The 55,157-nt window shown below is 64.7% G+C and carries 56 protein-coding genes (2 of these 56 only partly in view); 26 read left to right on the top strand and 30 right to left on the bottom strand.

All coding sequences use genetic code 11. The annotated features are described in order from the left end of the window. The 3 genes from ABDB87_RS07940 to ABDB87_RS07930 form a co-directional block, all read left to right on the top strand. Window positions 1-127: the end of a TolC family protein gene (locus ABDB87_RS07940; RefSeq protein WP_345925734.1), read on the top strand. The gene continues 1,169 nt to the left of window position 1, outside the view; the window shows 127 of its 1,296 coding nt (coding positions 1,170-1,296); its start codon lies beyond the left edge, outside the window; it ends in the stop codon at window positions 125-127. Continuing rightward, on the top strand, window positions 124-1,629 hold the full coding sequence (locus ABDB87_RS07935; RefSeq protein ID WP_345925732.1) for an efflux RND transporter periplasmic adaptor subunit: 1,506 nt from the start codon (window positions 124-126) through the stop codon (window positions 1,627-1,629). Before ABDB87_RS07940 ends, ABDB87_RS07935 begins: the two co-directional genes overlap by 4 nt. Before the next feature lie 124 nt (window positions 1,630-1,753). Beyond that, window positions 1,754-4,909: an efflux RND transporter permease subunit gene (locus ABDB87_RS07930; protein ID WP_345925730.1), complete on the top strand. Its 3,156-nt coding sequence runs from the start codon at window positions 1,754-1,756 to the stop codon at window positions 4,907-4,909. Window positions 4,910-4,946: 37 nt separating this feature from the next. On the opposite strand, the gene ABDB87_RS07925 is transcribed toward ABDB87_RS07930, so the two are convergent. Beyond that, the gene (locus ABDB87_RS07925) at window positions 4,947-5,714 is read right to left on the bottom strand and encodes a hypothetical protein (RefSeq protein ID WP_345925728.1); all 768 of its coding nucleotides are present in this window, start codon (window positions 5,712-5,714) and stop codon (window positions 4,947-4,949) included. Between the two features lie 33 nt (window positions 5,715-5,747). Then, a complete protein-coding gene (locus tag ABDB87_RS07920; RefSeq protein ID WP_345925726.1) occupies window positions 5,748-6,674 on the bottom strand; it encodes a LysR family transcriptional regulator in 927 nt (308 codons plus the stop codon). Window positions 6,675-6,853: 179 nt separating this feature from the next. Between ABDB87_RS07920 and ABDB87_RS07915 the strand changes: the two genes are divergently transcribed. From ABDB87_RS07915 to ABDB87_RS07895, 5 genes are all read left to right on the top strand, one after another. After that, window positions 6,854-7,285: a DoxX family protein gene (locus ABDB87_RS07915; RefSeq protein WP_345925723.1), complete on the top strand. Its 432-nt coding sequence runs from the start codon at window positions 6,854-6,856 to the stop codon at window positions 7,283-7,285. A gap of 306 nt (window positions 7,286-7,591) precedes the next feature. Beyond that, window positions 7,592-9,064: a pectate lyase family protein gene (locus ABDB87_RS07910; protein WP_345925721.1), complete on the top strand. Its 1,473-nt coding sequence runs from the start codon at window positions 7,592-7,594 to the stop codon at window positions 9,062-9,064. A 323-nt stretch (window positions 9,065-9,387) separates the two neighbouring features. Next, the gene (locus tag ABDB87_RS07905; protein ID WP_345925719.1) at window positions 9,388-10,365 is read left to right on the top strand and encodes a Bug family tripartite tricarboxylate transporter substrate binding protein; all 978 of its coding nucleotides are present in this window, start codon (window positions 9,388-9,390) and stop codon (window positions 10,363-10,365) included. Then, window positions 10,362-10,856: a tripartite tricarboxylate transporter TctB family protein gene (locus ABDB87_RS07900; RefSeq protein WP_345925717.1), complete on the top strand. Its 495-nt coding sequence runs from the start codon at window positions 10,362-10,364 to the stop codon at window positions 10,854-10,856. Before ABDB87_RS07905 ends, ABDB87_RS07900 begins: the two co-directional genes overlap by 4 nt. Before the next feature lie 54 nt (window positions 10,857-10,910). Next, window positions 10,911-12,428: a tripartite tricarboxylate transporter permease gene (locus ABDB87_RS07895; protein WP_345925715.1), complete on the top strand. Its 1,518-nt coding sequence runs from the start codon at window positions 10,911-10,913 to the stop codon at window positions 12,426-12,428. Here ABDB87_RS07895 and ABDB87_RS07890 read toward each other — a convergent pair. The 5 genes from ABDB87_RS07890 to ABDB87_RS07870 form a co-directional block, all read right to left on the bottom strand. Beyond that, window positions 12,423-12,752 (bottom strand): hypothetical protein, encoded by a 330-nt coding sequence (locus ABDB87_RS07890; RefSeq protein ID WP_345925713.1) that lies wholly within the window; start codon window positions 12,750-12,752, stop codon window positions 12,423-12,425. The two genes, ABDB87_RS07895 and ABDB87_RS07890, sit on opposite strands and share 6 nt — an antisense overlap. Continuing rightward, window positions 12,749-13,123 (bottom strand): YkvA family protein, encoded by a 375-nt coding sequence (locus tag ABDB87_RS07885; protein ID WP_345925711.1) that lies wholly within the window; start codon window positions 13,121-13,123, stop codon window positions 12,749-12,751. Before ABDB87_RS07885 ends, ABDB87_RS07890 begins: the two co-directional genes overlap by 4 nt. 68 nt (window positions 13,124-13,191) lie before the next feature. Further along, window positions 13,192-13,662, bottom strand: coding sequence for a RidA family protein (locus ABDB87_RS07880; protein WP_345925709.1), 471 nt, complete (start codon window positions 13,660-13,662; stop codon window positions 13,192-13,194). Window positions 13,663-13,872: 210 nt separating this feature from the next. Beyond that, window positions 13,873-14,565, bottom strand: a complete 693-nt coding sequence (locus tag ABDB87_RS07875) for a DsbA family protein (protein ID WP_345925707.1) — start codon at window positions 14,563-14,565, stop codon at window positions 13,873-13,875. Window positions 14,566-14,987: 422 nt separating this feature from the next. Further along, window positions 14,988-15,869, bottom strand: coding sequence for an MBL fold metallo-hydrolase (locus ABDB87_RS07870; protein ID WP_345925705.1), 882 nt, complete (start codon window positions 15,867-15,869; stop codon window positions 14,988-14,990). 109 nt (window positions 15,870-15,978) lie between these two features. Here ABDB87_RS07870 and ABDB87_RS07865 point away from each other — a divergent pair, with 109 nt between their 5' ends. Further along, on the top strand, window positions 15,979-16,878 hold the full coding sequence (locus ABDB87_RS07865) for a LysR family transcriptional regulator (protein ID WP_345925704.1): 900 nt from the start codon (window positions 15,979-15,981) through the stop codon (window positions 16,876-16,878). Window positions 16,879-18,235: 1,357 nt separating this feature from the next. Here the strand turns inward: ABDB87_RS07865 and ABDB87_RS07860 are convergent. The 15 genes from ABDB87_RS07860 to ABDB87_RS07790 form a co-directional block, all read right to left on the bottom strand. Beyond that, entirely contained in the window at window positions 18,236-19,705 is a 1,470-nt protein-coding gene (locus tag ABDB87_RS07860; RefSeq protein WP_345925703.1) for an inorganic phosphate transporter, read from the bottom strand. Window positions 19,706-19,921: 216 nt separating this feature from the next. Next, a complete protein-coding gene (locus ABDB87_RS07855) occupies window positions 19,922-22,198 on the bottom strand; it encodes a hypothetical protein (protein WP_345925702.1) in 2,277 nt (758 codons plus the stop codon). Window positions 22,199-22,414: 216 nt separating this feature from the next. Further along, window positions 22,415-22,615 (bottom strand): hypothetical protein, encoded by a 201-nt coding sequence (locus ABDB87_RS07850; RefSeq protein ID WP_345925700.1) that lies wholly within the window; start codon window positions 22,613-22,615, stop codon window positions 22,415-22,417. Window positions 22,616-22,833: 218 nt separating this feature from the next. Further along, a complete protein-coding gene (locus tag ABDB87_RS07845) occupies window positions 22,834-23,325 on the bottom strand; it encodes a type II toxin-antitoxin system VapC family toxin (protein WP_345925698.1) in 492 nt (163 codons plus the stop codon). 97 nt (window positions 23,326-23,422) lie between these two features. Continuing rightward, window positions 23,423-24,103: a hypothetical protein gene (locus ABDB87_RS07840; protein ID WP_345925696.1), complete on the bottom strand. Its 681-nt coding sequence runs from the start codon at window positions 24,101-24,103 to the stop codon at window positions 23,423-23,425. 36 nt (window positions 24,104-24,139) lie between these two features. Further along, window positions 24,140-24,676: a DUF4410 domain-containing protein gene (locus tag ABDB87_RS07835; protein ID WP_345925694.1), complete on the bottom strand. Its 537-nt coding sequence runs from the start codon at window positions 24,674-24,676 to the stop codon at window positions 24,140-24,142. A gap of 315 nt (window positions 24,677-24,991) precedes the next feature. After that, window positions 24,992-25,897 carry a S41 family peptidase gene (locus ABDB87_RS07830; protein WP_345925692.1) on the bottom strand — a complete coding sequence of 302 codons (906 nt, stop codon included), beginning with the start codon at window positions 25,895-25,897 and terminating at the stop codon, window positions 24,992-24,994. Between the two features lie 359 nt (window positions 25,898-26,256). Then, window positions 26,257-26,805 carry a hypothetical protein gene (locus tag ABDB87_RS07825; protein ID WP_345925690.1) on the bottom strand — a complete coding sequence of 183 codons (549 nt, stop codon included), beginning with the start codon at window positions 26,803-26,805 and terminating at the stop codon, window positions 26,257-26,259. 458 nt (window positions 26,806-27,263) lie between these two features. Continuing rightward, the gene (locus ABDB87_RS07820) at window positions 27,264-27,536 is read right to left on the bottom strand and encodes a hypothetical protein (RefSeq protein WP_345925689.1); all 273 of its coding nucleotides are present in this window, start codon (window positions 27,534-27,536) and stop codon (window positions 27,264-27,266) included. Between the two features lie 141 nt (window positions 27,537-27,677). Further along, entirely contained in the window at window positions 27,678-28,124 is a 447-nt protein-coding gene (locus ABDB87_RS07815; protein ID WP_345925688.1) for an ASCH domain-containing protein, read from the bottom strand. A gap of 123 nt (window positions 28,125-28,247) precedes the next feature. Next, window positions 28,248-28,688, bottom strand: a complete 441-nt coding sequence (locus ABDB87_RS07810) for a hypothetical protein (RefSeq protein ID WP_345925686.1) — start codon at window positions 28,686-28,688, stop codon at window positions 28,248-28,250. A 108-nt stretch (window positions 28,689-28,796) separates the two neighbouring features. Beyond that, window positions 28,797-29,393 (bottom strand): PIN domain-containing protein, encoded by a 597-nt coding sequence (locus ABDB87_RS07805; RefSeq protein ID WP_345925684.1) that lies wholly within the window; start codon window positions 29,391-29,393, stop codon window positions 28,797-28,799. A 125-nt stretch (window positions 29,394-29,518) separates the two neighbouring features. Beyond that, entirely contained in the window at window positions 29,519-29,791 is a 273-nt protein-coding gene (locus tag ABDB87_RS07800) for a hypothetical protein (protein ID WP_345925683.1), read from the bottom strand. Between the two features lie 102 nt (window positions 29,792-29,893). Continuing rightward, window positions 29,894-30,190 carry a hypothetical protein gene (locus ABDB87_RS07795; protein ID WP_345925680.1) on the bottom strand — a complete coding sequence of 99 codons (297 nt, stop codon included), beginning with the start codon at window positions 30,188-30,190 and terminating at the stop codon, window positions 29,894-29,896. Window positions 30,191-30,935: 745 nt separating this feature from the next. Next, window positions 30,936-31,829, bottom strand: a complete 894-nt coding sequence (locus tag ABDB87_RS07790) for a LysR family transcriptional regulator (protein WP_345925679.1) — start codon at window positions 31,827-31,829, stop codon at window positions 30,936-30,938. Window positions 31,830-31,931: 102 nt separating this feature from the next. On the opposite strand from ABDB87_RS07790, the gene ABDB87_RS07785 reads away from it, so the two are divergent. The 3 genes from ABDB87_RS07785 (at window position 31,932) to ABDB87_RS07775 (ending at window position 34,697) form a co-directional block, all read left to right on the top strand. Then, entirely contained in the window at window positions 31,932-32,888 is a 957-nt protein-coding gene (locus ABDB87_RS07785; protein WP_345925677.1) for a DMT family transporter, read from the top strand. Window positions 32,889-33,043: 155 nt separating this feature from the next. Further along, window positions 33,044-33,931, top strand: coding sequence for a hypothetical protein (locus ABDB87_RS07780; RefSeq protein ID WP_345925675.1), 888 nt, complete (start codon window positions 33,044-33,046; stop codon window positions 33,929-33,931). 310 nt (window positions 33,932-34,241) lie between these two features. Next, entirely contained in the window at window positions 34,242-34,697 is a 456-nt protein-coding gene (locus tag ABDB87_RS07775) for an Hsp20 family protein (protein ID WP_345925673.1), read from the top strand. A 109-nt stretch (window positions 34,698-34,806) separates the two neighbouring features. On the opposite strand, the gene ABDB87_RS07770 is transcribed toward ABDB87_RS07775, so the two are convergent. Then, window positions 34,807-35,457 (bottom strand): hypothetical protein, encoded by a 651-nt coding sequence (locus ABDB87_RS07770; protein WP_345925671.1) that lies wholly within the window; start codon window positions 35,455-35,457, stop codon window positions 34,807-34,809. A 517-nt stretch (window positions 35,458-35,974) separates the two neighbouring features. Between ABDB87_RS07770 and ABDB87_RS07765 the strand changes: the two genes are divergently transcribed. From ABDB87_RS07765 to ABDB87_RS07750, 4 genes are read left to right on the top strand one after another with little or no spacing between them, the layout of a single operon-like run. Then, the gene (locus tag ABDB87_RS07765) at window positions 35,975-36,763 is read left to right on the top strand and encodes a response regulator (RefSeq protein WP_345925669.1); all 789 of its coding nucleotides are present in this window, start codon (window positions 35,975-35,977) and stop codon (window positions 36,761-36,763) included. Beyond that, window positions 36,760-38,562 carry an ATP-binding protein gene (locus tag ABDB87_RS07760; RefSeq protein ID WP_345925667.1) on the top strand — a complete coding sequence of 601 codons (1,803 nt, stop codon included), beginning with the start codon at window positions 36,760-36,762 and terminating at the stop codon, window positions 38,560-38,562. The genes ABDB87_RS07765 and ABDB87_RS07760 overlap by 4 nt, the downstream gene beginning before the upstream one ends. 3 nt (window positions 38,563-38,565) lie before the next feature. Beyond that, window positions 38,566-39,924 (top strand): response regulator c-di-GMP phosphodiesterase, NosR family, encoded by a 1,359-nt coding sequence (gene nosR, locus ABDB87_RS07755; RefSeq protein WP_345925665.1) that lies wholly within the window; start codon window positions 38,566-38,568, stop codon window positions 39,922-39,924. Beyond that, a complete protein-coding gene (locus tag ABDB87_RS07750; protein WP_345925663.1) occupies window positions 39,921-40,472 on the top strand; it encodes a response regulator in 552 nt (183 codons plus the stop codon). Before nosR ends, ABDB87_RS07750 begins: the two co-directional genes overlap by 4 nt. Before the next feature lie 56 nt (window positions 40,473-40,528). On the opposite strand, the gene ABDB87_RS07745 is transcribed toward ABDB87_RS07750, so the two are convergent. Beyond that, complete coding sequence (locus tag ABDB87_RS07745) at window positions 40,529-41,236, bottom strand: pectate lyase (RefSeq protein ID WP_345925662.1); 708 nt, start codon at window positions 41,234-41,236, stop codon at window positions 40,529-40,531. A gap of 369 nt (window positions 41,237-41,605) precedes the next feature. Between ABDB87_RS07745 and ABDB87_RS07740 the strand changes: the two genes are divergently transcribed. Continuing rightward, window positions 41,606-43,459: an ABC transporter ATP-binding protein gene (locus ABDB87_RS07740; RefSeq protein ID WP_345925661.1), complete on the top strand. Its 1,854-nt coding sequence runs from the start codon at window positions 41,606-41,608 to the stop codon at window positions 43,457-43,459. A 107-nt stretch (window positions 43,460-43,566) separates the two neighbouring features. Continuing rightward, window positions 43,567-44,331 carry a GDSL-type esterase/lipase family protein gene (locus tag ABDB87_RS07735; protein ID WP_345925659.1) on the top strand — a complete coding sequence of 255 codons (765 nt, stop codon included), beginning with the start codon at window positions 43,567-43,569 and terminating at the stop codon, window positions 44,329-44,331. On the opposite strand, the gene chrA is transcribed toward ABDB87_RS07735, so the two are convergent. After that, the gene (chrA, locus tag ABDB87_RS07730) at window positions 44,328-45,683 is read right to left on the bottom strand and encodes a chromate efflux transporter (protein WP_345925657.1); all 1,356 of its coding nucleotides are present in this window, start codon (window positions 45,681-45,683) and stop codon (window positions 44,328-44,330) included. The two genes, ABDB87_RS07735 and chrA, sit on opposite strands and share 4 nt — an antisense overlap. A 105-nt stretch (window positions 45,684-45,788) precedes the next feature. Further along, the gene (locus ABDB87_RS07725) at window positions 45,789-47,180 is read right to left on the bottom strand and encodes a glycoside hydrolase family 28 protein (RefSeq protein ID WP_345925655.1); all 1,392 of its coding nucleotides are present in this window, start codon (window positions 47,178-47,180) and stop codon (window positions 45,789-45,791) included. Between the two features lie 707 nt (window positions 47,181-47,887). Between ABDB87_RS07725 and ABDB87_RS07720 the strand changes: the two genes are divergently transcribed. From ABDB87_RS07720 to ABDB87_RS07705, 4 genes are all read left to right on the top strand, one after another. After that, window positions 47,888-48,478 carry a TetR/AcrR family transcriptional regulator gene (locus ABDB87_RS07720; protein WP_345925653.1) on the top strand — a complete coding sequence of 197 codons (591 nt, stop codon included), beginning with the start codon at window positions 47,888-47,890 and terminating at the stop codon, window positions 48,476-48,478. Between the two features lie 127 nt (window positions 48,479-48,605). After that, a complete protein-coding gene (locus ABDB87_RS07715; protein WP_345925651.1) occupies window positions 48,606-49,016 on the top strand; it encodes an organic hydroperoxide resistance protein in 411 nt (136 codons plus the stop codon). A 17-nt stretch (window positions 49,017-49,033) separates the two neighbouring features. Next, complete coding sequence (locus ABDB87_RS07710) at window positions 49,034-49,714, top strand: type 1 glutamine amidotransferase domain-containing protein (protein ID WP_345925649.1); 681 nt, start codon at window positions 49,034-49,036, stop codon at window positions 49,712-49,714. 90 nt (window positions 49,715-49,804) lie between these two features. Continuing rightward, a complete protein-coding gene (locus ABDB87_RS07705) occupies window positions 49,805-50,443 on the top strand; it encodes an NAD(P)H-dependent oxidoreductase (RefSeq protein ID WP_345925647.1) in 639 nt (212 codons plus the stop codon). A 72-nt stretch (window positions 50,444-50,515) separates the two neighbouring features. Here the strand turns inward: ABDB87_RS07705 and ABDB87_RS07700 are convergent, their stop codons facing one another. Next, window positions 50,516-51,019: a hypothetical protein gene (locus ABDB87_RS07700; protein WP_345925645.1), complete on the bottom strand. Its 504-nt coding sequence runs from the start codon at window positions 51,017-51,019 to the stop codon at window positions 50,516-50,518. Window positions 51,020-51,176: 157 nt separating this feature from the next. Here ABDB87_RS07700 and ABDB87_RS07695 point away from each other — a divergent pair, with 157 nt between their 5' ends. Beyond that, complete coding sequence (locus ABDB87_RS07695) at window positions 51,177-52,175, top strand: glycosyltransferase family 2 protein (RefSeq protein ID WP_345925643.1); 999 nt, start codon at window positions 51,177-51,179, stop codon at window positions 52,173-52,175. Between the two features lie 23 nt (window positions 52,176-52,198). Here the strand turns inward: ABDB87_RS07695 and ABDB87_RS07690 are convergent, their stop codons facing one another. Next, a complete protein-coding gene (locus ABDB87_RS07690; RefSeq protein WP_345925641.1) occupies window positions 52,199-52,816 on the bottom strand; it encodes a glycosyltransferase family 2 protein in 618 nt (205 codons plus the stop codon). 179 nt (window positions 52,817-52,995) lie between these two features. Between ABDB87_RS07690 and ABDB87_RS07685 the strand changes: the two genes are divergently transcribed. Together ABDB87_RS07685 and ABDB87_RS07680 are read left to right on the top strand one after the other, a co-directional pair. Beyond that, the gene (locus ABDB87_RS07685) at window positions 52,996-53,412 is read left to right on the top strand and encodes a NirD/YgiW/YdeI family stress tolerance protein (RefSeq protein WP_345925639.1); all 417 of its coding nucleotides are present in this window, start codon (window positions 52,996-52,998) and stop codon (window positions 53,410-53,412) included. Further along, complete coding sequence (locus ABDB87_RS07680; protein ID WP_345925637.1) at window positions 53,409-53,759, top strand: NirD/YgiW/YdeI family stress tolerance protein; 351 nt, start codon at window positions 53,409-53,411, stop codon at window positions 53,757-53,759. Before ABDB87_RS07685 ends, ABDB87_RS07680 begins: the two co-directional genes overlap by 4 nt. 21 nt (window positions 53,760-53,780) lie before the next feature. On the opposite strand, the gene ABDB87_RS07675 is transcribed toward ABDB87_RS07680, so the two are convergent. Then, window positions 53,781-54,254, bottom strand: coding sequence for a CreA family protein (locus ABDB87_RS07675; RefSeq protein ID WP_345925635.1), 474 nt, complete (start codon window positions 54,252-54,254; stop codon window positions 53,781-53,783). Window positions 54,255-54,427: 173 nt separating this feature from the next. Here ABDB87_RS07675 and ABDB87_RS07670 point away from each other — a divergent pair, with 173 nt between their 5' ends. Further along, window positions 54,428-54,880, top strand: a complete 453-nt coding sequence (locus ABDB87_RS07670) for a DUF441 domain-containing protein (protein WP_345925633.1) — start codon at window positions 54,428-54,430, stop codon at window positions 54,878-54,880. A 72-nt stretch (window positions 54,881-54,952) separates the two neighbouring features. On the opposite strand, the gene ABDB87_RS07665 is transcribed toward ABDB87_RS07670, so the two are convergent. Further along, a protein-coding gene (locus ABDB87_RS07665) for a pectate lyase family protein (RefSeq protein WP_345925631.1) crosses the window boundary here: on the bottom strand, window positions 54,953-55,157 show its 3' portion. The gene runs 1,190 nt beyond the window's last position; only the last 205 of its 1,395 coding nucleotides appear in the window; the start codon falls outside the window, past its right edge — the gene reads right to left on this strand; it ends in the stop codon at window positions 54,953-54,955.

The raw sequence follows: 55,157 nt of genomic DNA, 5'->3' as shown, positions 1-55,157 counted from the left end.
CGCCCTGATCGACACCCGCATGGAACGCCTGCGCACCGCGCTGGATGCCGCGCGCAGCCGCGTCCGCCTCGATTACCTCGCCCCGCAGGCCGGCCAGCCGACGCCTGCGCAAGGAGACGCACGATGAATCACCCCCTCAAGACCAGCGCGCTCGCCGCCGCGCTGCTGATCGCGCTGGGCGCGGTCGGCTATGGCGGCTACCGCCTCGGCACGCAGCATTCCGCCCCCGCCGCCATGACAGCCAGCGGCGACGCGAAGATCGACCCGGCCAGCGGCCGCCGCGTGCTCTACTGGCACGACCCGATGGTGCCCGGCCAGCGCTTCGACAAGCCGGGCAAGTCGCCCTTCATGGACATGCAGCTGGTGCCGGTCTATGCCGACGCCGGAGGCGATGACGGCGGCATCAGCGTGAGTGCGCGCCAGACGCAGAGCCTGGGCCTGCGCACCGCCACCGTGAGCCGCGCCACGCTGGCGCCGCAGCTCGATGCGAGCGGCAGCGTGGACTGGAACGAGCGCGGCCTCACCGTGATCCAGGCGCGCAACACCGGCTTCGTCGAAAAGCTCTTCGTGCGCGCCACGCTGGATCGCGTTGCCAAGGGCCAGCCGCTGGCCGAGCTGTATGTGCCGGACTGGATTGCGGCGCAGGAGGAATTCCTCGCCGTCACGCGCATGCAGGGCGACACCGCCGCGCTGGTGGACGCTGCCCGCGCCCGCATGCGTCAGGCTGGCATGAGCGACGCACTGATCGCGCAGGTGGAAAAGAGCGGCCGCGTGCAGACGCGCATCACGCTCACGGCGCCGGCGGCCGGCAGCGTGGTGGAGATCGCCGCGCGCGAGGGCATGACGGTGAGTGCCGGCAGCACGCTGTTCCGCCTCAACGCGCTCGACAGCGTGTGGGTGAATGCCGCCGTGCCCGAAAGCCAGGCCGCGCTGCTGCGCCCCGGCATGGCGGTGGAAGCCAGCGCTGCGGGCTTCCCTGAGCAGCGCTTCCAGGGCCGGGTGCAGGCCATCCTGCCGGAAGTGGAAGCCGCCACGCGCACGCTCAAGGTGCGCATCGAGCTGGCCAACCCCGGCGCACGGCTCTCGCCCGGCATGTTCGTGCGCATCACGTTTGGCGCAGCAGCACGCGAGGTGCTGCAGCTGCCGGCTGAGGCGCTGATCCGCACCGGCCGCCGCACGGTGGTGATGCTTGCCGAAGGCGAGGGCCGCTACCGCCCGGTGGAGGTGGAAACCGGGCAGGAGGCTGCCGGCATGGTCGAGATCCGCAAGGGTCTGGACGCCGGCCAGCAGGTGGTGGTCTCCGGCCAGTTCCTGCTCGATTCCGAAGCCAGCCTGCGCGCGACCGGCACCCGCCTTGCCGAGCCGGCAGCTTCCGCCCCGGTGCTCGCCAGCGCGAGGACGCATGAGGTGATGGCGGTGTTCGAGTCGCTGGTCGATGACATGGCCATGATCTCGCACCCGCCCATCCCCGAGCTGAAATGGGGCGCGATGACCATGGGCTTCCGGCTGCCGAAGGAAGGCTGGCCGAAGGACATCGCCCCGGGCGCGAAGGTCCATATCGCCTTCATCGTGCCGGAGAGCGGCGAGCCGCAGCTCACCCATGTGATGAAGGTGGAGGGCGGGAAATGATCGCGCGCCTCTGCTTTGGTAGCCCGGATGCAGGCCAAAGGCCGGAATCCGGGACGGATGGCTGCATCCAGGATGGCCCCGGATTCCGCTCCGCTGCATCCGGGCTACGCATGAGGGTCGGATCATGATCGCGAAGCTCATCCACTGGTCGATCACCAACCGCTTTCTGGTGCTGATCGCCACGCTCATGCTCACGGCATGGGGCGTGATTTCGCTGCAGCGCACGCCGCTCGACGCCCTGCCCGACCTCTCCGACACGCAGGTGATCATCCGCACCAGCTGGCCGGGGCAGGCGCCGCAGATCGTCGAGAACCAGGTCACCTATCCGCTCACCACCACCATGCTCTCGGTGCCGGGCGCGAAAACGGTGCGCGGCTTCTCCTTCTTCGGCGACTCCTTCGTGTACGTGCTCTTCGAGGACGGCACCGACCTCTACTGGGCGCGCTCGCGCGTGCTGGAGTATCTGAACCAGGTGCAGTCGCGCCTGCCGGCGGCGGCAAAAGCCTCGCTCGGGCCCGATGCCACCGGCGTGGGCTGGATCTACAGCTATGCGCTGGTTGACAAGACGGGCAAGCACGACCTCGCCCAGCTGCGCTCGATCCAGGACTGGTTCCTCAAGTACGAGCTGAAGACGGTGGCAGACGTCGCCGAAGTGGCTTCGATCGGGGGCATGGTGAAGCAATACCAGGTGGTGCTGGACCCCGACCGCCTGCGCGCCTACTCGATCAGCCACGAGGCGGTGGTGAAGGCCCTGCAGGCCGCGAACCAGGAGACCGGCGGCGCGGTGCTGGAGCTCGGCGAAGCCGAGTACATGGTGCGCACCTCGGGCTATCTGAAAACGCTGGACGACTTCCGCAAGATCCCGCTGCGCAGCACCGACGCGGGCGTCTCCGTGCGCCTGGGCGATGTGGCCACGGTGCAGACCGGGCCCGAGATGCGACGCGGCATCGCCGAGCTCGATGGCGAGGGCGAGGTGGCCGGCGGCGTGGTGATCCTGCGCAGCGGCAAGAACGCGCTCGCAGCGCTGCATGCGGTCAAGGCGAAGCTGGAAACGCTCAAGTCCAGCCTGCCGGAAGGCGTGGAGATCGTGCCCACCTACGACCGCAGCGGCCTCATCGAGCGCGCGGTGGAAAACCTTGGCCACAAGCTGATCGAGGAATTCATCGTCGTCGCCCTCGTGTGCTTCCTGTTCCTCTTTCACCTGCGCTCCTCGCTGGTGGCGATCGTCACCCTGCCGCTGGGCGTGCTGATGGCTTTCATCGTCATGCGCTGGCAGGGCATCAATGCCAACATCATGAGCCTCGGCGGCATCGCGATTGCCGTCGGCGCGATGGTGGATGCGGCGGTGGTGATGATCGAGAACGCGCACAAGCATCTGGAGAAATGGGCCCACGCCCATCCCGGCGAAAAGCCCTCACCCGCCACGCACTGGCGCCTGATCGCGGATGCTTCGGCAGAAGTGGGCCCGGCACTGTTCTTCTCGCTGCTGGTGATCACCCTCTCTTTCATCCCCATCTTCACGCTCGAAGCGCAGGAAGGGCGGCTCTTCGCGCCGCTCGCCTTCACCAAGACCTGGGCGATGGCGGCCTCCGCCGCGCTGGCCGTGACTCTGGTGCCGGTGCTGATGGGCTACCTGATCCGCGGCCGCATTCCGGACGAGCAGAAGAATCCGCTCAACCGCGCACTGATCGCGCTCTATCGCCCGCTGCTCGACCGCGTGCTGGCCTGGCCGAAAACCAGCCTGGCGGTGGCCGGCGTGGCGCTGCTGCTGAGCCTGTGGCCGCTGCAGCACATCGGCGGCGAATTCCTGCCGGCGATGGACGAGGGCGATTTGCTCTACATGCCCACGGCATTGCCCGGGCTCTCCGCCGGCAAGGCCGGCGAGCTGCTGCAGCAGACCGACCGCCTGATCCGCTCGGTGCCCGAGGTGGCGCATGTGTTCGGCAAGGCCGGCCGCGCTGAAACGGCCACCGACCCGGCACCGCTGGAGATGTTCGAAATCACCATCCAGTTCAAGCCGCGCGAATCATGGCGGCCGGGCATGACGCCGGAGAAGCTCGTCGAGGAGCTCGACCGCACGGTGAAGGTGCCGGGCCTGGCGAACATCTGGGTGCCGCCGATCCGCAACCGCCTCGATATGCTCGCCACCGGCATCAAGAGCCCGGTGGGCATCAAGGTGGGCGGCGCCTCACTCGCCGAAATCGAGCGCCTCACCACGCAGATCGAGCACATCGTGAAGGCGGTGCCCGGCGTGAGCTCGGCGCTGGCCGAGCGCCTCACCGGCGGCCGCTATGTGGATGTGGATGTCGACCGCGATGCCGCCGCCCGCTTCGGCATGAATGTGGCCGACGTGCAGAGCGTGGTGGCCTCTGCCATCGGCGGCATGAACGTGGGTGAAACGGTGGAAGGCCTCGCCCGCTATCCGATCAGCGTGCGCTACCCGCGCGAACTGCGCGATTCGGTGCAGGCGCTGCGCGAACTGCCGCTGGTGGGGCCGACCGGCCAGCGCCTGCTGCTGGGCGATGTGGCGCGCATCCGCATCAGCGACGACGCGCCCATGCTCAAGAGCGAAAACGCGCGCCTCTCCGGCTGGGTCTATGTCGACATCCGCGGCCGCGATCTGGCGCGCACCGTGCACGACATGCAGCGCGCGGTGGGCGAGCAGGTGAAGCTGCCGCCGGGCTATGCCATCGGCTGGTCCGGCCAGTTCGAGTACATGGAGCGCGCCGCTGCGAAGATGAAGATCGTGGTGCCCGCCACGCTGCTGATCATCTTCCTGCTGCTCTACCTCACCTTCCGCCGCGTCGACGAGGCGCTGCTGATCATGGCGACCCTGCCCTTCGCGCTGGTGGGCGGCATCTGGCTGCTTTGGCTTTTGGGCTACAACCTCTCGGTAGCCGGGGCGGTGGGCTTCATCGCGCTGGCCGGCGTGTCGGCCGAGTTCGGCGTGATCATGCTGCTCTACCTGCGCCACGCCTGGGAAGACCGCCTCGCCGCCGGCCAGCACGGCAGCGAAGCCCTGCTCGATGCGATCCGCGAAGGCGCGGTGCTGCGCGTGCGGCCCAAGGCGATGACGGTGGCGACCATCCTCGCCGGCCTGTTTCCCATCATGTTGGGCACGGGCACCGGCTCGGAAGTGATGCAGCGCATCGCCGCGCCCATGGTGGGCGGCATGATCACCGCGCCCCTGCTCTCGATGCTGCTGATTCCGGCAGCCTGGCTGCTGATGCGGCGGCGGGCCGCCACACAGGTCGAGCCGAATGCCGGTGACATGAGCTGAGTGCTTGCCGGGGCGCTGCCGGCTTCTGCCGCCCCGACTACTCCGCCGGCCAGCACTCCAGCTTGCCCGGCAGCACCTTGCGCTCGATCCGGCCGGCCGGATCGATGAGGGCTTCGAGCGTGTAGCCGACCACGCTCGGGTCCGCTGCCGCGTCCGCACGTCGCTCGGGCGGCAGATCGTTTTCCAGCTGTTCGTAGGCCGCCGCGCAGTCGGGCGCATCGCCCTGAAGCCCGGTCAGCCGCTGGATCACCGCCCAGCAGCCGGCGAGATCCTGCCGCAGCGAACAGTCCGCCAGGTGCATCGCGCGGTAGCGCAGGCGCAGCCCGGTGGCGGGCGCCGGCCCCGTCAGCTCGACGGCCTCCAGCCGCTCGATCAGGGCCTCATGCAGTTTCCTGAAATTGAGGGCGTCATACACCAGCAGGTAGCTGCCTCCATTGAAGCCATCCGCACTTTCAAAGAAGGCGAAGCGGCCTTTCACGCCCATGAAGTAGCCGGCGCCATCGGATTCCGGAATCGTGCGCTCGCCGCGCGCCGGAGCCACCCTGCAGGCGGGTGCCTTCTGCCCGGGTGCGAGCCGGGTGATCGCCAGGCGCTCGGCGCCGACCTCGCCGCGATCAACCTGCTTGACCACGAAACCCGGGTGCACGATGCAGTCCAGCCAGGCTTCGGCCTGCGGATTCACCGGATCCCGTTCGAGCGGCAGATGCTCATGGGCAAGGGGAGCGTCGAAAAGCCCGGCGGCCTGCGCACCGCTCACGCAGCACAGGGCGGACAAGCCGGCCATCAGAAGGGAGAAGAGTTTCATCAGCGGGAATCCTGCGGGGCGCACACCGCGCCCTCAGCCATGCTGAGCTTTTTCGGCATCGGGCTGAAGCTTTCCCTTCTCGGCGAGGTAATCCACCAGACAGTCGACGAAGCTGCGGATCTTGGCCGAGAGATGCTTGCGGCTGGAATAGACCGCGTAGATGCCGATCGGCGCCATGCGGTAGTCCGGCAGGATTTCCTCCAGCTGGCCCGACTCCACCTCGGCACGGACGAGGAATTCCGGCTGGCACATGATGCCGTGGCCGGCGATGGCCATCTGGTTGAGCAGGTCACCATTGTTGATGCGCAGCGTGCCGCCCACCTTCACGACCTGCTCGCCATCCGGCCCCTGCAGGCGCCATTCATTGCCGATCGAGGCGTAGCTGTAGAGCAGGCAGTTGTGGCCGGCCAGTTCCGCCGGCGTGCGCGGCCGGCCGTGCTGTGCGAGATAAGCCGGGGACGCACACATCATCATGCTGTCGGTCGCCAGCCGGCGGGCGATCAGGCTGGGCTCGGGCGAGGGACCGATGCGCAGCGCGAGATCGAGCCCGTTGTCGATCAGGTCGGTGCGGCGGTCACTCAGGAAGAGGTCCAGATGCACCTCGGGATACTGCTGCATGTAGCGGCTCAGCATCGGCGCCATGTGCCGCACCGCGAATGACACAGGCATGGTCACGCGCAGCGTGCCGTGCGGCCGGGCGGTGAGGCTCACCGCCTCGGCTTCGCTCTCGTCGATGTCGGCCAGGATCTGGCTGCAGCGCTCGAAATAGGCCAGACCGGAGTCGGTCAGCGAGAGCTTGCGGGTGGTGCGGTTGAGCAGGCGGGTGCCCAGGTGCGCTTCGAGATGCTGGACATGCTTGGAAGCCATGGCGGTCGAGATCGCGAGCCGGTTGGCCGCGGCGGTGAAGCTGCGTGTTTCCACCACCGTGGCAAAAACCCGCATGCTGGTCAGCGTATCCATCTGCTCATCCTTCAGACCGGGCGGGAATACCCGCCTGCATTATCAACGCGCGAGAAATGATTTGTCGCCGTTTGCGTTGTTTATCCCTCTTGTGTGGATCGATAGAGTCGGGACATCCGATTTCCAATCCTGACCAGACTGTCAAAAGTCCGCGGTCAAACACTCTCCGGGAGACAACCATGTCCTCAAGCAGCTTCCTCCGGGATTTCGATCCCATCGTTCCGATCCGCGTGGCCGCCGGCCTGCTCTATGTACCGCACGTCTTCTTCAAGCTCTTCGGCATGGCCGGCTCCGCCGCCTTCTTCGCCCGCGCCGGCTTCCAGCCGCCGATGTTCTTCCTGATCCTCGCGCTGGTGATGGAAACCGTCTGCGCGATCGGCCTCACCTTCAACATCCTGACCAAGTGGATCGGCCTGATCTCGGCCAGCGTGCTGGCCGTGGCCGCCTACGCGACGATCGCCACCAAGGGTCTGGGCTGGTTCTGGAATCTCGGCGGCGTCGAGTATCTGTTCGTCTGGGCCGGCATTTCGGTGGTCCTGGCGCTGGACGCCTGGAAGCGCGAGCTGAACAGCTACGGCCGTTTCTCCTTCCTCTTCCCGCAGCGCGCCTGAACGCCGCACGCTGCTGAAGCGAGCCCTGTCCTGCGTTGCGGGACAGGGCTTTTTTGTGCCCCGGAAACGCCGATCGTGACGACAACCTTCATGGCTCGATGCAGCGCTCCACGCCCGGTGACGAACGGCCCGGGCCCGCGAAAAGCCCCGCCCTGCAAGCGAATCCGCTCCATGCCGTAAGCATTTCCGGCCGCCCATTCGTCATATCCGTCGGATAAGGGTTGTCCCTTACTCCGGCGGCTCCCAGACTGCGCGCGCCGTATCACACAACAGGCCGTCAAGCGGCCGGACAGACTGGAGAAAACCATGCACTTCCGCAGCAAACCCCTGTTCAGCGCCCTCGCGCTGGCTTCCTTCCTCGCCACCGGTGCCGCGCAGGCCGGCCCGATCGGCTACGCCGCCGGCACCACCGGTGGCGGCAGCGCCACGCCGGTCACGGTCAGCACGCTGGCCCAGGCCCAGGCGGCCGTCGATGCCTATTCCGGCAGCGGGGGCCTGGTTCTGAAATACACCGGCAGCTTCGATTTCTCGACCATCACCGATGCCTGTGCACAGCACGGCAAGGCGGCGCAGATCCTCGAGATCAAGAACAAGGGCAACATCTCGATCATCGGCGCCGACGGCTCCTCGGCCAACTTCGGCATCCGCGTGGTGGGTGCGTCGAGCAACATCATCATCCAGAACATGAGCATCGCGCTGACCCCGGGCGGCTCGGACTCCGACATCGTGTCGATCGAGGGCAACTCCACCGGCGCGCCGGGCTATGTCTGGGTGGACCACAACACCTTCTACACCTCGATGGTCGAATGCGGCGGCGCGGGGGACACCGAGTTCGACGGCATGATCGACTCCAAGAAGGGCGCGCATCACATCACGCTGTCGTACAACTACCTGCACGACCATCACAAGATGAGCCTCAACGGCTACACCGACAGCGACACCTCCAGCCGCTACATCACCTGGCATCACAACTGGATCGAGAACGTGGGCTCGCGCGCGCCGCTGCAGCGTGGCGGCCTCTCGCACCTCTACAACAACTACTTCAACAAGCTCGTCACCTCGGGCGCCAACCTGCGCATGGGCGCGGTGTCGCTGATCGAAGCGAACTACTTCGAGAACTCGCAGAACCCGGTGACCTCGCGTGACAGCTCCGCGCTGGGCTACTGGGACCTGCGCAACAACAACATCACCAGCCCGAACGACTTCGGCACCTACGGCATCACCTGGGTGGCGAGCGATTCGTCGCCCAGCAAGGACGCGACCGACTGGACGACCACCCGGAGCTATCCCGAAGCCCTCGGCTACAGCTACAAGGCCTGTGCGGCGGCGAGCGTGAAAACGGTGGTGAAGAGCCTCGCCGGCGCCGGCAAGGGCCTCAGGACCGATGACGACTGCAGCCTGAGCGGGAGCAGCAGCAGCGCATCAAGCAGCACGGCGAGCGCCGCCAGCAGCGCGAGCTCCAGCAAGAGCAGCAGTGCGGCCAGCAGCACGGCCAGCTCGAGCGCCGCATCGAGCAGCGCAGCAAGCAGCAGCGCCGCATCCTCCAGCACGGGCGCGCCGACCCTGAGCGGCAGCGGTGACTATCCGGACGGCTTCGGCAAATGCGCCGCCTTGGGCGAAACCTGCAGCGTGAGTGCCGGCACCGGCTGGGTCGCCTTCGGCCGCAAGGGCCACTGGGTCAGCAAGTATGTGGGCGTGGGCAAGAGCATTGCCTGCACGGTCGCGGCCTTCGGCTCGGACCCCGCCGGCAACCCGAACAAGTGCGCCTACCAGAAGTGAGCCGGGACCGGCTCGTCCGGTCCGCCTCCTGAAGCCCGCCCGACAGCCCGCTGCCGGCGGGCTTTTTTCATTCGCCGGCCACCCTGGCGGATTGAGCGCGCAGCAGTGCCACCCGCCCCGGCACATGTCCGCGGCATGCCGGCGGCAAGCGCGCTCGCGACCCCGGATTCCGCGCTGCAGCAAGTTTTCCGGCCTGCCCGGGACTGCTGCTAACCACTATAGCGGGCAAAGGGAAGGCGTCCGATGATTCCCGCAAGGCCGGCTTCAAGCCGGCTCATACAGGTGCAGTCCCGAGGCTGCCGGATACCCAAGGAGAGAAGATCATGAGCATCACCCGTCGCAGCCTGCTGCTGGGCGCCGCCTGCGCGCCGCTAGCTACCCTGTTGCCGCGCATGGCTTTCGCGGCGCCCCTGTTTGATTCCATCAGCATGTTCGTGCCGGCCGCCCCCGGCGGCGGGTGGGACAGCACCGCCCGCGCCATTGAGGCCGCAGCCCGCGCGGCCGGCCTGGCCGGCGGCTTCCAGTTCGAAAACGTGGCCGGTGCCGGCGGCATGGTCGGCCTGCCGAAGTTCGTGAACCAGCGCAAGGGTCAGGGCAATGCGCTGATGGTCGGCGGCTCGGTGATGGTCGGTGCCGGCATCGCCAACAAGAGCCCGGTCACCATCCGCGACGTGACGCCGATCGCGCGGCTGACCGAGGAATCCAGCGTCATCGTGGTGCCGGCCGCCAGCCCGCACAAGAGCTGGAAGGATCTCGCCACCGCGCTGGCCGCGAACCCGAAAGCCGTCAGCGTGGCGGGCGGCAGTGCCGGCGGCACCGACCACCTGCTGCTCGGGCTGCTGGTCAGGGCGCTCAAGGGCAATCCGAAGGACGCCGCCTATGTCGCCTTCTCGGGCGGCGGCCAGGCGGTAGCTGCGGTAATCGGCAATCAGGTCACCGCCGGCATCTCGGGCTATTCGGAATTCGCCGAACACATCAAGGCGGGCCGCCTGCGCGCGCTGGCCGTGTCCGGCAACAAGCGCATTCCGGGTGTAGACATTCCCACGCTGAAGGAGCTGGGCACCGATGTGGCCGCCGCCAACTGGCGCGGCGTGTTCGCGCCCCCGGGCATCAGCCCGGCGCAGCGCCAGGCGCTGACCGACTTCATGGCCGCGCTGAGCAAGTCGACGGCCTGGCATGAGGTGCTCGAGAAACGCGAATGGACGGACGTCTTCCTCGCCGGGCCGGCCTTCCAGACCGAGCTCGACCGCGACCTGGCGGAAACCGAAGCCGTCATGAAGAGCCTGGGTCTCGCTTCATGAGCGCTCCACGCAAGGCCTTTGCAGTGGCCGCCGGCATCGCCATGTTCGGCGCGGCGGTGGCCCTGCTTGCCGCGGTGGCACACATTCCGAAACCGGTGCTGGACGACGGCCTCGGGCCACGCATGCTACCGGCCCTGGTGGCCGGCTTCCTGCTGGTGCTGGCCATGGGCTTCACCCAGGCGGCCTGGCAGGGCCGCGTGCCCGATGCCGTCAATGATCCGGAGGAAGCTCCCGACCCCGGCGGTCTGGCGCGCGCGGGCTGGCTGGTAGCCGGCCTCGTCACGCTTTTCTGCCTGCTCGCCTTCACCGGCGTGGGCCTGGCCGGCATGGCGGGTTTCGCGCTGTTTGCCAAGGCCTTCGGCAGCCGGTCCTTTCCGCATGCGCTGCTGATCGGCGCGATCCTGACCCTGGTCGTCTGGGCGCTCTTCGATCAGCTGCTGGGCGTGCAGCTGGGCGGGCTGATCCATGTCGGCAGCTGGCGTCTGGGCTGAACCCGCGAACCTTGCGCCGGCCGCTGGCCGGCCCCTCCGACTGAGGAATCCTGCATGACATCAACATTCGACGCCCTGCTGGGCGGATTCGCCCACGCGCTGTCGCCCGGCATCCTGATCTGGGGTTTCGCCGGCTGCTTCATCGGCACCCTGGTCGGCGTGCTGCCGGGCATCGCGCCGGCCCTCACCATCGCCCTGCTGCTGCCGCTGACCTTCAAGGTCGGCCCGGAAGCCATGTTCGTGCTCTTCGCCGGCATCTACTACGGCGCGATGTATGGCGGCTCAACCACCTCGATCCTGATCAACACGCCGGGCGAATCGGCCACCATCGTCACCGCGCTGGAAGGCAACAAGATGGCACGGCGCGGGCGCGCCGGCCCGGCACTGGCCACCGCCGCCATCGGCAGTTTCGTGGCCGGCACCATCGGCACCATCGCGCTGACCTTCTTCTCGCCCTGGGTGGTGGACATCGCGCTGAGCTTCGGCCCGGCCGAATATGCCAGCCTCATGGTGCTGGCGCTGGTGGCGGTGTCTGCCGTGCTCGGCAACTCCACCCTGCGTGGCCTGATCGCGCTGAGCTTCGGCCTGATGATCGGCTTCGTCGGCGTCGACCTGCAGACCGGCCAGCCACGGCTCACCTTCGGCAATCTGGAGCTGCTCGATGGGGTGGAGGTCACCGTCGTGCTGGTGGGCCTCTTCGCGGTGGGCGAAGCGCTGTTCCTCGCCTGGCAGGGCCACTTCAACCGCGGCGAAGTGATGCGCATGAGCGGCAGCCTGTGGCTGTCGAAATCCGACTGGAAGCGCAGCTGGAAACCCTGGCTGCGCGGCGCCTTCTACGGTTTTCCGATCGGTGCGATGCCGGCGGGCGGCGCCGAGCTGCCGACCCTGCTGTCCTACTACACCGAGAAGAAGCTCTCGGCCCATCCGGAGGAATTCGGCCAGGGTGCGATCGAGGGCGTGGCCGGGCCCGAGGCGGCCAACAACGCGGCGGCCGCCGGCGTGCTGATGCCGCTGCTGACCCTGGGCATTCCGACCTCGGCGACCGCGGCGGTGATCCTCTCCGCCTTCGAGAGCTACGGCATCCAGCCCGGCCCGATGCTCTTCGCCACCCAGAGCGATCTGGTCTGGACACTGATCGCGAGCCTCTATGTGGGCAACGTGATCCTGCTGCTGCTGAACCTGCCGCTGGTAGGCCTGTGGGTGCAGCTGCTGAAGATTCCGCCGCGCTGGCTGTATGCCGGCATCCTGGTCATCTCGACCCTCGCGGTGTATGGCGCCGGCAACTCGATCTTCGACGTGGGCCTGCTCTTCGTCTTCGGCCTGGTCGGCTTCGCCATGCGCCGGCTCGACATTCCGGTCGCGCCGCTGGTGGTGGGCATGATCCTCGGCCCGATGCTGGAGCGCTCGCTGCGCCAGGCCCTGGTGATCAGTCAGGGCGACTGGAGCACCTTCTTCTCGCGGCCGCTCTCCGCCAGCTTCCTGGTGATTGCCGCGGTGCTGCTGATCCTGCCGCGCCTGGTTGCCCAGCTGCGCCGGCGCGAGCACGTGCAGACCGGCAGCAAGCGCTCATGAGGACCGGGTCCGGTCGTGCGCGCCCGCATCGCGACCGGACCGGCCGATCAGCTGTGCCAGCGGCCAGGCCAGCAGCAACACGCCGAGCAGCCAGCTTGTCAGCACCACGCACCAGCCCGCCAGCGTCGGCGGGCACAAGCCCCAGCCGCAGGCGCCCTGATTCACCAGCAGGCCGGGCACGCCCAGCGCGCTGAGCAGATAGACCGACAGGTAGGGCATCATCAGCGCCAGGCCGATCGGCGAATCGAGATAGCCGGGCCAGACCATGCCGGGCAAGGCCGCCAGGATCTGCAGCGCAATCACGATCAGGATCGCGCGCTTCATCGCCACAGCCACCCGACGCACAGCGCCGCCACCGCGACCCAGATGGCGATGAACACGGCTGCCGCCACCCGGCTGCGCGGCCGCACCAGCAAGGCCTCGGCGCGGGCCCGCGAGGCGGCCAGCACTTCGGGCGGCAACAGCCGGATCACCAGCAGCAGGCCCAGCGGCACGATCAGCAGATCGTCGAGATAACCCAGCACGGGAATGAAATCCGGAATGAGGTCGATCGGGCTGAGCGCATAGCCCGCGAGCATCCAGGCCAGCAGGCGGACACCCGGCGGCGTGGCCGGGTCGCGCGCGGCAAGATAGACCGCGACCACATCCCGCCTGATGCGGCGCGCCCATTCCCGCAGGCGGTCTAAACGCCTCACCGGCGCGGGCTCCGCCGCATCGGACGCGGGGGACGGCAAACCGCTGCGCTGGCGCGACCCATCGGCCACTACGCCACGCTCGCGATCAGGGACACTTCGACCGTCGCATTCTTCGGCAGCTGATAGACGCCCACCGACGTCCGCGCATGCTCGCCGGCCTCGCCCAGCACATTGAAGAGCACGCCGGACGCGGCATCCGCCACCTCGCTCTGCTGGGTGAAATGCCGGGCAGACTGTACAAAGACGGACATGCCCGGAATGCGCCGCACCTGATCGAGGCTGCCCAGCGAACGCTGGATCAGCGCCAGCGCGCGCAGCACGCAGATCTTCGCGGCGAGCCGGGCGCGGTCGAGATCCACCGCCTCACCGGCCGCACCGGTCACCACCACCTCGTCGCCCACCCGGGGAATCTGGCCGCTCACATGGAGCGTGTCGCCGTCGCGCACCAGCGGCGAGTAATGCCCGCCGATCCGGATCTCGCCCTCGAAGCTGTAGCCAAGGGCGAGCGCTTCCGCCCTGAATCTTTCATCGCGTGACATGAATGCTGCTCCTCGACACAGGCAGCGCCGGACCCTGCGGCGAACACCGCAGGCCCGCAAGCCTCGCCCTCATTGTACGGCGGCCGCCGGATGTGGCCGCGCGCCGTCCGGCGAAGCCGGGAGCGATCCATGGCGTGCGGCGCAGTTCGCTTCGCTCAGTGCGCCCTGCTTCCCTGCAGAGCGCCCAGGCCGCGCACCGCTCTGCTCCGATCAGTGATCGGTGCAGCCGTCGAGCCCGCAATGCGGCATGACTTCGTCATCCGACGCCGGCAATTGCTCGCGCAGCGCGGCGGCGAAGGCTTCCGGCTGGCCGAGGAAACGGCCGATGTCGATACGGCTGAAGCGGCCGCTGGCGTCTTCCAGCAGCAGGGTCGGGAAGCCTTGTCCGCCGGCGCGGCCGAGCCAGCCGATGCTCTCGCGGAAGTGGCGCTCGGTCGGCTCGCCGGCGAGGCGGTCGAAGGCGGCAGCAAAGCCTGCGACGTCCAGCCCCAGCTCGGCGGCGATGGCGTCCAGCACCGGGCGGTCGGCAATCCGGCGGCCATCGGCGTAATGCGCATGCTGCAGGGCCTGGATCATGTCCAGCCCGCGCCCGGCGATGTCTTCGGCCGCCAGGATCGCGGTGGTGGGCGGAGCGGAATCCATGACCGCGCTGGTGTCGCGCAGCAGTCCTTCGAAATAGGCTTCGCCGAAAGGCTGGCCGGTCATCTGCGCGATGCGGCGGTCATGCGGCATCACATAGTCGCGCCACTGCGGGGTGATGGTCTGCCGGCGGCTGCCGGTGAGCATGCCACCGCCATGAAACGCGATCGCGAGGCCGGGCAGCTTGCGCGCGGCCGAGATCAGCGGGGCGGCGGCATAGCACCAGCCGCAGAGGGGATCGAAAATGTAGTGCAGGGTGTTCATGGTTTTTTCCTTGTTGGGGCGGGGGGCTGCCGCCTGCGGCTGGGTGCTGAGTTTATGGGGAGTGGAGAGTCGGGAGTCGGGAGTCGAGCCTGCGGCCGGCTGGGTTTGGCGGAGGGCTGGAGCTGGGTGCTGGGTGCTGGGTGCTGGGTGCTGGGTGCTGAGTTTATGGGGAGTGGAGAGTCGGGAGTCGGGCCTGCGGCCGGCTGGGTTGGGCGGAGGCTTGGCGGTTGGCGAACAAAAGCCCTCCCTCCTGTCTCAGCACCCAATCCTCAGCACTCCGCCACAGGCGGCAGCAATCGTAGCCCGGATGCAGCGCAGCGGAATCCGGGTGCGCGCCTGTCAAAGCCCGCCCCCGGATTCCGGCCTTCGGCCTGCATCCGGGCTAGGCCTCGCGACACTTCAGTTGCTTTTCCCGGGGCGTGTCACTGCGGCCACTTCATCTCGCCCTTGATGACCTTGGCCGACAGCTCCAGCGAGGCGGCTTCGCCGGCTTGCGGGTAGCGCTGCTTCATGGCGGCGCTCAGTGCGGCGGCGTCGCCGGCCTTGGCGGCTTCAGCTTCGAAGGCCTTCAGGTAGTCGGCGGTGTAGCGCACTGCTGCGATGCCTGCGGGCTCCTTGCCGAGGTAGTGGCCGGGCACGACGCGGGCGGGCTTCAGCGCGGCGATGCCGGCCAGCGTGCTCTGCCAGGTCTGGCGCGACTCAGGCGTCTGCGTGTCCGCCACCCACACATGGATGCCGCTGGAGACCACCACGCCGCCTGCCACCGTTTTCAGCGAGGGAATCCACAGATAGCTGCGATCCGGCGCGGCGCTCTTCAGGCCACGAATCTCGATGCGCTGGCCTTCCAGGCTCAGCGAGTCGCCCGCCAGCACTTCCGGCAGCACCAGCTTCTGCGGCGCCTTGTCCTTCAGGATCGGGCCCCAGTAGGCGAGCTTGCCTTCCATCGTCGCCTTGATGTGTTCAACCGTCGGCGCGGTGGCCACGATGCGGGCTTCGGGGAAAGCGGCCTGGATCACGTCCAGCCCGAAGTAGTAGTCCGGATCGCAGTGGCTCACATACACGGTGCGCAGGGTCTTGCCGCTCGCGCGCAGCTTCTGCACCAGCGCTTCGGCGTCGTTGCGCTGGAACTGGGCGTCCACCAGGATCGCGTCATGCTCGCCGCTGATGATGCTGGATGTGACTGGAAAGACTGCGTTTTCGCCGGGGTTGTAGGCGTCGAGCTTGAGGCCGGCGGCGTGCGCAGCGGGCAGGGTGGCGAGGAGGCTTGCGGCGACGAGGGCGGAAACGAGGGGGCGGCGGTTCATGATCTGGTCCTGTTTGGAAATCAGTTGAGGTGTGTGCAGCTTAAGCACGCGCACCTGACCGATAAACAGGCTAATCTGCAATGGATTATTTCTTCATTCGATCATATCCATGGACCGCATCCAGGCCGCACAGGTCTTCGTCGCCATTGCCGAGCGCGGCAGCCTCACTGCTGCCGCCGAGCTGCTGGACATGTCGCGCGCGATGGTCACACGCCATCTGGCCGAGATGGAAAGCTGGGCCGGCGCCCGCCTCTTTCACCGCAGCACGCGCCGTGTGAGCCTCACCTCCGCCGGCGAAGCCACTCTCGCGCGCTGCCGCGAAATGCTTGCGCTCGCCGGCCAGGTGCCACTCGCCGGCGAGCAGGGGGGTGATGCGCTCACCGGCATCCTGCGCATCGCCTGCGCGCCCTCGCTGGTGCAGGCCACGCTCGCCAGCGCGATGGCGCGCTTCCTCACGCTGCATCCGCAAGCCGCCATCGACCTGCAGGTCGGCTACAAGGCGGTGAATCTGGTGGAAGAGCGCATCGACCTCGCGATCCGCATCACCAATCATCTGGAGCCCGGCCTGATCGCCCGCCGCATCGGCGAATGCGCCTCGGTGGTCTGCGCCTCGCCGGCCTACCTCGCCGCACATGGCAGACCGGAGCGCGCCGAAGACCTCGCCCACCACGACTGCCTCACCTATGCCTACTACGGCAAGAGCCTGTGGCAGTTCGAACGCGCGGACGGCCTGCTGCAGGTGCCGGTGGCCGGGCGGCTCAGCGCGAACGATTCGATGTCCCTGCTGCAGGCCGCCGTCGACGGCGCCGGCATCACGCTGCAACCCGCCTACTCCGCCGCCCCGCTGATCGCCAGCGGCGCCCTGGTGGCCCTGCTGCCCCGCGAACGCCCGCAAACCCTGGGCATCCACGCCCTCTACAGCTCCCGCGAATACCAGCCCGCCCTGCTCCGCGCGATGCTGGATTTCCTGGCGGGATGGCTGGCCGAACCCGGGCGATTGAGTGGCTGAGGGCTGAGGGCTGGGTGCTGGGTGCTGAGTGCTGAGTGCTGAGTTTACGGCGGGAGTGGGGAGTAGAGAGTCGGGCCTGCGGCCGGCCGGGTCTGGCGTAGGGCGCCCTGAGCGCAGCGAAGCGCGCCACATGAGCTGATTGAAATCCCGAAGACTATTGGCTGCCCGGATGCAGCACAGCGGAATCCGGAGCCGGACGCCAGGAAAGCCCCGGATTCCGGCCTTCGGCCTTCATCCGGGCTACCGCCCCTCGCCCGGCCCAACGCTTCGGCGCGCTTCGCTTTGCTCAGGGCGCCCTACTTCTGGCGGGTCTGGCGTAGGGCGCCCTGAGCGCAGCGAAGCGCGCCGCATGACCTGGTTGAAATCCCGAAGACTATTGGCTGCCCGGATGCAACACAGCGGAATCCGGAGCCGGACGCCAGGAAAGCCCCGGATTCCGGCCTTCGGCCTTCATCCGGGCTACCGCCCCTCGCCCGGCCCAACGCTTCGGCGCGCTTCGCTTTGCTCAGGGCGCCCTACTTCTGGCGGGTCTGGCGTAGGGCGCCCTGAGCGCAGCGAAGCGCGCCGCATGACCTGGTTGAAATCCCGAAGACTATTGGCTGCCCGGATGCAACACAGCGGAATCCGGAGCCGGACGCCAGGAAAGCCCCGGATTCCGGCCTTCGGCCTTCATCCGGGCTACCGCCCCTCGCCCAGCCCAACGCTTCGGCGCGCTTCGCTTTGCTCAGGGCGCCCTACGTGACACCTTCGTCCTGCCTGCCCTCCCCAGCCCTGCCATGCCGACTGACCGCCCTGCGATCAGCCGCCTTCAATCACATTGCCCGTCTCCTGCATTGCAGTCACCGGAGCCAAGCGAAGGTGACGGAAAATCGGCCGACGAAGCATCGGCGCCAGAATTTTCCGTGGGCGGAAAACGCAAATGACATGCGCTGAAAATGCACACGATGAAAGCAATCAGCGCAAGGCCGCACAAGGCCGCCCTGACATCCGCCTGCTCGACAGCCAGCAAACCTACCAAAGGTGCGAACGTGCATCCCGCGCTGATTCGCGTTGCGAGGTCCCACCTGTTCGATACGCTCATGCCGGTTCTCTCTCCGCAAGATCAGACAAAGTGGATTCGCGCAGCAGGACGCACCGGGCGCAGCGAAGCACGCCGCATGACCTGGTTGAAATCCCGAAGACTATTGGCTGCCCGGATGCAACACAGCGGAATCCGGGCGCCGAACACTCAGGAAAGCCCCGGATTCCGGCCTTCGGCCTTCATCCGGGCTACCGCCCCTCGCCCAACGCTTCGGCGCGCTTCGCTTTGCTCAGGGCGTCCTGCTTCTGGCGGGTTTGGCGCCGGGCGCCGGCCCGCTCAGACGAACTGGTTGCCCAGCCAGTAAAAGCCTGCCGAGAGCAGCATCGAGGCCGGCAGGGTCAGGACCCAGGCGATCAGGATGTGGCGAACCGTGCTGCCCTGCAGCCCGCTCCGGTTAGCCACCATGGTGCCTGCCACGCCGGACGAGAGCACATGCGTCGTCGAGACCGGCAAGCCGAAAAAGGTGGCCAGGCCGATCGCGGCCATCGCCACCGCTTGCGCACACGCACCCTGGCCATAGGTCATGCTTTTCTGGCCGATCTTCTCGCCCACCGTCTTCACCACGCGCTGCCAGCCCACCATGGTGCCGATGCCCAGCGCCAGGGCAATGCCGACCACCACCCAGAACGGCGCATATTCGGTTGTGGCCGTCAGATCGGCACGCAGCGCTTTCAGATCCTTCTTTTCCTTGTCAGGAATTCCCGGCAAAGCACCCACTTTCTTGGCGATGTCATCGAGGCACAGCATGGTGCGGCGCAACTTCCGGCGGCGTTCGTCATCCAGCATCCGGTAATCCGTCACCCCCGCCAGCGTCCGCGTCATCTCTTCGATGGCAGGCAGGGTCGCTGCCGGCTCACACTTGAACTGCTTCGGCAGGGTGTGATTCACCACCTTGCCCAGCGCCAGCATTTCGCTCAGCTGGTCCGAATGGCGGGCATAAAAGCTCTGCATATGCACCGCGGCATCATGGGCGCGCTGGATTTCCAGCGGCGTCGCGTCCAGATTCACCACGAATTTGCCCGGCACGATGCCGATCAGCACCAGCATGACCAGTCCGATCCCCTTCTGGCCGTCATTCGAGCCATGGACGAAACTCATGCCCATCGCCGAGCCCACCAGCGACAGGCGCGTCCAGAATGGCGGATGCTTCTTGCCGTCGATTTCCTGCCGCATGGTCGGCGTCTTGTGCATGCGCGAAGTGGGCCAGTAGCGCAGAAACAGCCAGAGCAGCAGCGCGGCTGACACGAAGCCCACCGTGGGTGACACCACCAGCGACAGCATCACATCCACCGCCTTGGCCCAGTTCACCCCGGCCGCCAGCGGAATGTCGTAAATCAGGGCGTTCGCCATCCCGACACCCAGGATCGACCCGATCATGGTGTGCGAGCTGGAAGCCGGCAGCCCCAGATACCAGGTGCCGAAGTTCCAGATGATCGCCGCGGCCAGCAGCGAAAACACCATCACCATGCCCTGTGCCGACGCCACATTGAGCAGCATGTCTACCGGCAGCAGATGCACGATGGCATACGCCACCCCCAAGCCCCCCAGCAGCACACCGAAGAAGTTGAAGATGCCGGAACAGACCACCGCCATGTGCGGCGGCATGGCACGGGTGTAGATCACCGTCGCCACCGCGTTGGCGGTGTCGTGAAAGCCGTTGATGAACTCGAAGCAAAACACGAAGGCCAGCGCGAAAAGCAGGCTGAGCCCCACCGTCAGGCTCAAGCCCGAGAAAAGATCAAACATAGAAGGGGGTACTGATGGTCAGAGTAAAGGTGGCGCATTATCACAGAGCCGGGGAGATCATTCAGTGCTCTGTGACAACTCCGCCGTTTTGATCACACCGCGCGTGGCAGGGTCCCGTCTCCCGACGACGGCGCGCTTCGCTTTGCTCAGGGCGCCCTACTTCTGGCTGGTTTGGCGTAGGGCGCCCTGAGCGCAGCGAAGCGCGCCGCATGATCCTCATCGCGCCTGGCTGCCTGGCCCCAGCTCCAGCGGCACGCCATCCAGCGCCCAGGCGGGGTTGCCGGGCAGGGTTTGCTGGCCTTCGCGCAGCAGGCGGCGGTTGTTGGCGGGGTTGGCTTGCAGGTGCAGGGGCGTAGCACCTGCGCTGCGCGCTTCGATGACGTCGCCATCATGGCTGGCGCGGGCGGGCATGGCGATGATCTGCTGGCGGAAGGCGGCGAAGGCTGCCTCGTCCGCCAGGCCTTCGGCGGCGCGGGCCCACATCACGGTGCTGGCGCGCTCACGGGTGGCGACCGGTGAATGCACGGCGGTGAGGCGCAGGGCGCGCCAGGCCAGACCGTCGTTGTGCAGGGTGAAAGGCACGGGGCGGCCGTCGACATCCCAGGCGGCGAGCGGGCGCAGTGCGGCCACGGCTTCGCCGCGGCGCACGAAGAGGGTGCTGCCTGCGGGCAGCTCGATGGCCTGGGGCTGGAATTCGCGGAAGTCGAAGCCGCCCAGCAGCGTGGGGCCGGCGGCGTCCAGCCGCTCGAAGCGCAGGTCGCGCACGCGCAGCTCGGTGCGGTTCGTGCTGGTGGAATACAGCCAGGCCTTGCAGGCCACCGCGCCCTCCGGCACCACGGCGCTGAATTCCCGCCAGGCGAAGCTGCCGCCGCCGCCCGCCACTTTCAGGTTACGCTCGCCGCCCACCAGGCGCCCGGCCGCGTCCAGATAGTTGAGGTAGAGGAAGACTTCGCCGCCTTCCAGGCTGGCGCTGAGGCGATAACGCTGCCCGGCCTGCACGGCGAAGCGCTGCGACACGCCCACGCCCTGCTTGTCGTCGCGGTCGATCAGGTTCAGCTCCTCGACGCCTTCGCTCCGTTGCACCGTGATGAAGGTGCTGCGGTCATTGCCCGCGTAGTCCGGCTGCCAGCGGCTGCTCGCGGTGAATAGATCGAGGCGGCGGTTGTCGAGCCAGTATTCGGCGTCGGCCGGCAGGGTGAGCACCGATTCCAGCGCGCTGTATTCCGGACTGCTCTCCTGCGCCGAGGCGATGAACAGCACTTCGCCCGCGCGCTGCACGCTGCTCACGAAGGGGCGCAGGTGCAGCGCCTTGAGGTGGCCGGAGCCCGCCTCCAGCGTGCGCACCTGGCCGTAGTGGTCGCGCCGCCCGTCCATGAAGAAGTTGATCGCGGGCACGTCCTGCCCGGCGCCGAGGCTGATCACCAGCGGCGTGTTGTCGTGCCCCGAGGGATAGCCGGCTTCGGCCGAGCCGATGCTGAAATTGCGGGCCAGGTAATGCGTGTAGCGCTTCTCCGGCGCCTCGCCCCAGCGGGCAGACACCTCGCGCGGGAAGGGCCCGGCCAGCCAGGCGGCGGCCAATGCCGGCGGCGGCGCCCAGGCCAGCGCTTCGTAGGGGCTGCCGGCGGGCAGCGGCGCGGCCGCGGGCGTGCCCCAGCCGGCGCGCTCCACCCAGCGATTCACGCCGCCCACGCCGAAGAGGCGGTTGTAATCGCGGCTGTGCGGGCCGCCCAGGCGCGCGGCGGGCGCGTACCAGTTCAGCGCAATGTCATGCCAGACGAGGTCCAGCGCCGAGCGTGCCGCGGCCCGCGTGCCCGCGTCCGGCGCCAGATTGGCGATCAGCGCCAGGCTTTCCAGATCCACGTCGTAATAGCTCGGGCTCAGGTATTCGTTGATGCCGGTGCGCCGCGTGTAGGCCAGCCAGTCGGCCAGCATGGTCCGGCCCTGCGCGGCGAGTGCCGCGTCGTCCAGCGCCGCGCCCAGCGCGATCAGGTTCCAGGTCTTCATCAGCCAGATGTTGGTGTAGCTGATCGCCACCGCGTGGCGGCTCGCGCCGGTGCGCGCCCAGCCGAGGAAGTCGCGCAGGGTGTCGGCCTGCGCCGGCGTGAGGCGTTCGCGGTAGAGCAGCCAGGCGAGCACCGCCTTGCGCGTCACGAACTCGATGCCGTTGCGATCCACCAGCTTCGTGTCGCCCTGATACCAGTGGATGTTGCCGTAAGTGCGGCTCGCCGGATCGCGGTCCAGCAGCGGCGGCAGAGCCGCGAGCAGCGGGCTGACCCGCTCCGCCGGCCATTCTGCCGCCAGCGCATCGAGCAGCAGACCGGCCGCGTCGATGCTGCTCGCCCCCGGCCGCAAGGCGCCCTGCGCAAACAGCCGCGCCTCCCGGCTCGCCACGCTGCCGCGCAGATTCTCCAGCTCCCCCGCCCCCGGCTGCCACAACGGCGCGGCCAGGCAACAGGACGAGAACAGACAAAGCAAGGCAAGCACGCGGACCATGGCAGTACCCCGGATCAGATGCCCTCACGATAGCGCAGGGTGGGAGTGGGGAGTGGGCGTGGTCGGAAAAGCCGCAGGCGCCTTCCGACGCTTGGCGGCACAAAAACTACCGAGGCGGAACACTCCGGAAGTCGGAAGGCGCTTCGCTTTTCCGACTACTACTCGGGCCCGGATTCCGGGTTACGGCCTTGCTAAACGGAAGCCTTGATCTCGTCATCACCAGTGCTTCTCGACGCCATGAACGTGATATCCATCGCCCGAGTCGCCACCGTCCGCCCCTTGGGCAAAAATACTGGTGCCATTACATGTCTCGTTCATTCCGGCCCTTTGCGGCTCATTCATCATTTCACCAGCATGCACGTGGCTGATGATGAAGCCAGCGATAAGCCAAATTGCGAAACGAAGAAGTGTCCTCACGTCATTTTCCTTATTGGAATAAACAAACGAGAAAGGGGTCAGATCACTTGTTCTGCGGCAAATAACAGGGACTAACCCTTGGTTTTCTACCCCATTTTGAATATTTGTCTTTACACCAGACAAACTCCAACGTCTCTTTACGATTCAAAACATGAACTTCCTCTAAGGTTTCTCCACCTCAACAATAAGCAGATCTTCATTTAATACTTTCAAGCATTCTATTTACAATCAAAATATTGAGTTGAAATTCCGTGCCGACTTGCCACCTCCGCCAACAATCGATCCGCCGTAACCAGGCAGCAATCAGCCGACATAGCAGCCTCAGCTATAAGCGCATCTTCCCAGTTATTCAACTTAGACTTGTTTGATTCGAGAGCCACCCATAGCTGTGATGCATCGTTATGCTCACTCCATTCGCCATCGTCCCACCCTGCACCGGGAACATCCCACGAGAACGATGGCGAAAAAACATGAGGAGATACATCTTCGAAGATTCGCAGAAGTTCATTTCTTCGTTCAGCATCAGATGTTTTACTAAGCTCTTCCATCTGAATAGGTGTTGCAAACACACCATTCACCTCTGACAAGAAAGACAGGGAGAATCTACCGTCAAGAAGTAGATTAAATATGTTCGTATCAAGCATGTATTTCATGGAAATCACATTAATGCAGTAAAAATGATATTTACCATTAGTATCGCCTAGCGACATCAGTCAGAATCCATGACTTTCCAGACCCGGTTGAAACAGCCTATCTCTCGCGAAATTTTTGCGACTTATTCCTGCCCTACTTCTGCTGGCTCTTCCATCACTCCCGCTCATACAGCACAGCCTCATCTGTCCGGTAATAGCGGATCGCGGCGGCCTTGAAGCCTTTCATGGTTACGAGGTTGAATCCCCCGCCAATCAGCGCACCAACTCCAAAGGGCACCAGACGGCCCACGGCAATTCCGCCGCGGCGAGTGCCGTATTTCGTGACGATGGTTGTGCCAACGCGGATATTGATCCGCTTGAATACCTCGGCCGGCACCCGGTTGAAGCGTGCAATCGCGATTTTCGAAGCCATCCGGACGGTGGCCTCCTTGCCCAGCGTGAGCACCCCGCACCAGAGGCCGAGCACGCGGATGAAGTCCTGATTGAATGAGGCGCGGGTATCGCGTTCGAATATCTGGCCCACGCCGATGGTGAGGCCCGCCATGCAGCGCAGCATGTAGGCAAGGTCTGCTGAGATGGCACTGGCCTCGATGCCGAACTGGGTCGCCGTGCCCAAGCCGGGAATCGACCCGGGCAGCGCGGTGGCTGCGCCTTCCGAGGCGTAGCGCCAGCAGATCCTGTCCGCCCATTTTTCGGCCAGGGCGTGCGCGCCCAGCCCAGGATGCGCGGCCTTCAGGTCTGCCAGATGACGGGCGACATCGTCATGGTCAGGCTGAAGTGCGTCGAGCAGCTTGAGCATCCAGGATGCCGGCAAAGACTGGCTTGGCAGGTTCATAACCGTCATCCATCGTGGATACATGTTTGTGCGATATCAGTCGGCTGGCTTGAACAGAGCCGCAATATCAGAGGCCAGTTCGCCAATGTTTTCCCGCACCGCAGCTTCATTGTTGCTGTAGGTCCAGTTCGATTGGCGGGTCAGGGTGAAATTCCGGACTTGGGCGCCGGTCTTTGCGTCCAGCACCTCGCCGCGAACAGTCACGGTCGTGCTGCCCGCGCCAAAGCCGATCCAGATGCGCAGCGCAGTGCTGCCACCATTCACCTGCAGGATGCGGCCCTTGAGCACATATGCATCCTGAGCAGGGGCGCTCTTGTCTGCCAGCTTTGCAGGCAACCCCATTTTCTTCAGCTCGCTGACCACGTTTTCGGAAAGCTCAAGGTTGAGTTTTTCGATCGAATCAGCACTCACATCGACCGCACCTTTCGGATTGAAATCGAAGTTCTCGACAATGATCGGCCGGGTTCTGCCGAGCCCGGCATCCCCTTCAACATTATTCGGCATGTGCGTGGCGCACCCCGATACGAGGCTGGCGAGGACGAAAATTGCGGCGAACAAGCGCTTGTTGCTCATCTGGTGCTCCATGCTCATAGCGTATGAATGAGCACGACATGCTCCGCTCAACGCACAGCGTCCGCCATGTCCGCATTGCTGCAATGTGTGTCTTGCCTCCGCAAGAAGACAGCGCAAGACCACAGTCGGCGGGCCATGCCAGCACCCCGGATCAGATGCGGACACGATAGCGCATGGCGGGAGGCGGGAGTCGGGAGTCGAGAGTGGGCGCAGGGCGGCGTGCCAACTCCGCCACCTCGATCAGCGCACCCTAAGAATCGGGCACCAGTGCTACCCCGCCGTAGGCGGTCAATCAACGCACGCAGTGCTTGCCGATCATTCAGAACACTTGCCTGAAATCCATTCCGAAGCATCCTTGAATGGCTGCTCAGTCGTGAAATCCGGATAGAGGCCATCCGGATATTCCTGACCATTCCTGTCCTCGACGATTGAAGTCGTCAGGATCAAGGTGCCACCGTTTGGCAGGGAATGGACTTGATTTGCAGAGGTCAAACCCGCTGTCTTGCCGCCAAAGAATTTCACGTTTTTCTGCCCGAGAAACATCAGCGGCGTAAGTTCTCCGGAGCTTCCAGAGTGCGCTCCGATAGAAATTGCAATGAAAGGAATTTCACCCGCATAAGTCTGGATTGGCAAGGAATCCGAAAAAACGGCCACGCCCTTCAAGGCGATGGCGCCATTGACCTTGCTGATATCGTCACGACTTCCATTTGCCTGGTGAAATGCCCCAAGCTTTCCTTCGGAAAGCAGCGGGCTCAAACCCATGAGCATGGGCCACATGTTTCCGCCATGATTCGCCGAGAAGTCAAGAATCAACCCGCATGGTTTGCCGCGCAGAACCTCATCGAGTCTTGAGCGCACCGCTCTGGCTGCTTCCGGCAAGTCTCCTTCGAACCATCCGTTGATCTGCAATACCGGAACCCCGCCAACCGGTGGCAAAACCACGGCGACCTCGGGCGGATCGGATTTCTCTTGCAAAGACTTTGGCGTGGATGGCGCAGGCGGCACATAGAAGGTGTGCTTGTCTGCCAGGGCAGAAACCACGAATCGAATCGCGGCCTTCTCACCCTCTGTTTCCTCGCGTGCCCGGGCCTCACGCTCAACGCTGCTCCAATCCACGAACCGGCTTCGATACGCCTTCGTTTTGGCAAGATCGATCACGAGCTCAAGACTTGGCGAGGCCGTGGCAAGCGACGTCACAGAAGCGATGGCAACGGCGCTCATGAATCTCGTAAAAATATGCATTTTTTGGGATCTTGAGGCGGGAGTATCCAGGGCGTAGCTTGCCAGTAAAAGAAACAAGAGTCGGGGCGCAACGCTCTAGAAGTCGGAAGGCGCTTCGCTTTTCCGACCTACGACTCGGGCCCGAATTCCGGGTTACGGCCTTACGATTCGGGCATCTATTCCGGGTTACGGCCTTGGGCGGGAGCCCCACTCCGCCACCTCGAAACGCATGCATTGGAGTTTCACTCCACCCTACAACTACGCCGTACGCGGCAGATTTTGAATACCCCTGTGGATTGAATGGCCAGGCTCACGGAAATATTTTCATATCTAAATAAAACAGATAACTTGCCAAGTAGCTACGCCGCCTCATTTCTTTCAAATTTTGAAAAATAATTCCAAAAAACAGGTGGAAATATAAGCGCATAAGCTAGCGAGTAGACATTTCTGTAGTTTCTGTTAAGAAACAGGACTGCATCAGTGAGATCTAGGCTAGTAAATGACTCTATTAAAGACGGCAAGACCTCATAGACAATAAATATTCCGATTGATATATATAAATATGACCAAACAACAAGCAGTGAGCCTACGGTTAAAATCTTTAGAATGAATCTGTTTCCATTTTTACCGCCATTGGCAACGTAGGCAGCAATAAATATTACCAATGTCAGTGCGTAGAGCGCCAATTCTACGAATGAGTATTCTCCGCATGGCAGTGATCTATTGGTTGATTTTAGAATAAACTGGATTGAAAATGTAAATACTAGAATGCCAACTTCTGCTGGCTGAGTTAATTTGTCAGCGTTTATTATGTTTATAATTTTTTCGGGAAAACATAGTTCAGAAATTTCAGCATTATTGTGGCCTAGCGAAGTAAGGGGTAGCCAGAGCGAAAACCAGGGAGCCATAAGGGCGTTCAGGCGTAGGGCGGAGTGCCAACTCCGCCACCTTCATCAACGCATACGGTGGAGTTTCACTCCACCCTACAACTACGCCGAACGCGGTGGCCGACACCTGCCGTCCATGATATCCGCATAGCAGTCGCTCCGGCAGATGGCCGCTTTGCACGACTTTGAGAGACACCTCTCGACCCGCTGCGGACGATCGGGAAGTTGAAAAGCGGTCGTTCAGTCGTAGGGCGGAGTGCCAACTCCGCCACCCGGAATAACGCACGCAGTTACGTACGGGGGGAACATCCGGTGCGGTTGGCACCGCACCCTACGCTTCAGGCATGTCTCGGCGACCCCGCCGTACGAGGTAACGTGGAAGTGAGGGGCAGCCGGAGCGAAGCGTAGGGAACCACAAGCGCAGCTTGTGGCTGTCCCGCTCGACTGTAGTGTTAGAACGTACTTTCTTAACAGACCCGTTAGTCGTCACGGTTCTTTGCACACGAATAGCATTCTTCTGCCGAGTTGTCTTGGACCACCTCTTTAATTAGGTCAGTCATCTCGCGTCGACTTTCAAATACATCCCCGTACTCGCCGTTGGATATTTTGAAGTTACCGAGCTTGTATGCGGCTTCAATTTCTTCGCCGCCTTCAAAGAGACAATCTTCGTGGAACTCACATTGCTCAAGAACACCAGCTTCGAGTGCGATTTGTATTGCGATACCGCGCTTTTCTTCATCGTCTTCCATCATTCGCTTAGCTCCACCCATGATGCATCTCCTAGAAAGTTCTAACGTTGGAAGTAACCTGCTGCCAGAGTTGCGCAGCAACGGAGGGAACCCAAAGCGCAGCTTTGGGCAGTCAGGTTGACTGAAAGGTTAGGTTGCTGGTTATTAGAGAACATGCAACACCTCGAATTCATTGCAAACAACCGGCATGGTTGTATGTGGTTCGCGACCAATTCGCTTGCACTCTTGCGAGAAGAATTTCCAATGTACGGATCGCCAATAACTGAGTGATAAATCACCTTCTCCTTCTAGTGCAGCATATTGCTCAGGAACATCCTGAAAAGGAAGGGTGCGAACATTTGTTATGCGAGTAACCACCACGGGTTGATCATGATGATTTAAAACAATTTCGCAGTCACTGACTGATGGAATGGGTTCATTTTCAAATTCGAATGACCATAATAGGCTGCTACCGGCGCGCTTTATGCCACGTTTAATCAGATCAATCAGGGCCTCTGAGAGTTCAGGTGAATTACCGAAAACTGTTGTCGAGACATGCTGACTGGGGAGCAAAATTCCCCGCCGCGTGAGATATTCGATCGTTTCATTCACTGATGCACTCGTTGGCATTTAGCGCAACCTAACGTGGAAGTGAGGGGCAGCCGGAGTGCGAAGCACGGAGGGAACCAACAAGCGCAGCTTGTTGGCTGTCCCGCTCGACTGCAGGGTTATGTTTCATACGCCGGAGATCCTCAGTTGAAGCTCTCTTTCATGACTGGAAGGTGCAACTTTTAGATCACAGTTGCTAAGCGAAGCTCTGGTAGTCCAAGCGGCGTCCTCGCCAATAATCTGAATTGATAAAAGCTCGTTTGGAAAGGTAATTGGATAGATAAGCGGGAGTTTCTCTATTCCAGGCATTACACGGATTTTCAGGTTCTGAACTAGCACACCATTCGAGTAGAGCTTGTAGTAAGCCGTTTCGTGGCTTACAGCCAAGGATGCCTCGTTTGCTTTTGGCGCCTCTCCCTCTTTGACAAGTTTTACTTGTAGCTTGGCCCCCTGCATTTCGATAGCAAACTCAGTGAGCTTATCTCGATAGTAGAAAAGAAGCACAAAGATAAGCATTGGCCATGCTAGCACCTGAGTCATTCCAGTAATGAATTCGAGATAGGTCATCGGATGCTCACTGAAACATAACGTTGAAGTGAGGGGCAGCCGGAGCGAAGCGGAGGGAACCACAAGCGCAGCTTGTGGCTGTCCCGCTCGACTGCAAAGTTAGAAGTATCAGGCGGGTAACGCATATGAGACCTTTGTGCCCGCAACTGTGATTAACCCTTGCTCTTTAAGCTCATTCAGTAACGACTGAAGCTCCTGCTCGGGGAGTTGTTTTTGGAACATTGAGCTGATGGTGCTGGTGAGTGTCTTAACGGCCCGAGGCTTTGATGCACCTCTGCGCTTGAGGTCAGCAACGATCACAGCAATTTTCTCGCTCGGTGATTTGGAGTTTGAAGCTTTCACGATGGGAATGTCGGTCACATCCTTGGAGCGACAAGCAAATATCTTCTTGGTCTTAAGGTGCGTGATCAGCGGGTCAAAGCCCGTATCCTTTGACACGATGTGGAAGTAAGCGTCGGGCTCTTTACTTGCCAAGGCTCCGATGTAGTACGCAACGTGAAAATCGAGAGCGTTTGAACCATTGCCAGTAATTTTGATGTACTCAGCCCGCTCTCCCATTTGCTGAAGAACAGATGCTACCTCGAAGGTGACTTTGGCTTGATTGGCGCCGACAAAGACGATGACTTTGAAATGCTCCTTGTTGAGCACGGCCATCGCTTCTGGCTGCACGTTCTCGTAATCGATGAGTACGTAATTTGTTCGCAAGTTGCCCCCGGATTGATGAGACTTCTAACGTGGAGCTAACCGGCCGCCGGAGCGCGTAGCGCGGAGGGAACCCAAAAGCGCAGCTTTTGGGCGGTCCGGGTTGAGCGCAGGGTTATGTTTCATGCTCAATCCTTGCTGCCGTAGCCAAAAAGATAACCAGCAATTGCACCCAATATTCCGATTGCTGCACTTTCACCAGACGGGTTCATGACGGCGAGAATACTCGTAAGAGTTGCAACGATAACTATGCCGGTGATACGTACATTGAAAGGGCCGAAACCATCTTTCATATGCTTGAACACCTTGACCATTGCAAAGACGCCAAAGCCAACTACCGCAAGGATTGCCAGCCCTCGGTTGAAATCCATTTTGGAGAGAGTGTCTAGGAATTGATCCATCGCGAGTCCCCGGTTGAAACATAACGTGGAAGTGAGGGGCAGCCGGAGCGAAGCGGAGGGAACCAAAAGCGCAGCTTTTGGCTGTCCCGCTCGACTGCAGGGTTAGAGGGCAATTTCACCTGCCTCTTTGGCAAAACACGCCGAACGCTGCGCAACAGGCAGGCTGCTTGACTGTGTTGCGGCATGCCCAGAAATGGCTGACCCAGTCTCCGCCAAGTAAGCGGCCAGCTTATTTGCGTCCGTACCCGCGGCCAGCATCGAAACAATACGAATTGCATAGGATTCGTACTCGTTTTTGGGAAGCCCATCAATGAAGCCAATGGGAGCCCATTCGTTGTAAAGAACTTCATTTACGGCGGCGACAACCGCCCTGAATTTCTCATTGCGCGGATTGCTCACGCTTGCACTCTAACGTGGAAGTGAGGGGCAGCCGGAGTGCGAAGCACGGAGGGCACCAACAAGCGCAGCTTGTTGGCTGTCCCTCTCGACGCCAAAGGTTCCTTTAAGGCCAAACGGGCGTGAACTGTCGAGAGTGAGAGCTTGAACAGTGGCAATCTGCCCGGGGTCTGAGGCAAGTTCATTCTTTAGTGAGTAGACGGATTGCATGTGCCTCGTGACACCTAACTTGTTATAGGGATCAGTTTTGCTGCATATCATCGGCGCGTGCTCCCTAACATGGCGCGACCGACCAGCGAAGATTGGCTTCCAGCTTGGCTTTCCGCGATTCGGCTGTATGGATGACCACCATTAACAGAATCGACAAAAACCTCACTCTGCAAAAATCAGTTCTGAAGCTCCGTATGGCTGCTTTCCGGCAGCAAAGCTCTGCGTCCACTCCTGGCCGAAAACGGCCAGTCTCTGATCAACCGTTTAGAGACCCACGCTACGCCTCGTTCTGAATCGCGCGATATGACCAAAATCACGAAGTCGCGCGGCTGAGCTGAAAACACACTGCTTGCCGCATCCCGTTTGCGAATGGCGCAACAGATTCAATGGAGCGCGGGCGCTGATCGGCCGACTCCGGGCGATCCATCATTTCCAACGACAGCCTGCGGCGCAGGCAAGCAGCGTGGGTTCGCGAAGCCAGCCACCGCAAGCGGTTCCAAGACCGAGGCGGTCACTTGCCGCCGCGCTCCCGACCGCCCTACAAAAGCCCCGCCCTGCTCTCCCGCATGAAGTCGATGAAGGCGCGGGTCTTGGCGGGGAGAAGGCGGTCGGGGAGGGTGACGAGGTGGAGCTGGCGCACGGGCATGCGGCAATCGGTAAGCACTTCCACCAGCGCGCCGCTGGCGAGCTCGGCCTCCACCAGGTAGCGCGAAAGCGCGATGAGGCCGACGCCGCCCACCGCCATGGCGCGCATGACTTCGGTGCTGTTGGCGGCGGCCGGGCCGCGCACCTGCACTTCGTGTTCGACGCCTGCTGCGTCGGTGATGTGCCAGGGGTTCTGGATGACTTCGCCGGCGTAGATGAGGCAGCGGTGTGAGGCGAGATCGGCGGGGGATGCGGGCGTGCCGTGGCGGGCGAGGTAGGCGGGGGCCGCGCAGACGGCGTAGCGCAGGTCGGCCAGATGGCGGGCGACGAGGCCTGGCGCCGGGGTGTTGGTCATGCGGATGGCGACATCCACCGCCGAGCCGGCAAGGTCGGCGAGCTGGTCGGTGAGGTTGAGCTCCACCCGCACTTCCGGATGACGCAGCAGGAATTCCGCCAGCAAGGGCCCCAGCACGCGGTTGCCCCAGGAGTGCGGGGCGGAGATGCGCAGGGTGCCGCGCGGCGAGGCGGAGAGCTCATGCATGCGTGCTTCGGCCTGGTTCATTTCGTCGAGCACGCGGCGGCAGTGGGCATGGAGGGCTTCGCCGGCTTCGGTGAGGCTCTGGCGCCGGGTGGTCCGGTGCAGCAGGGTGACGCCGAAATCCTGTTCGAGTGCGCGGATGCGCTTGCTGAGCGCAGCGCGCGAGCAGCCCAGCCGGTCTGCGGCAGCCGAGAAGCTGCCGGCATCCACGACTTCGGCGAAGCTCGCCATGTTGATGAGGCGTTCCATTTGTGTCTGTCAGGAAACAATCCTGTTGCACTGTAGCCATTTATCGTCAGCTCGTCTGTCACTACAGTGAGGCCATCCCCTCTTCCGAAGAAAGACCCTGCCATGAATGCCACACCCCCTGTTCCGCTCTGGCGGGCCGCGCTGCTGCTGAGCGTGGCGACGATTCTCTGGGGCGCTGCCTTTCCGGTGTCGAAAGCAGTGCTCGCGTCGATGGACCCGATCTGCATGGCGCTGTGCCGCTATGGCGTGGCCGCCCCGCTCTTCCTGATCCTGCTGGCCTGGCGTGAAGGGGCGGCAGCGCTGCGGCCGGAGGGCGCGTTCTGGCGTCTGGTGGGCCTCGGCACGCTGGGCTTCGCCGGCTTCAACCTGCTGATGTTCTATGGCGTCGGCATGTCGCGGCCGGAGTTCGGCGCGATCGTGATGGCGCTGCAGCCGCTGATTGCGGTGATGATCCAGTGGGCGCGCAGCGGCACGCGGCCGGCGCCGCGCAGTTTCGTGGCGCTCGGGGTGGCAGTGCTCGGCGTGCTGCTGCTCACCACCAATGGCCATCCGGCCCGGCTGGTGGAGCATGCGGCGCTGCTGCCCACGCTGATGATGATTACCGGCGGCACTTGCTGGGTGCTCTATTCGATGGGCGCGGCTGCCTTCCCCGGCTGGTCGCCGCTGCGCTACACCGCGCTCTCGGGCAGCGGCGGCGCGCTGGGGCTGGGCGCGATCTGGCTGTTGGTGGGCGCAGCGGGCGGGCTGAGGCTGCCCACCGCCGCCGCGCTGCCGGGGCTGGTGCCGGCGCTGCTGTTCCTGATCCTGCCGGCGGCCGTGATCGCGGTGCTGTGCTGGAACCAGGGCATCCGCCAGATCGGCGCTCAGCGCGGCATGCTCTTCATCAACCTGGTGCCGCTGACCGCGCTCGCCGTCGGTGTGCTGAGCGGCCATCCGCTCGGCGGCGGCGAGCTCGCCGGCGCGCTGCTGGTGCTGGGCAGCCTCTTCATCAACCAGGCCGGCAGCCGCAAGCCCGCCACGGCGGTGCTGTGCCCGGCCGCGGCGGGGCGGCAGGCGTAAGGCGCGCGAGCACATTCCTGCCTGGCGGCTGACGACCGTTTGTGCACCTGCACAAGCCGCGCGTCAGCCACGGTTAAAAGAGCTCTGTTTGTGTATTTCCTGCTCAAGACGGGGCGCGGAGAATCGCGGCTTTTTTCTCCAGAAAGGACGCAGGAATGTTTGCAGCAAGAACCGTCGCAACCGGCACCCTCGCATTGATTCTCGCCGCGTGTGGCGGCGGAGGCGGGGGTGGCGGCAATGAGACTCAGCCGGTGCCCGTCAGCGGCAGCAGCGCTTCGTCCTCGTCTTCCGCTTCTTCCGCGTCCTCGTCCAGCGCCGGCAACGCGGCATCCAGCAGCGCATCCTCGGCCAGCAGCTCACAAGGCAGCGCCGAAGCAGGCTCCACCACGCTGACCGGGAATGATTTCGAAGGGATCTGGGTCGACCGCCTGGGTTTCCCCGCGCTGATCTCGCCTGAAGGTTCGGTCTACCAGGATGGCGATGACACCAATCTCACCGGCTCCATCAGCTTCACGGCCGACACCTGGCAACTCGGCAGCCAGACGACGAACCAGACCTCGTCCCTTAAAAGCGAAACGGCCACTGGCTCAGGCAGCTTTTCTCCCAAAAAGCTGTTCTCAGGCACCGTGCACTCGACGGGCGCTGGAGGCACTCGCGATATCGCGGTGTCCTGGACCTACAGCAGCGACAACGACCGCGCAGTGAGCCTTGCTTCACTCGCAGGGGCCTGGCAAGACCTCACGATTGACGCCAACGGCAACCTGTCGGGCTTGATTGTCCAGCACGCGCTCGAACCCGGCGCCTGCCAATACAGCGGAAAGATCGAGCCCGTCACACAGGGGTCGAGCAAGAACCTGTTCAAGTTCTCGCTAACGCGTTCTGCAGTGCCCGGAAAGACTTGCAGCTCCACGAGAACCGATGCCGGCTTTGCCGCGGTCATGTCGAGCACGGATAGCAGCTTCGGTCAGATGCTGGTCGGCGTAGCCAACAATACAAGCACCGGCGAGCGCTCTCTGGAGTTCTACTGGTCACGCCTCAAGTAATCACAGCCAGAAAAGCCGCGCCCACGCATGCCCGAAGCCCGGCCCCCTGCGGGCCGGGTCGCTTCCACAAGCGCTGGGCAGCGCGCTGCAAAGCTTCTCTATATTGGGGCGTACGCCTTTGATTTCAAGGACTTGAAAACGCATCAGGCGCACACAGATAGGGAGTGCAGGCCGCTGGAGTTCCGGGGCCTGCTTCCCGGGGAACGGGCCGGTGGATCCGGCGGTTTCCCGCTCCGCAAGGAGGCTGCCGGCCCGTGCCGGGCGGTGGTGGAGTTCCCTTCTATCGCTTGTCTTTTTGAGGATATGAATCATGCGTACCTATGACTTTTCGCCGCTCTATCGTTCCGCCATCGGTTTCGACCGCCTCGCCCAGCTTGCCGAGGCTGCGCTGCGCAACGAGCAACCGAGCTATCCGCCCTACAACATCGAGCTGGTGTCGGAAGACCGTTACCGGATCACGATGGCGGTGGCCGGCTTCAGCCGCGACGAGCTGGACATCGAATCCGAGAAGAACACGCTGAAGATCACCGGCCGCAAGGCGACCGATGAGAAGCAGCGCAACTGGCTGCACCGCGGCATCGCCGCGCGCGACTTCGAACAGCGCTTCCAGCTGGCCGACCATGTGAAGGTGGTGGCCGCCAGCTTCGAGAACGGCCTGCTCGATATCGAGCTGGTGCGGGAAATTCCCGAAGCCGAGAAGCCACGCAAGATCGTGATCGGCGCAAATGAAACGCTGCCCCTGATCAACGGCCAGCAAGCCGCCTGATCTCAGCCTGCGCCCCGGCGCACAAAGGCCCTGCCCGCTTGCCGCGGCAGGGCCTTTTTTCGTGGCGGTGCTGCTCGCGCCGCGGCGCCGGCCGTGGCAGGGACCGGTCTCAGCGCGGCCGGAGCGAGCCGTAGAGCCTGAAGAAGCGCGATCGCTGCTGCTCAAGCAAGGTCCTCACGCCGGCCTCGCCGCTCGTGAGCCAGGTATTGATCAGGGATTCGACGCTTTCGATCTCGGCCCGGCTCAGCGCCGGCAGGCTGACATAGGCCTTTTTCCGGTCGACCCGGATCATGCTGCTGCCGCTCTCGGGCAGCACGACACCGGTGTGCCGGACGCCTTCCTGCGCAATGAACAGGGCTGTCGGCAAGCGCGGAGACTCCGTGTCATCCGACCCGTCGTAATAGGCGCTCACGGCATGCGGACGCTCGAAGGTTTCGCCCTGTACCTCGAAGCCGAGGATGTTGCGGCACGCGATGATGATCCGCGCAGGGCAGGCCTGGATGCGGATATGAACGGGCGTGCCCCAGCCGAGCAGCAGCAGGAAGATCGTGCCGGTCAGCGTCGCGATCAGGCTGAGCGGCCCGAGCACGAGGTAGTCGGTCAGCGTGGCGTGGCCGGAAGAAAGTTCGCCGAGCAGGGCAATGCCGAAGGCCAGGGGAACCACTGCAAACACCAGCAGGTTGAGCAGGCCGATCCAGAGCAGCATGCCGAAGAATTCGAGGCTGAGCCCGCTTGTCCGGATCCTGACGTGACAACTCATGCAACCCGCCCTCTCTCCCTGTTCGGCCTGCGACGCCGGATGACGCCGCGGCCCGGGGAGCGGAAATATCACGCGCCGGACCTTCCCGGGCAATCGGTGCGACGAGCGGGGCGATATGCGCGATGCATACCCGCACACCCACCTGGCCCCGTCCGGGCGGTGATGCCGGCGCAGACGCGGACCGGGATGGTTCGGCCCGGGCATCAGGACATTCCCGATCCGGGCTGCCGGATGGGCAGTGTGGCCTCAAGTCCGCGCGCGCGCGTCCGAAGTTGAAGGCATGAGGCCGGAGGAAACCGGCCCGACACGACGGACATTGCGCCAGCCATGCAGCCGGGCGTCTGCCACCGCCCGGCCGCAGTCGCTGGTGACCTGTTTTCACAGGTAACAGTGGGCTTTCGTGTCCGGTGGGATGCATGGCTGGCTGGCCACCGGCGCGCCGAAACAGTGTTTTACGGAAGTCGCCGCGACAACGTCCAGAATGCCATTACACGCCCGAGCCTGCGGAGGAATCCCGATGGAAACGATGCAGCTTCCCGGTGGCACCGATGTCGAGCTGACCCAGAACACGCTGCTGCTGGTCGACGACGAAGAAAACATCCTGTCCTCGCTGCGCAGGCTGCTGCGCAAGGACGGCTACCGCATCCTGAGTGCCACCAGCGGCGAAGCCGGGCTGGCCATTCTCGACGAGGAAAAGGTCGATGTGATCATCTCGGACCAGCGCATGCCGCACATGATCGGCACCACCTTCCTGCGCAAGGCCCGCGACCGTTCGCCGCACAGCGTGCGGATGATTCTCTCGGGCTACACCGATCTCGACAGCGTGACCGACGCGATCAACGAGGGCGCGGTCTACAAGTTCCTGACCAAACCCTGGGACGACGAGATGCTGCGCATCGCGGTGCGCGAAGCGCTGCAGTACAAGTGGGTGGGCGACGAGAACCGCATGCTGCAGGGCATGCTGCTCGACCGCAATGACGAACTCGCCCGCGCCTGTGCCTCGCTGGTCGATCAGGCAGATGCCTCACGCAATGCCCTGCGCAGCCTGCAGCACCTGCTCGATGCGCTGCCGCTGCCGCTGATCAGCCTGGACGCAACGGGCCATCCGCGCTTCCTGAATCCGGCCGCCAGCCACTGCCGCAGCCTCTCGCCCGACGCGGACTGGGCCGGTCTGCTCGCCGCCACCGCGGCCTGCCGGCGCAACACGCTCGATGTCGGCACGCAGCGCCTGACCGCCTTGAGCCAGCCCAACGCGGGCGAGCCCGGCGGCCATGTCATTGTCCTGATCCCGGATGCGCAATCATGATCCCGGCCCCTGCTCCCGACACCCGGCTGCTTGATCTGGTGGACGTCGGCATCCTGCTCATCGACGGGCAGAACATCGCCTTTGCCAATGCCGCCTTCGCCCAGATCGTGGGCATGCCGGCCGATCGCCTGCAGGGTCGATCGCTGGGGGAACTCGGCGGCGAAGCCTGGATCGATTTCACGCTGGGCCAGAGCTGGGCCGATGCGCTGCCCTGGCCGATGCCGGACGGCTCGGACCGCTGGTTCGAAGTCAGCATGAAGCCGCTCGAATGCGATGGTCGCGTGCTGCAGGTGGCCAGCTGTACCGATGTGAGCGCACGCATGCGCGCAGAGGGGGCGGAAGCCTCGATGCTGCAGATGCTCACCGAGATCATCGAGGGCTATCCGGTGGGCACCTTCGTGATCGACCGCGAGCACCAGGTCACCCACTGGAACCGCGCCTGCGAGGTGCTATGCGGCATGCAGGCCAGCGATGTGGTCGGCACCGACGAGGCCTGGCGGGCCTTCAGCGAGGTTCGCCGCCCGATGCTGGCCGACTGGGTGATGGAGCCGGATGACGAGGCCGACGCCATGCACGCCTATGAAGGACACCTGTGGCGCTCGCCGGCGGCGGAAGGCGCCTATGAGGCCGAGATCCTGCTGCCCCAGCTCAACGGCCTGCCCGCGCGCTGGCTGCATGTGGCGGCCTCGCCGCTGCGTGACGCGATGGGCAATGTGATCGGCGCCATCGAGACCCTGATCGACATCACCTCGCGCAAGGAAGCCGAAGCCAAGCTGCGCGAAGCACGCGAGAAAGCCGAAGACCTGGTCACCGAGCGCACCCGCGAGCTGCGCGAAGCCAAGTCGGCGCTGGAGCACGACATCGAGCGCCGGGTGGCGATCGAGCATGAAATGCAGCGGCGGCTGATCGAGGTCACCGATCTGAACAACAAGCTGCATGACACGCAGGACCGCCTGGTGCAGAGCCAGCAGCAGCTCGTGCAGAACGAGAAGCTCGCTTCCATCGGCCAGCTGGCTGCAGGCGTGGCGCACGAGATCAACAATCCGATCGGCTATGTGTTCTCGAACCTCGGCTCCCTGCAGAGCTACCTGGCCGACATCCTCGAACTCATCGAGGCCTATGTGCAGGCGGAATCCGAAATCGCCGCCGAAGAGACCCGCACGGCGCTGGCCACGCTGCGCAAGAAGAAGGATCTCGACTATGTGAAGGACGATCTGCTCGACCTGATGCGCGAATCCCGCGAGGGCATCGAGCGCGTGCGCAAGATCGTGCAGGACCTGAAGGATTTCTCGCATGTGGATGCGAGCTCCGACTGGCAGTGGACCGATCTCCACCGCGGCCTTGAATCAACGCTCAACGTGGTCAACAACGAGATCAAGTACAAGGCCGACGTGATCCGCGAATACGGCGTGCTGCCGCAGGTGCAGTGCCTGCCCTCGCAGCTCAACCAGGTCTTCATGAACCTGCTCGTGAATGCGGCCCAGGCCATCAGCACCGAGCATCGCGGCACCATCCGCGTCAGCAGCGGCGCGGAAGACAAAGAGGTCTGGATCCGCTTTGCCGACGACGGCTGCGGCATGCCGCCCGAGGTGGTCAGCCGCATCTTCGACCCCTTCTTCACCACCAAGCCGATCGGCAAGGGAACGGGCCTGGGGCTCTCGCTTTCCTACGGCATCATCCAGAAGCATCACGGCCGCATCGAGGTGGAATCCACGCCCGGCCAGGGCACGGCTTTCCGCGTGGTGCTGCCGGTCGAGCAACCCGACATGGCACCGGACATGGTGCAGGAAGCGAGCTGAGCGATGGACCAACAGCCCGGCACGCCGGAGCAGTTCATCGCCGGCTTCGACCGCCCGCCGGAGATCCTGCTCGTCGATGACGAGCCGAACGTGCTCTCCAGCCTGCGCCGCATGCTGCGCCCGGCGGGCTACGCGGTGCGGGCGGCAAACTCGGGGGACGAGGCGCTGACGCTGCTGGCCGAGCGGCCGGCCGATCTGGTGATTTCCGACATGCGCATGCCGGGCATGAACGGCGCCACGCTGCTCACCGAAGTGCGCCGCCGCTGGCCGGACAGCCGCCGCCTGCTGCTCACCGGCTATGCCGAAGTCGCCAGCGCGATCGCCGCGATCAACGAAGGCGGCATCCACCGCTATGTGTCCAAACCCTGGAATGACGAAGAACTGCTGGCCATCGTGCGCCAGTCACTCGAGCACGCCGGCCTGAAGCGCGAACACGACCGGCTCGAGGCGCTCACCCGCGAACAGAACGAAGCCCTGCGCGAGCTCAATGCCACGCTGGAGGAGCGCGTGCGCCAGCGCACCGAAGAGCTGCAGATCGCCCATCAGGAAGTGTCACTGTCGATGGAGAAGCTGAAAAAGACCTTCTTCACCTCGGTGCAGATATTCTCTCAGCTGATCGAGCTGCGCGCGCCGACGCTCTCCGGCCACAGCCGGCGCGTGGCCGACGTGTCGCGCAAGGTCGCCGTCAAGATGGGTTTCAGCAACGATCTCGCGCAGGAGGTTTTCCTCGCCGCCCTGCTCCATGACATTGGCAAGATCGGCTATCCCGACGATCTCTTCGACAAGCCGCCCGGCCGCATGAGCGCCGACGAGCTGGGCCTGATGCGCAAGCACACGATCAATGGCGCCGCCGCCCTGATGTCGATGCCCGACATGCGCGGCGTGGCCGACATCATCCGCGCCCACCATGAGCGCTGGGACGGCAAGGGCTATCCGGAAGGCCTGGCCGGCGACCGCATTCCGGCCGGCGCACGCATCCTGGCGCTGGCCAACGATTACGATGCGGCGCAGATCGGGCTGGTCAGCGCGCGCCGCATGACGGTGGAAGAGGCCAAGGCGAATGTCATCGAAGGGCGCGGGTTCCGCTACGACCCGGCCGTGGTGGACGCCTTCGCCGAACTCACCGGTCGGGCACCGAAGACCGAACCGGTCGCACGCCGGCTCTCCGGCAGCGACCTCGAGCCCGGCATGGTCCTCACCCATGATCTCTACAGTCCGGACGGCCTGCTGCTGCTCGCCGTCGGCTACACGCTGGACGCGCTGATCGTGAAGCAGATCCGCGAGTTCGAGGAAAGCTACGGCAAACGGCTGGTGGTCTGCGTCCGCCCGACCGCGCCGGCCGCCACGGAGGCCACATCATGAGCAGGATCCTGCTGATCGACGATGAAATCGGTATTCTGAATGCGCTGCAGCGCCTGCTGCGCAAGGTGCCCTGCACCCATGCCGGACGGGTATTCGATCTGGAAACGGAATGCTTCACCAGCCCCTCGGAAGCCTTGCGACGGATCCTGCACACCCCCTTCGACCTGATCCTGAGCGATTACCGGATGCCGGAGATGGACGGGGTCAGCCTGCTGGTCGCGGCGCGCGACGTGCAGCCGGACGCGATGCGCCTGATCCTCTCGGGCTATGCCGATCTCAACGGCCTGCAGCGCGCGATCAATGACGCCTGCATTCACCGCTTCATCTCCAAGCCCTGGAACGATCACGAGCTGATGGCCACACTCGGGCAAAGCCTGGCGCAGCGCGAGCTGATGCTGGAGAACCGGCGCCTGGCCGATCTGATGCGGCTCGATATCGGCGAGATCAGCGCCGCGGAGTTCGAGGCCCGCGCACTCGAGAGCGTGGAGCCCGGCATCACCCGCGTGCACTGGGGGCCGGACGGCTCTGTGCTGCTGGATGACGACTGAATGAAAAAGCCCCCGCCGCGCAACGCGGGCGGGGGCTTTCTTCAGACGCGGAAGGCTCAGTAGGACGTTACATCGCTGGTCTTCACGACGCAGTTGGACGTGTTCCACTTCTCGCCGAGGCTGCTCGGCTCGGCACCGCTGTTGTTACCCTTGTAGGTCACGCACACCTTCGGACTGCCGGACTTGTAGCCCTTGATCTTGAGGTTGGTGATGGTGGCCTTGTCTCCGTAGTTGGTGTTGATGCCCACCACGCCGGCACTCACGCCATTGAGCTTCACGTTGTCGATCACCACATAGCGGGCGCTGCCGTTGTTGGAACAATTGCCGCAAGAGCGATACAGCTTGCCGATCGTTTCGGCATAGAAGCCGCCACCGATCTTGATGGTGGAGCCCAGGCCGTTGTGCTGGAAGACCTTGTCGCTCGCCTTGTAGGCCGAGCCGCCGGTCACCGTCATGGTCTTGCCTGATCCCCCTTTCATGGTGGCGGCATCCTCGCAGACATCCGCCCACTTCACATTGCTCAGCGTGCAGCTGCCGGCGCAATGCACGCCATCGGCCGCGCCACCGGCCTTGAGCACCACGTTCTTGAGCGTGGCGCCGTCCTTCAGGTAGAACACTGGCTGCTGGCTCTCGGATTGGCCGTCACACGAGGTGCCGACGGTGGCGCCGCCGTAGTCCTTGGTGCCCGAGATGGTGGTGGTTGCCGAGGCGCTGAATGCGGAAGCCGCCAGAATGAGGCCGAAAAGAAATTTTCCGTATTGCATGAGACTTTCTCCAATTTGTCCAAAGAATGTTTCTTGTCACAGGGTCGTGGGTTAACCCCAAGCCCTGCAGGCACGTTGTAGCCCCTGGATGAGGCTTCCGAAAGGCCGTTCATCCCGACCCGGCTGCCGTTTGCAGTGCGGCACGGAATCCGGTGCCGAAAAGATCGTCGAAACCGGTTTTTGTATGGAAATTGGGCGGAGATGAAATCAATTTCGACACATTTGCACAACCGGGCATGCTGCAGCGCATCAGCTTGCGGTGGCTCCGGCCGCACTTCGCTGCGACAATGAGCCTCCCCAGGCCAGTGCGGCACGCCCGAAGCCGCCAGCCACCCCCGCGACCGGCCCGAGCCGGCACTGGAGTTTTCCGTGTACAGCTTTTTTGAAAGACTCGTTCCGCCCTACCCGGCCCGCACGCCGGCGTCTCCGCCCAGGCATTTCCTGCGCTTCGTCTGGGGCTGCACCGAGGGCCTGCGCGGCCTCATCCTGGTGATGGCGGCCTGCACCGCGCTCATCGGCGCCTTCGAGGCCCTGCTCTATGCCGGGCTCGCCCATCTGGTCGACTGGCTCGGCCGGATCTCGCCTTCCGAACTGCTCGTGCGCGAGCGCAACACGCTGATCGCGTTTGCGGTGGTGCTCTTCTCCAGCCCCTTCGTGGTGGCGCTGCAGACCTTCCTCAAGCACCAGACCCTGGCGGGCAATTTCCCGATGCGCATGCGCTGGAATTTCCACCGCCTGATGCTGGGCCAGAGCATGAGCTTCTATCAGGACGAGTTCGCCGGGCGCATCGCCACCAAGGTGATGCAGACCGCGCTCGCGGTGCGCGACACGGTGATGATCCTGACCGACATCCTGGTCTACGTCGTCATCTACTTCGGCACGATGGTGGTGATCGCGGGCAGCTTCGATGCCTGGCTGCTGCCGCCCTTCCTCGGCTGGCTGCTGCTCTATCTGCTGGCGATGCGCTACTACGTGCCGCGCCTGGGCGAGGCCGCCCGCACCCAGGCCGACGCCCGCTCGCTGATGACCGGCCGCATTACCGACGCCTACACCAACATCACCACGGTGAAGCTCTTCTCGCACGGCCAGCGCGAAGCAGCCTACGCACGCGCGGCGATGGATGAGTTCCTCGGCACCGTGCATGGCCAGATGCGCCTGGTGAGCGGCTTCCAGATCGTCAATCACACCCTCAATGTGCTGCTGGTGGCGGCCACCATCGGGCTCTCGCTGTGGCTGTGGATGAGCGGCAAGATCGGCATCGGTGCGGTGGCCGCGGCCACCGCGATGGCGATGCGGCTCAACGGCATCTCGCACTGGATCATGTGGGAAATGGCCATGCTCTTCGAGCACATCGGCACGGTACAGGACGGCATGAACACGCTCTCGCGCCATCAGGCGGTAACCGACCGCGCCGGCGCGCCGGCGCTCGAAGTGCCGCGCGGCGAGATCCGCTTCGAGGATGTGAGCTTCTCCTACGGCGGCGAGAAGCCGGTCATCGAGCATCTGGACCTCACCATCCGCCCGGGCGAGAAGATCGGCCTGGTCGGCCGCTCGGGCGCGGGCAAGTCCACCATCGTGAATCTGCTGCTGCGCTTCTATGACGTGGAAAGCGGCCGCGTGCTGATCGACGGACAGGATGTGTCGGCCGTCACCCAGGACAGCCTGCGTGCGCGGGTCGGCATGGTCACGCAGGACACCTCGCTGCTGCACCGCTCGGTGCGTGACAACATCCTCTATGGCCGCCCCGATGCGGACGACGAAGCGATGATCGCGGCCGCCCGCCGTGCCGAGGCGCATGACTTCGTGCAGGGGCTGACCGATCCGGCCGGCCGCTCGGGATATGACGCGCATGTGGGCGAGCGTGGCGTGAAGCTCTCCGGCGGCCAGCGCCAGCGGGTGGCGATCGCGCGCGTGATGCTCAAGGACGCGCCCATCCTGCTGCTCGACGAAGCCACCAGTGCGCTCGATTCGGAAGTGGAAGCCGCCATCCAGGGCAGCCTCTACCGCCTGATGGAAGGCAAGACGGTGGTGGCCATCGCCCACCGCCTCTCCACCATCGCGGCGATGGATCGCCTGATCGTGCTCGATCGCGGCCGCATCGTGGAAGAAGGCAGCCACGCCGAACTGCTCGCCCGGGGCGGTCTGTATGCCCGCCTGTGGGCCCATCAGAGCGGCGGCTTCCTCGCCGAAGAGCTGGACGAAACCGAAACCGCCGGGGCCTGAGCCCCCCCTGTAGGACGCGGCCGGCAGCCGCTCCCGGCGGCGGACTATGGGCCGCCCCGCCCGCACGGACCATCCTTGAGCCATTCCAGTGGCTTGAGGAGTCTGCCATGCCCGCCCCCCCGTCTGCCCTCCGGCGCCCTGCCGGCCTCGCCGCCCCTTCTCCCCGCAAGCATTCCGGGCGCCGCGTGCTGGCGATGCTGGTGGGCCTGGTGCTGATCAGCAGCGGCTGCGCGCTCTCGCGCCTGCAGACCGCCGCCAGCCTCGCCCGCAACGCCCAGCCCCTGCAGGCCGACCCGCCCGGCGCGATCCATCGCCTGCTGATCGTGGGCGACAGCACCGGCGTCGGCACCGGCGCGAGCACGCCTTCCCACTCGGTGGCGGGCTGGATCGCAAGTCGCCATCCCGACTGGCGCATCGAGAACCGGGCACGCAGCGGCGCGAAATGCGAAGCGCTGCCAGCGCAGCTGGAGGGCGCCAGCCCGCAGGACACGGTGCTGATCATGTGCGGCAGCCATGACGTGCTGCGCCTCACCGGCCGCGACGAGCTGCACGACAGCCTGCTCGCCGCAACGCATCAGGCGGCCCGCATCGCACCGCGCGTGATCCTGATGCCGCCGGGCAACATCGGCAACATCCCGCTGCTCTTCGCGCCCTTTTCCTGGTGGATGACCGAGCGCTCGCGCGACCTGCATGACATCGGCAAGGCCGTGGCGCGGGAGAGCGGCGCGCTGTACGTGGATCTTTTCCGCGAACGCGAGGATGACCCCTTTGCACGTGAGCCCGAGCGCATGCACGCCGCCGATGGCCTGCATCCGGGCGACGCCGGGTATGCGCTGTGGGCCGATGCGCTGCGCCGCGAAGCGGGCGTCTAGACGCCGCGCGCCAGCAGGCTCAGCAACAGGCCGGATCCCGCGCAGGCGGCAATCACCGCGATCACCGACACCCGCCAGCGCATCAGTGCCAGGCCCGCCAGCAAGGCGAGCGCCATCGCGATGAAGTCCGGCGGCGCCGCGAAGCCGGCGGGCCAGAACACATGCCAGGCAAAAAAGAGCGCGAGGCTCAGGATCACCCCCACCACCGCGGCGGTGATCGCGGTCAGCGGGGCAGTGAAGGCGGGCGTGTTGCGGGTGGATTCCACCAGCGGACCACCCGCCAGGATGAACACGAAAGAAGGCAGGAAGGTGAACCAGGTGGCCACGCAGGCCCCGGCAATCGCCATGAAAATCACCGCCGGCCCGGACAGGAAGGCGCCGCTTGCCTGGGTCAGCGCCTCGTTCCAGCCCGCTGCAAAACCCACGAAGGCCACCACCATGATCAGCGGGCCCGGCGTGGTCTCGCCCAGCGCGAGGCCGTCGATCATCTGCGTGGCACTGAGCCAGCCGTAATGCAGCACGGCGCCCTGATACACATAGGGCAGCACCGCGTAGGCCCCGCCAAAGGTGAGCAGCGCGGCGCGGGTGAAGAAGCCGGCGCTCTGGGTCAGCACATGCTGCGGGCCGGCCAGCGCCACCAGCAATGCCATCGGCATGATCCAGAGCAGGGCGCCGGCAAGCAGCACGCCCACCAGCCGGCGCCAGCGGAAGCGGGCATGCGCCGGCGTCGGCGTGTCGTCGTCGATCAATGCCGGCGCATGGACCACGCTCGCCGCGCGGTGCGACTCCGCCCCGCGGAAGAGTGCCGGCCGCCAGCGGCCGCCCAGCCAGCCGAGCACCGCCGCCACACCGAGAATCAGGGGGAAAGGCAGCTGAGCTGCCGCCAGCGCGAGGAAGGCCGCCACCGCGAGGGCCCACATCCAGCGGTTGTGCAAGGTGCGCCCGCCGATGCGCCAGGCGGCCTGGAGCACGATGGCGCAGACCGCGGGCTTGATGCCGTAGAACATGCCGGCCACCAGCGGATGCTGGCCCCAGGCCATGTAGAGCCATGACAGCGCGATGAGGATCAGCAGTGCCGGCAGCACGAAGAGCAGGCCGGCAGCCACGCCGCCCGCGGAGCGGTGCATCAGCCAGCCGAGATAGGTCGCCAGCTGCTGGGCTTCCGGCCCGGGCAGCAGCATGCAGTAGTTGAGTGCATGCAGGAAACGGCGCTCCGAAATCCAGCGGCGGCGCTCGACCAGCTCCCGGTGCATGATCGCGATCTGCCCGGCCGGCCCGCCGAAACTGATGAAGCCCAGCTTGAGCCAGAAGCGCAGGGCCTGGGCAAAGGGAATCCGGCAGTTGTCGTTCATGATGTTCCTGTCATGACGGGAAAGGAGCCGGGAGAGCTTACAGGAGAGTGGACATGAAAAAGCCCCTGCCGCTTGCGCGGACAGGGGCCTGGGCGGCAGGCCGGCTCAGCGCTGCAGCTTGGCGTCCTTCTGCAGGATGAAGGCTTCGCCCTGACGCGCGCGCACCTCGAACTTGCGACCCTGCACCGACGCGTTGCGGATCAGCAGGCCCTTGTCGGCCTCGATCTTCACGTTCTCGAAGCGGAAATCGGTGATCGCCGCCTCCGGCACGCCCACGATGTAACCGGCGGCGCGGCTCTTCCCGGTCGACACCAGATTGCTCACCGCGATGTGGCTGAAGTGCGGAGTCTTCACCGCATCGAAAGGCTGGGCCGGGTCGGTGTCTGCCGGATAGAGCTGGTCGCCCACCACGAAGCCGCCTTCGGCCAGGGCGCGATCGAGCTCGGCCTGATCGTTCGGCGCCCCCTTGTAGTAGCCGGAGAACACCAGGGGCACGCCCACGTCGACCATCTTCGTGTCGCGGTAGATCACGTTGCTGACCCTGCCGCCCTTGCCGCGCGGGCTCTTGATGCGCAGGCCGTACATCGAGCCGATGAAGCTGTTGTGCTCGACCAGCACATTGTTCACCCCGCCCGAGGACTCGCTGCCGATCGAGATGCCACGCCCCTGGCGCAGGGTGTTGTGCGCGATGTAGATGTCTGACGTTACGCCATCAGGATATTTCGGATCAGCCTTCTCGGCCTTGATCGCGACATGGTCGTCGTTGTTGTCGATGTCATTCCAGGTGATGCGCACCCGGCGCGAATCGATCGGGTCGATCGCGTCGGTATTCGGCGCATGCCAGGGCGTGGCGATGCGGGTGCGGGTCACGTCCACATCCTCGCTGTAGCGCAGCACCACATGGAAGCTCGGCGAATTGACGAGGCTCACACCCTCGATCAGCACGTTGCGGCTGTTCTTCACATAGATCAGGCGCGGCCGGTCGGTCGAGGCGCGTCGCGCCGGCGTTTCACGCACATTGGCGCGGTAGCGCTCCCACCACACCGCGCCCTGGCCGTCGATGGTGCCTTCGCCGGTGATCGCCACGTTCTCGGCGTTCGCCACGCTGATGAAGGGCAGCCAGCCATTCTCGGCCTCGCCGGACTTGGTTTCCGGCGTCGCGCGATAGCTCGATTCGACGGTGGAGGCCACGATGGTGGCGTTCTTCTCCAGCTGCAGGCGCACGTTGCTCCGGAGCTGCAGCGGGGCCACCAGATAGTTGCCGGCCGGCACGCGCACCGTGCCGCCGCCGGCTGCCGCGCAGTCATCAATCGCCTTCTGGAAAGGCTCGGTATTGAGCTGGATCTGCTGGCGTTCGCCATCCGCACCATAGGCGGTGACATCGCAGACCTTTGCAGGAATCTTCACATTGGCTGCCGCAGCGGCGGGCAGGCTGAACGAACTGGCCGCCAGCAGCACGCAGGCCGCGAGCAGCGGGTACTTCCGGGTGATACGCATGAAACCGGTCTCCTCCTTGTATGGCCGGCATGCAGACCACATACCGGCCACGCACTATAGGAAGCGCAATTCCGGCCGGTCAATGACAAGCGGCAAGATTTGTATGACAGGTTGCGATGAAGCAGGAATGCTGTCTCGCGTCAGCAACACACCCCGCCAGCCCAGCATTCATCAGGCAGCAGAGCGCAAAAGCACCGTGCAACAGGTTTCACCTGAAAAGCGATGGTGATTCGGGTAAACCCACCTGTCATGACAAGCAATTCAAGGCAGTCAGCTCAGGACAGGCTTCGGCATCGCCAGCTTTCGAGCACCGTCGCCCCCCACCCGGCAAACGCCGGGAAGGCACGCGTCGATCAGGCCCACACACTGCCGTTGCTCCCTGCCCCGACGCGCCGCCAGCCCTCCGGAAAGCGGGTCGCCGTCCGACGCATGCCGCCGGATGCTGCCCAGCGCGCCGCGGCAAAGCGGACGCAGGGAGCGCGGCCCCGGCTATCTCGTGCCCGACGGCCATCCGGCCAGAGCCGCACCGGTGGGGCTCTGGCCGGGTTCAGGGCCTTGCCGCGCGGCGCCGGGCCGGGCCGGGTCGGGCCGGGCCGGTCGGGTCGGGGTCGGGGTCGGAAGAACCGAGCCGAACGCGGGAAAGGCGGTTTGCAGAAATTTTCACAAGGCACTAGACGACCGGTCTAATCAGCGCTACAGTTCGTCCCATGAACAGCGAACGCCCCGATACCCGTCAGCACATCCTCGATTGCGGCCAGCGCCTTGTCGCCACGAAAGGCTTCGTGGGCGTCGGGCTTGCCGAACTGCTCACCACGGCCGGTGTGCCCAAGGGTTCCTTCTATCACTACTTCGCATCGAAGGAAGTTTTCGGCATCGCCCTGCTGGACCACTATTTCGACGACTACCTGAACCGGCTCGATGCCCTGGCACAGGCCTCCGGCCTCACCGGTGCACAGCGGCTCGAGACCTACTGCGAGCGCTGGACGGAAACCCAGCGGGGCGAAGACGCCGCGCTGTACTGCCTGATCGTGAAGCTCAGCGCGGAGATTGCCGACCTCTCCGACGCCATGCGCGAACGCATGCTGGCCGGCACCGGCCGCGTGCTGGGCGTGCTCGCAGACTGGGTGGCCGAAGGACAGCGTGACAGTTCGATCGGCAATCGGCAGTCCGCCACCGCGCTCGCCGAAACCTTCTATGAACTCTGGCTGGGCGCCTCGCTGCTGGCAAAGCTGCGTCGCGACAGCACGGCTTTCGAGGGTGCGCTGGCGCGTACCCGCGAGTTGCTGCAGTCCGGCTGAAGCACCGGACGCGGAAACACCCTCCCCCTGCACCGCCCCCAACCCCGACTTTCATTTGCCTCAAAACAAACCGACCGGTCTATTTTTAAACCACTCACTGAGCACCACCCGAACCTGGAGACCCCTCATGAAAATCTTCTACAAGACCCGCGCCACCGCCAAGGGCGGCCGTTCCGGCCTCACTTCCCTCGATGACGGCAGCCTTGCCGTGGAACTGGCCATGCCCGGCAGCGGCAAGACCGGCGCGAATCCGGAGCAGCTCTTTGCACTGGGCTACGCTGCCTGTTTCGACAACGCGCTCAAGCATGTCGCAGCCCAGCAAAAGCTGCCGCTCGCCGGCAGTCAGACGAGCGCCGAAGTCGGCATGGGCATGACCCCCGAGGGCGGCTTCAAGCTGGATGTGGATCTGCATGTCACGATCAGCGGTCTGGACCAGGCCGCGGCCGAAGCCCTGCTCGCCCGCAGCCACGCCGTGTGCCCCTATTCCAATGCCCTGCATGGCAATGTGGACGTCCGTCTGCATCTGACCGTCGCCTGAACACCAAGGAGAACCCCATGAAAAAGATCCTGATGGTCCTGACCTCGCATGACCGCCTCGGCGACACCGGCAAGAAGACCGGCTTCTGGCTGGAGGAATTCGCAGCGCCCTACTACGCGTTTCTGGATGCCGGCGCCGCCGTGCGCCTGGCCTCGCCGGCCGGTGGCCAGCCGCCGCTGGACCCGAAGAGCGACGAGCCTGAGTTCCAGACCGAAGCGACGCACCGCTTCCAGGCCGACCCGGTCGCGATCCAGCAGCTCTCCGACACCCATCGCCTGGATGAAATGAAGGTGGAGGATTTCGATGCCGTGTTCTACCCCGGTGGCCACGGGCCGCTGTGGGATCTGGCCGAAAGCCCGGTCTCCATCGCCCTGATCGAAGGCGCGCTCGCCGCCGGCAAGCCGGTAGCCACGGTCTGCCATGCGCCGGGCGTGCTGCGTCATGTGAAGGCGGCGGATGGCTCGCCGCTGGTTCGCGGCCGTCAGGTCACCGGCTTCACCAATACCGAGGAAGACGCGGTGCAGCTCACGAATGTCGTGCCCTTCCTGGTCGAGGACATGCTCAAGGCCCACGGCGGCCTCTACAGCAAGGGGCCGGACTGGGCGCCCTACGCCGTGGTCGACGGCCTGCTGATCACCGGCCAGAATCCGGCTTCTTCCGAGCTCGTCGCCAAGAAGCTGCTTGAAACGCTCGGCTGAGCCCGCATATGTCCGGGAGCGACTGGCGCCTCGAGGCGCCAGGCACGCCCCCTTCCCCGTTTCTCATTCCGCCAGAAGAAAGGCAAGACCATGTCTGACCTGCTCCAGACCCTGCAATGGCGCTACGCCACCAAGAAGTTCAACCCGGCCAAGCGCGTACCGCAGGAAAAGATCGACCGCATCCTCGAGGCCATCCGCCTCACCGCCACCTCCAGCGGTCTGCAACCCTATGAAGTGATCGTCGTCAGCAATCCGCAGCTGCGCGCCGAGATCCAGCCGCACGCCTGGAACCAGGCCCAGATCACCGAAGCCTCGCACCTGCTGGTCTTCGCCGCCTGGGACAACTACACCGCCGAGCGCATCAACATGATGTTCGACCTGGTCAACGACGAGCGCGGCTTCAGGAACGAAGGCTGGGAGAACTACCGCCAGCAGGTGCTGGCCAGCTATGTGCCGCGTGACCCGGAAGTGAATTACCAGCACGCCGCACGCCAGGCCTATATCGGGCTGGGCACCGCGCTGATCGCGGCCGCGGCCGAAGGTGTCGACAGCACGCCGATGGAAGGCTTCGATCCGGCCAAGGTCGATGAAATCCTGAAGCTGAAGGAACGTGGCCTGCGCTCGGTGCTGATCCTGCCGCTGGGCTATCGCGCTGACGAAGGCGACTGGCTGGTGAACCTGAAGAAGGTGCGCCGCAGCCGCGAGAACTTCATCTCCGAACTGAGCTGATCGCAACGGGGCGCATGCCTGCGGGTGTGCGCCTGCCGTTTCCGCGCAAGCGGGCGCGACCTGCGCGGGCGCTCAGACGGGGCGGCGGAAGTCCGCGTCTATCCAGGCGCTGGCGCTCCGCTGGCTGAGCGCAAAGTCGGGCCGCACGCGCACCCGCGCAAGCTCGTCCCCCGCCGCATCAAAGGCGCTCAGGAGCGCATGCGGATCGTCGTCGTCCGGCACGATGTCGAGCCGCACCTCGATCGCCCCCGCTTCCGCATTCACCGTGAGCCGCTTGTGCAGCTGTGCATGCAGATGCTGCTCGGCCCGCCGGATCACTTCCGACGCCGTCTTCACCAGGGTGGAAAACGCCGTCGCATCCAGCGGCTTGGGATTCTTCTTGTCACGACCCATGGTCCAGGGCCCCACCAGCGCGGGCTCGGCTTCGCCATCGCGATACATCGCGACCGCCCAGCCATCGTCGTCTTCGTTCTTGATGACCTGTGCGGTCCAGCCACGGTCGATCCACAAACGGTCTTCATGCACCGGCGCGTCGTCACGCGCGGCGGTTTCCTGCAGGGTTTCTGTTCCGGTCATGGCGGCATTGTAAGGCCGCCACACCGGGGCGGAACTTGCGCGCACACCCGCGCCGCAGAGCGCCAGTGCGCCGCACGCATGCGTCATACTCCCGCGGCGCGCTCCGGCTGCGCGAGCTCAGCCGGCTCCGGCTGCTTCCCCTGAAAGGACACTCGCCATGCGCGGCGCCGTTTTCACGATGTGTTTCAACGAGAACCTGTTCCTGCCGATCTGGCTGGCGCATTACGGACGGCTGTTCGGCCCGGAAAACTGCTTCGTCATCGATGACGGTTCGACCGATGGCTCAAGCCGCGACGGTCGCATCCGGAATCTCGTGACACGGCAGCGCGCACCGCTCGATGAAGACGACCGCGCCGCACTGGTGAGCCATTTCCATGCCGAGCTGCTGCAGCACTACGACTATGTGCTCTTCACCGATACCGACGAGCTGATCGTGCTGGATCCGGCCTGCGGCACGGATCTGCATGAATACCTCGCCGCCACGCCCTTCAGCCACAAAACACCGGCAGGCTTCGACGTGATTCACCACCACCGCGTGGAACCCGCCCTGCAGCTCGAAGGCAGCCTTTTCGCGCAGCGCGGCTATCTGCGCTACCGCACCGATTACTGCAAGACGCTGATTTCGGCGCGGCCCATCCGCTGGATCGCCGGCTTTCATGGCGCGAGCCTGCCGCCGGCGCCGGACGACAATCTCTTCCTCTTCCATCTGCGCGCGGTGGACCATGAAGCCTCACGCCGCCGCATCCGCGTGCTGAACCAGATCCGCTTTTCCGACAACTCTCTGCGGAAGGTTCACGGCCTGCACTTCCGCTGGGACGAAGCCACCTATCTCGCCCATATCTACGACGCTGCCGAGGAAGATTTCGAGCGCGCCCGCATCTGCGATCTGGCGGCCTACCGGCGCGAGCATGCGGCCGACACCGGCGAGATCCTGCGGATACCGGAGCGCTTTGCCGACAGCATCGTGCTCTGCACCGGCATGCCGGGCGAGCCGGCTGCCACGCCGCCCGCCAGCATCGGTCGGGCGCTGCTCGAGGGGATGTTCGACACGGCGACGGGCAGGATGGTCCGCGAAGTGCCGGGCCGCCGCCGCAATGACCCCTGCCCCTGCGGCTCGGGCGAAAAGCTCAAGCACTGCCACGGCGCACTCGGCTGAGCCGGCCGCCGGGCCTGCCCGGCTCAGTTGTGTACCAGCATGACCCGGTTGATCTTGCAGAGCGTGGTCTTCTCCCGCTTCACCAGCGCGACTTTCTCGAAGTACACCGCATCGGCGGCGTAGCTCTTGTCGGCAAAGCCGGCCTGCTGAGCGATCGTGCGGCGCACGATCGCGGCCCCCATGTCGATGTTATTGATCGAATACTGGGTCTGGAAATACGAGTAGGCCGGCAGCGTGCGCTGGCCCGGGTTCTCATGGCTGTGCACCATGTCGTACATGATGATGTCGGCGCCCGTGTCACTCACCGCCTTCGTGCAGTACTCGACGAAGCGGGGAATGTAGTAGTTGTCCGCATTCGTGATCAGCACGTAGTCCCCCTCGGCCCGCGCCAGGCCGATCTCGCGCAGCGAGTGGCCGTAGTCGTTGTGGCGGGTGCCGGTATGCGAATAGCGGATGCGCTCGGGTGCCTCGGCCTGGTAGGCCGCCATGATCCGGTCGAAGCTTTCGTCCGGCCCGTCATGGATCACCTGCAGGCGCCAGTTGCCCGCGGTCTGGTTGAGGATGGACTGGACGAAGACGCGCAGCTCGCCGTAGCGCAGATGGGCGACGGCGATGATTTCGATGCAGGTTTGGGCGGACATGCGGGGGCTTTCCGGCAGCAGGAATTCGGAGGCCACGATTGTAGCGCCCGCCATCGCCCTGCTCCGCCAGCCAGCGCGCAAGGATGCTGCAGGCATTCAGCGGACGTTCACCCAGCCTGGCGCACAGTGGCCGCCATGCCGTACCGGAAGGCCGGTCGGCTCTGATGAAGGAGGCTGACATGAAATCCCTCGCATTCACCTTCGCCTGCGTGCTCTTCGCCCTGATCTGCGCCGTGGCGCCCGTGCTGCTGCAATACGGCGGCATGACCGCCGCAGCGCTCGACATCCGGCAGTTGCGCGTCTCGGCGCTCGACGGCAGCACGGTCACGCTGCAAGGCACGCTCACCCGCAAGCTGAATGAGGCGCTGTACGAGTTCAGCGATGACAGCGGCAGTCTGCTGCTCGATCTGGATGATTACCCCGGACACAGGCAGTGGCATCACGGATGGCGCTGGCCGCAGGCCCGGGCGCTCGGCCCGGATACCCGGGTGGAAATCTTCGGGCATTACATTCACCGCGCGCTGGGTTTCGATCATCTGCGGGTGATCGACCTGCGCGCCCTGCCGCCGGCCCCTTCCGGCAAGGCGGCCTCATGAAGCGCCGCAATGTTCTGGCCCTCGCCCTGGTCTTTGCCTGGGTGGGCGCCCATGCTCAGTCCGACGCGGCACACGGCTTTCCTGCCTCGATCGCGCAGTTGCTGGCCAGCCGGCAGGACGCCCGCCAGGTCACGCTGCAGGGCCGCATCGTGAGCCGGGTGGAAGAGGATGAGCTGTTCCGCTTCAGCGACGGTACGGCCGCCATCCTGCTCAAGGTCGATCACAAGCACTGGCCTCATCCGGTGCGGGTCGATCCGGCGGCGAGCCTGCTGGTGAGCGGGGATTTCGACTTTGAATCCTCCGGCAAATCGAAGCTCAAGGTCTTCAGCATCCGGCCGGCCCGCTGAGCCGGCGGCCTCACCACAGGCTCAGCGCAGCGGGATGCGCAGGGACTGCGGCACGGCCACGGCCGTCACGCTGTTCTTGGGGCTGCCATCTACCAGGCGGTCGGAATAGACCAGGTAGACGAGCGCATTGCGCTGGCTGTCGACCATGCGTACCACGCGTACCCGCTTGAAGAAGACCGAGGAGCGTTCGGTGAAGACCTCTTCCTGCTTGCGCAGCGGCTCCCTGAAGGAAATCTCGCCCACCTGGCGACAGGCCACCGAGGCGTCGGCGGTGTCTTCGGCGAGCCCCACCGCACCCTTGATGCCGCCGGTTTTCGCACGCGAGAGGTAGCAGCTCACGCCGCCGACGCGCGGGTCGTCGAAGACCTGTACGACGATCTTGTTGTCCGGCCCCAGCAGCTTGAAGGTGGTATCCACCTCGCCCACCGCCTCGGCCTGCGCCACGCCCTGCAGGCCCGCCAGCAGCACCAGCCCGCCCAGAATCCGTTTGATCATGCCTGTCCGTCCTTTCGATGGCCTGTCCAGATTTCGCCAGAGTGCCACAGCAGGGGTCACGCCTGCATGACAGCGGTTCGCGGCTAAGCATTTGCGCGCATTCCCGTTCGTCCGGCGCGGGGCTAGACTCGGCGCTCCCTGCGCTGCCCTGCCGCCTTCGCTGCCCCGACTCCATGAATTTCGAGAATCTTCCCCTGCTGCTGGTCCTGGCCCTCTCGGTGATCGGCAACAACAGCTCGGTCGCGATTGCGGCGGCCGCGCTGCTCCTGCTGAAACTGCTGGGCCTGGGCAGCTGGCTGGGTGTGGTGGAGAACCACGGTCTCAACGTCGGCGTGATCATCCTGACAGCCGCGGTGCTGGCGCCACTGGCGGCAGGCAAGATCGACCTGATCGGGCTGGGCAATGCCTTCCGCTCGCCCGCGGGCGTGATTGCCGTGGCGGTCGGGCTCGCCGTGGCCTGGATTGCCGGGCAAGGCGTGAGCTACATGCAGGGCTCGCCGGAGATCGTGACCGCGCTGATGGTCGGCACACTGATCGGTGTCTGTTTCTTCAAGGGTCTGGCGGTCGGCCCGCTGATTGCGGGCGGCATGGTTGCGCTGATCGTGGGCCTGCTGCGCCTGAAGTAATCCGCGCCACGCAAATGAAAAGCCCCGCCGGCGAGGCCAGCGGGGCTTTTTCATGCAGGTGTCCTGACGCGATCAGTAGACGCGGTAGGAACACTTGTTCGGGTTGCCGCCGGGGTCAGCGCCGAAGCTGGCCGCCGTACAACGCACCGAATGACCGGTGCCGATGTACTTCGTGACCCACTTGCCCTTGCGACCGAAAGCCACCCAGCCTGCACCGCTCTTGACCTTGCAGGTCTCGCCTGCGTCGGCGCACTTGGTGTAGTTCGCCATGTAGTCA

This window comes from Uliginosibacterium paludis, from assembly GCF_039631355.1.
GTDB lineage: Bacteria > Pseudomonadota > Gammaproteobacteria > Burkholderiales > Rhodocyclaceae > Uliginosibacterium > Uliginosibacterium paludis.
Note: the sequence above shows the minus strand (reverse complement) of the source record. Positions and strands in the feature narration are given on the sequence as shown.

Bases quoted from the DNA above. Each gene is read 5' to 3' on its own strand.
- ABDB87_RS07780 (WP_345925675.1), top strand. From the start codon at position 33,044: ATGTTTGCAGCAAGAACCGTCGCAACCGGCACCCTCGCATTGATTCTC.
- ABDB87_RS07800 (WP_345925683.1), bottom strand. From the start codon at position 29,791: ATGGATCAATTCCTAGACACTCTCTCCAAAATGGATTTCAACCGAGGG.
- ABDB87_RS07860 (WP_345925703.1), bottom strand. From the start codon at position 19,705: ATGTTTGATCTTTTCTCGGGCTTGAGCCTGACGGTGGGGCTCAGCCTG.
- ABDB87_RS07895 (WP_345925715.1), top strand. From the start codon at position 10,911: ATGACATCAACATTCGACGCCCTGCTGGGCGGATTCGCCCACGCGCTG.
- ABDB87_RS07675 (WP_345925635.1), bottom strand. From the start codon at position 54,254: ATGATCAAACGGATTCTGGGCGGGCTGGTGCTGCTGGCGGGCCTGCAG.
- ABDB87_RS07865 (WP_345925704.1), top strand. From the start codon at position 15,979: ATGGACCGCATCCAGGCCGCACAGGTCTTCGTCGCCATTGCCGAGCGC.
- ABDB87_RS07810 (WP_345925686.1), bottom strand. From the start codon at position 28,688: ATGACCTATCTCGAATTCATTACTGGAATGACTCAGGTGCTAGCATGG.
- ABDB87_RS07670 (WP_345925633.1), top strand. From the start codon at position 54,428: ATGAATTTCGAGAATCTTCCCCTGCTGCTGGTCCTGGCCCTCTCGGTG.
- ABDB87_RS07900 (WP_345925717.1), top strand. From the start codon at position 10,362: ATGAGCGCTCCACGCAAGGCCTTTGCAGTGGCCGCCGGCATCGCCATG.
- ABDB87_RS07760 (WP_345925667.1), top strand. From the start codon at position 36,760: ATGATCCCGGCCCCTGCTCCCGACACCCGGCTGCTTGATCTGGTGGAC.
- ABDB87_RS07785 (WP_345925677.1), top strand. From the start codon at position 31,932: ATGAATGCCACACCCCCTGTTCCGCTCTGGCGGGCCGCGCTGCTGCTG.
- ABDB87_RS07825 (WP_345925690.1), bottom strand. From the start codon at position 26,805: ATGGCTCCCTGGTTTTCGCTCTGGCTACCCCTTACTTCGCTAGGCCAC.
- ABDB87_RS07750 (WP_345925663.1), top strand. From the start codon at position 39,921: ATGAGCAGGATCCTGCTGATCGACGATGAAATCGGTATTCTGAATGCG.
- ABDB87_RS07835 (WP_345925694.1), bottom strand. From the start codon at position 24,676: ATGAGCAACAAGCGCTTGTTCGCCGCAATTTTCGTCCTCGCCAGCCTC.
- ABDB87_RS07890 (WP_345925713.1), bottom strand. From the start codon at position 12,752: ATGAAGCGCGCGATCCTGATCGTGATTGCGCTGCAGATCCTGGCGGCC.
- ABDB87_RS07705 (WP_345925647.1), top strand. From the start codon at position 49,805: ATGTCTGACCTGCTCCAGACCCTGCAATGGCGCTACGCCACCAAGAAG.
- ABDB87_RS07770 (WP_345925671.1), bottom strand. From the start codon at position 35,457: ATGAGTTGTCACGTCAGGATCCGGACAAGCGGGCTCAGCCTCGAATTC.
- ABDB87_RS07845 (WP_345925698.1), bottom strand. From the start codon at position 23,325: ATGTCGCTAGGCGATACTAATGGTAAATATCATTTTTACTGCATTAAT.
- ABDB87_RS07720 (WP_345925653.1), top strand. From the start codon at position 47,888: ATGAACAGCGAACGCCCCGATACCCGTCAGCACATCCTCGATTGCGGC.
- ABDB87_RS07930 (WP_345925730.1), top strand. From the start codon at position 1,754: ATGATCGCGAAGCTCATCCACTGGTCGATCACCAACCGCTTTCTGGTG.
- ABDB87_RS07875 (WP_345925707.1), bottom strand. From the start codon at position 14,565: ATGAACACCCTGCACTACATTTTCGATCCCCTCTGCGGCTGGTGCTAT.
- ABDB87_RS07840 (WP_345925696.1), bottom strand. From the start codon at position 24,103: ATGAACCTGCCAAGCCAGTCTTTGCCGGCATCCTGGATGCTCAAGCTG.
- chrA (WP_345925657.1), bottom strand. From the start codon at position 45,683: ATGAACGACAACTGCCGGATTCCCTTTGCCCAGGCCCTGCGCTTCTGG.
- ABDB87_RS07915 (WP_345925723.1), top strand. From the start codon at position 6,854: ATGTCCTCAAGCAGCTTCCTCCGGGATTTCGATCCCATCGTTCCGATC.
- ABDB87_RS07775 (WP_345925673.1), top strand. From the start codon at position 34,242: ATGCGTACCTATGACTTTTCGCCGCTCTATCGTTCCGCCATCGGTTTC.
- ABDB87_RS07680 (WP_345925637.1), top strand. From the start codon at position 53,409: ATGAAGCGCCGCAATGTTCTGGCCCTCGCCCTGGTCTTTGCCTGGGTG.
- ABDB87_RS07695 (WP_345925643.1), top strand. From the start codon at position 51,177: ATGCGCGGCGCCGTTTTCACGATGTGTTTCAACGAGAACCTGTTCCTG.
- ABDB87_RS07820 (WP_345925689.1), bottom strand. From the start codon at position 27,536: ATGATGGAAGACGATGAAGAAAAGCGCGGTATCGCAATACAAATCGCA.
- ABDB87_RS07935 (WP_345925732.1), top strand. From the start codon at position 124: ATGAATCACCCCCTCAAGACCAGCGCGCTCGCCGCCGCGCTGCTGATC.
- ABDB87_RS07710 (WP_345925649.1), top strand. From the start codon at position 49,034: ATGAAAAAGATCCTGATGGTCCTGACCTCGCATGACCGCCTCGGCGAC.
- ABDB87_RS07925 (WP_345925728.1), bottom strand. From the start codon at position 5,714: ATGAAACTCTTCTCCCTTCTGATGGCCGGCTTGTCCGCCCTGTGCTGC.
- ABDB87_RS07830 (WP_345925692.1), bottom strand. From the start codon at position 25,897: ATGAGCGCCGTTGCCATCGCTTCTGTGACGTCGCTTGCCACGGCCTCG.
- ABDB87_RS07715 (WP_345925651.1), top strand. From the start codon at position 48,606: ATGAAAATCTTCTACAAGACCCGCGCCACCGCCAAGGGCGGCCGTTCC.
- ABDB87_RS07685 (WP_345925639.1), top strand. From the start codon at position 52,996: ATGAAATCCCTCGCATTCACCTTCGCCTGCGTGCTCTTCGCCCTGATC.
- ABDB87_RS07790 (WP_345925679.1), bottom strand. From the start codon at position 31,829: ATGGAACGCCTCATCAACATGGCGAGCTTCGCCGAAGTCGTGGATGCC.
- ABDB87_RS07920 (WP_345925726.1), bottom strand. From the start codon at position 6,674: ATGGATACGCTGACCAGCATGCGGGTTTTTGCCACGGTGGTGGAAACA.
- ABDB87_RS07765 (WP_345925669.1), top strand. From the start codon at position 35,975: ATGGAAACGATGCAGCTTCCCGGTGGCACCGATGTCGAGCTGACCCAG.
- ABDB87_RS07870 (WP_345925705.1), bottom strand. From the start codon at position 15,869: ATGAACCGCCGCCCCCTCGTTTCCGCCCTCGTCGCCGCAAGCCTCCTC.
- ABDB87_RS07855 (WP_345925702.1), bottom strand. From the start codon at position 22,198: ATGGTCCGCGTGCTTGCCTTGCTTTGTCTGTTCTCGTCCTGTTGCCTG.
- ABDB87_RS07880 (WP_345925709.1), bottom strand. From the start codon at position 13,662: ATGTCACGCGATGAAAGATTCAGGGCGGAAGCGCTCGCCCTTGGCTAC.
- ABDB87_RS07690 (WP_345925641.1), bottom strand. From the start codon at position 52,816: ATGTCCGCCCAAACCTGCATCGAAATCATCGCCGTCGCCCATCTGCGC.
- nosR (WP_345925665.1), top strand. From the start codon at position 38,566: ATGGACCAACAGCCCGGCACGCCGGAGCAGTTCATCGCCGGCTTCGAC.
- ABDB87_RS07700 (WP_345925645.1), bottom strand. From the start codon at position 51,019: ATGACCGGAACAGAAACCCTGCAGGAAACCGCCGCGCGTGACGACGCG.
- ABDB87_RS07910 (WP_345925721.1), top strand. From the start codon at position 7,592: ATGCACTTCCGCAGCAAACCCCTGTTCAGCGCCCTCGCGCTGGCTTCC.
- ABDB87_RS07905 (WP_345925719.1), top strand. From the start codon at position 9,388: ATGAGCATCACCCGTCGCAGCCTGCTGCTGGGCGCCGCCTGCGCGCCG.
- ABDB87_RS07735 (WP_345925659.1), top strand. From the start codon at position 43,567: ATGCCCGCCCCCCCGTCTGCCCTCCGGCGCCCTGCCGGCCTCGCCGCC.
- ABDB87_RS07745 (WP_345925662.1), bottom strand. From the start codon at position 41,236: ATGCAATACGGAAAATTTCTTTTCGGCCTCATTCTGGCGGCTTCCGCA.
- ABDB87_RS07725 (WP_345925655.1), bottom strand. From the start codon at position 47,180: ATGCGTATCACCCGGAAGTACCCGCTGCTCGCGGCCTGCGTGCTGCTG.